This is a genomic window from Duganella caerulea (genome assembly GCF_040362985.1).
GTDB lineage: Bacteria > Pseudomonadota > Gammaproteobacteria > Burkholderiales > Burkholderiaceae_D > Rugamonas > Rugamonas vulcania.
Genome location: NZ_BPWJ01000010.1, coordinates 1 through 55191, shown reverse-complemented (window position 1 = coordinate 55191; position 55191 = coordinate 1). Strand labels below are relative to the sequence as shown.

Annotated in this window: 54 protein-coding genes and 1 pseudogene (1 of these 55 only partly in view); 30 read left to right on the top strand and 25 right to left on the bottom strand. The window is 65.5% G+C overall.

All coding sequences use genetic code 11. The annotated features are described in order from the left end of the window. From ACUJB0_RS25880 to fdhD, 7 genes are all read left to right on the top strand, one after another. On the top strand, positions 1–864 hold the 3' portion of the coding sequence (locus ACUJB0_RS25880) for a Ppx/GppA phosphatase family protein (RefSeq protein WP_444847748.1). Its footprint begins 591 nt before the window's first position; 864 of the gene's 1455 nt are visible here — the last part of the coding sequence; its start codon lies beyond the left edge, outside the window; the stop codon is at positions 862–864. A gap of 15 nt (positions 865–879) precedes the next feature. Beyond that, positions 880–1665, top strand: a complete 786-nt coding sequence (locus ACUJB0_RS25875) for a substrate-binding periplasmic protein (protein ID WP_444847747.1) — start codon at positions 880–882, stop codon at positions 1663–1665. A 16-nt stretch (positions 1666–1681) separates the two neighbouring features. Continuing rightward, positions 1682–4309, top strand: coding sequence for an ATP-binding protein (locus ACUJB0_RS25870; protein WP_444847746.1), 2628 nt, complete (start codon positions 1682–1684; stop codon positions 4307–4309). Further along, the gene (locus ACUJB0_RS25865; protein ID WP_161090839.1) at positions 4306–4683 is read left to right on the top strand and encodes a response regulator; all 378 of its coding nucleotides are present in this window, start codon (positions 4306–4308) and stop codon (positions 4681–4683) included. Before ACUJB0_RS25870 ends, ACUJB0_RS25865 begins: the two co-directional genes overlap by 4 nt. Before the next feature lie 63 nt (positions 4684–4746). After that, positions 4747–5331 carry a hypothetical protein gene (locus ACUJB0_RS25860; RefSeq protein WP_444847745.1) on the top strand — a complete coding sequence of 195 codons (585 nt, stop codon included), beginning with the start codon at positions 4747–4749 and terminating at the stop codon, positions 5329–5331. A gap of 107 nt (positions 5332–5438) precedes the next feature. Further along, the gene (locus ACUJB0_RS25855; protein ID WP_176361763.1) at positions 5439–6212 is read left to right on the top strand and encodes a GNAT family N-acetyltransferase; all 774 of its coding nucleotides are present in this window, start codon (positions 5439–5441) and stop codon (positions 6210–6212) included. A 53-nt stretch (positions 6213–6265) separates the two neighbouring features. After that, complete coding sequence (gene fdhD, locus ACUJB0_RS25850; RefSeq protein ID WP_444847744.1) at positions 6266–7084, top strand: formate dehydrogenase accessory sulfurtransferase FdhD; 819 nt, start codon at positions 6266–6268, stop codon at positions 7082–7084. Here the strand turns inward: fdhD and ACUJB0_RS25845 are convergent, their stop codons facing one another. Continuing rightward, on the bottom strand, positions 7085–9406 hold the full coding sequence (locus ACUJB0_RS25845; RefSeq protein ID WP_444847743.1) for an FdhF/YdeP family oxidoreductase: 2322 nt from the start codon (positions 9404–9406) through the stop codon (positions 7085–7087). A gap of 71 nt (positions 9407–9477) precedes the next feature. On the opposite strand from ACUJB0_RS25845, the gene ACUJB0_RS25840 reads away from it, so the two are divergent. Then, complete coding sequence (locus ACUJB0_RS25840) at positions 9478–9735, top strand: ArsR family transcriptional regulator (protein WP_444847742.1); 258 nt, start codon at positions 9478–9480, stop codon at positions 9733–9735. Here the strand turns inward: ACUJB0_RS25840 and ACUJB0_RS25835 are convergent. Continuing rightward, positions 9732–10706: a PEP-CTERM sorting domain-containing protein gene (locus ACUJB0_RS25835; protein WP_444847741.1), complete on the bottom strand. Its 975-nt coding sequence runs from the start codon at positions 10704–10706 to the stop codon at positions 9732–9734. The genes ACUJB0_RS25840 and ACUJB0_RS25835 overlap by 4 nt on opposite strands. Positions 10707–10851: 145 nt before the next feature. Between ACUJB0_RS25835 and ACUJB0_RS25830 the strand changes: the two genes are divergently transcribed. From ACUJB0_RS25830 to ACUJB0_RS25820, 3 genes are read left to right on the top strand one after another with little or no spacing between them, the layout of a single operon-like run. After that, positions 10852–11319, top strand: a complete 468-nt coding sequence (locus ACUJB0_RS25830; protein ID WP_444847740.1) for a nuclear transport factor 2 family protein — start codon at positions 10852–10854, stop codon at positions 11317–11319. Between the two features lie 14 nt (positions 11320–11333). Further along, positions 11334–11906 (top strand): TetR/AcrR family transcriptional regulator, encoded by a 573-nt coding sequence (locus ACUJB0_RS25825; RefSeq protein WP_444847739.1) that lies wholly within the window; start codon positions 11334–11336, stop codon positions 11904–11906. A 51-nt stretch (positions 11907–11957) separates the two neighbouring features. Next, entirely contained in the window at positions 11958–13640 is a 1683-nt protein-coding gene (locus ACUJB0_RS25820) for a putative bifunctional diguanylate cyclase/phosphodiesterase (protein ID WP_444847738.1), read from the top strand. Positions 13641–13653: 13 nt separating this feature from the next. Here ACUJB0_RS25820 and ACUJB0_RS25815 read toward each other — a convergent pair whose 3' ends face one another. Next, positions 13654–14841, bottom strand: a complete 1188-nt coding sequence (locus ACUJB0_RS25815) for a DUF1501 domain-containing protein (protein ID WP_444847737.1) — start codon at positions 14839–14841, stop codon at positions 13654–13656. A gap of 11 nt (positions 14842–14852) precedes the next feature. After that, positions 14853–16388 (bottom strand): DUF1800 domain-containing protein, encoded by a 1536-nt coding sequence (locus tag ACUJB0_RS25810; protein WP_444847736.1) that lies wholly within the window; start codon positions 16386–16388, stop codon positions 14853–14855. A 112-nt stretch (positions 16389–16500) separates the two neighbouring features. On the opposite strand from ACUJB0_RS25810, the gene ACUJB0_RS25805 reads away from it, so the two are divergent. Next, positions 16501–17838, top strand: coding sequence for a hypothetical protein (locus ACUJB0_RS25805; RefSeq protein ID WP_444847735.1), 1338 nt, complete (start codon positions 16501–16503; stop codon positions 17836–17838). Between the two features lie 28 nt (positions 17839–17866). Further along, positions 17867–18466: a YdeI/OmpD-associated family protein gene (locus ACUJB0_RS25800; RefSeq protein ID WP_444847734.1), complete on the top strand. Its 600-nt coding sequence runs from the start codon at positions 17867–17869 to the stop codon at positions 18464–18466. Between the two features lie 63 nt (positions 18467–18529). On the opposite strand, the gene ACUJB0_RS25795 is transcribed toward ACUJB0_RS25800, so the two are convergent. The 7 genes from ACUJB0_RS25795 to ACUJB0_RS25765 all read right to left on the bottom strand — a co-directional run bounded on the left by ACUJB0_RS25795 (position 18530) and on the right by ACUJB0_RS25765 (position 24844). Then, complete coding sequence (locus ACUJB0_RS25795) at positions 18530–20146, bottom strand: methyl-accepting chemotaxis protein (RefSeq protein ID WP_444847733.1); 1617 nt, start codon at positions 20144–20146, stop codon at positions 18530–18532. 213 nt (positions 20147–20359) lie between these two features. Further along, entirely contained in the window at positions 20360–20647 is a 288-nt protein-coding gene (locus ACUJB0_RS25790) for a hypothetical protein (RefSeq protein WP_008447145.1), read from the bottom strand. Positions 20648–20827: 180 nt separating this feature from the next. Then, on the bottom strand, positions 20828–21511 hold the full coding sequence (locus ACUJB0_RS25785) for an ABC transporter ATP-binding protein (protein ID WP_444847732.1): 684 nt from the start codon (positions 21509–21511) through the stop codon (positions 20828–20830). Positions 21512–21528: 17 nt separating this feature from the next. After that, complete coding sequence (gene phnE / locus ACUJB0_RS25780; RefSeq protein WP_444847731.1) at positions 21529–22320, bottom strand: phosphonate ABC transporter, permease protein PhnE; 792 nt, start codon at positions 22318–22320, stop codon at positions 21529–21531. Next, positions 22317–23144, bottom strand: a complete 828-nt coding sequence (locus tag ACUJB0_RS25775; protein WP_444847730.1) for a PhnE/PtxC family ABC transporter permease — start codon at positions 23142–23144, stop codon at positions 22317–22319. The genes phnE and ACUJB0_RS25775 overlap by 4 nt, the downstream gene beginning before the upstream one ends. Continuing rightward, complete coding sequence (locus ACUJB0_RS25770) at positions 23144–23965, bottom strand: phosphonate ABC transporter ATP-binding protein (RefSeq protein WP_444847729.1); 822 nt, start codon at positions 23963–23965, stop codon at positions 23144–23146. Before ACUJB0_RS25770 ends, ACUJB0_RS25775 begins: the two co-directional genes overlap by 1 nt. 3 nt (positions 23966–23968) lie before the next feature. Further along, positions 23969–24844 carry a putative selenate ABC transporter substrate-binding protein gene (locus ACUJB0_RS25765; protein WP_444847728.1) on the bottom strand — a complete coding sequence of 292 codons (876 nt, stop codon included), beginning with the start codon at positions 24842–24844 and terminating at the stop codon, positions 23969–23971. 159 nt (positions 24845–25003) lie between these two features. On the opposite strand from ACUJB0_RS25765, the gene egtD reads away from it, so the two are divergent. Both egtD and egtB read left to right on the top strand, forming a co-directional pair. Further along, entirely contained in the window at positions 25004–26017 is a 1014-nt protein-coding gene (egtD, locus tag ACUJB0_RS25760) for an L-histidine N(alpha)-methyltransferase (protein ID WP_444847727.1), read from the top strand. A 15-nt stretch (positions 26018–26032) separates the two neighbouring features. Then, complete coding sequence (gene egtB / locus ACUJB0_RS25755; RefSeq protein ID WP_444847726.1) at positions 26033–27286, top strand: ergothioneine biosynthesis protein EgtB; 1254 nt, start codon at positions 26033–26035, stop codon at positions 27284–27286. Positions 27287–27289: 3 nt separating this feature from the next. On the opposite strand, the gene ACUJB0_RS25750 is transcribed toward egtB, so the two are convergent. Then, the gene (locus ACUJB0_RS25750) at positions 27290–28867 is read right to left on the bottom strand and encodes a cytochrome C (protein WP_444847725.1); all 1578 of its coding nucleotides are present in this window, start codon (positions 28865–28867) and stop codon (positions 27290–27292) included. Positions 28868–29020: 153 nt separating this feature from the next. Here ACUJB0_RS25750 and ACUJB0_RS25745 point away from each other — a divergent pair, with 153 nt between their 5' ends. From ACUJB0_RS25745 to ACUJB0_RS25730, 4 genes are read left to right on the top strand one after another with little or no spacing between them, the layout of a single operon-like run. Continuing rightward, complete coding sequence (locus ACUJB0_RS25745; RefSeq protein WP_444847724.1) at positions 29021–30628, top strand: ATP-binding protein; 1608 nt, start codon at positions 29021–29023, stop codon at positions 30626–30628. 11 nt (positions 30629–30639) lie between these two features. After that, positions 30640–31311, top strand: coding sequence for a response regulator (locus ACUJB0_RS25740; RefSeq protein ID WP_444847723.1), 672 nt, complete (start codon positions 30640–30642; stop codon positions 31309–31311). A 30-nt stretch (positions 31312–31341) separates the two neighbouring features. Continuing rightward, complete coding sequence (locus tag ACUJB0_RS25735; RefSeq protein WP_444847722.1) at positions 31342–31863, top strand: GNAT family N-acetyltransferase; 522 nt, start codon at positions 31342–31344, stop codon at positions 31861–31863. A 2-nt stretch (positions 31864–31865) separates the two neighbouring features. Next, complete coding sequence (locus ACUJB0_RS25730) at positions 31866–32819, top strand: CE1 family esterase (protein ID WP_444847721.1); 954 nt, start codon at positions 31866–31868, stop codon at positions 32817–32819. Positions 32820–33098: 279 nt separating this feature from the next. Here ACUJB0_RS25730 and leuA read toward each other — a convergent pair whose 3' ends face one another. Next, complete coding sequence (gene leuA, locus ACUJB0_RS25725; RefSeq protein WP_444847720.1) at positions 33099–34799, bottom strand: 2-isopropylmalate synthase; 1701 nt, start codon at positions 34797–34799, stop codon at positions 33099–33101. A 435-nt stretch (positions 34800–35234) separates the two neighbouring features. Here leuA and ACUJB0_RS25720 point away from each other — a divergent pair, with 435 nt between their 5' ends. From ACUJB0_RS25720 to ACUJB0_RS25710, 3 genes and pseudogenes are all read left to right on the top strand, one after another. Then, positions 35235–35621, top strand: a complete 387-nt coding sequence (locus tag ACUJB0_RS25720) for a DUF8817 family protein (protein ID WP_444847719.1) — start codon at positions 35235–35237, stop codon at positions 35619–35621. Then, entirely contained in the window at positions 35572–36420 is an 849-nt protein-coding gene (locus tag ACUJB0_RS25715; protein ID WP_444847718.1) for an APH(3') family aminoglycoside O-phosphotransferase, read from the top strand. Before ACUJB0_RS25720 ends, ACUJB0_RS25715 begins: the two co-directional genes overlap by 50 nt. A 47-nt stretch (positions 36421–36467) precedes the next feature. Continuing rightward, positions 36468–37402 (top strand): annotated as a pseudogene (locus tag ACUJB0_RS25710) (cupin-like domain-containing protein). Between the two features lie 77 nt (positions 37403–37479). Here the strand turns inward: ACUJB0_RS25710 and ACUJB0_RS25705 are convergent. Then, positions 37480–37815, bottom strand: coding sequence for a hypothetical protein (locus ACUJB0_RS25705; protein ID WP_444847922.1), 336 nt, complete (start codon positions 37813–37815; stop codon positions 37480–37482). Between ACUJB0_RS25705 and ACUJB0_RS25700 the strand changes: the two genes are divergently transcribed. Then, positions 37697–37993, top strand: a complete 297-nt coding sequence (locus tag ACUJB0_RS25700) for an arginase family protein (protein ID WP_444847916.1) — start codon at positions 37697–37699, stop codon at positions 37991–37993. The two genes, ACUJB0_RS25705 and ACUJB0_RS25700, sit on opposite strands and share 119 nt — an antisense overlap. Here the strand turns inward: ACUJB0_RS25700 and ACUJB0_RS25695 are convergent. From ACUJB0_RS25695 to ACUJB0_RS25685, 3 genes are all read right to left on the bottom strand, one after another. After that, a complete protein-coding gene (locus ACUJB0_RS25695; protein WP_444847717.1) occupies positions 37902–38189 on the bottom strand; it encodes a hypothetical protein in 288 nt (95 codons plus the stop codon). The genes ACUJB0_RS25700 and ACUJB0_RS25695 overlap by 92 nt on opposite strands. A gap of 1 nt (position 38190) precedes the next feature. Next, positions 38191–38511: a heavy metal-binding domain-containing protein gene (locus tag ACUJB0_RS25690; RefSeq protein WP_444847716.1), complete on the bottom strand. Its 321-nt coding sequence runs from the start codon at positions 38509–38511 to the stop codon at positions 38191–38193. Positions 38512–38603: 92 nt separating this feature from the next. Next, complete coding sequence (locus tag ACUJB0_RS25685; RefSeq protein ID WP_444847715.1) at positions 38604–39482, bottom strand: LysR family transcriptional regulator; 879 nt, start codon at positions 39480–39482, stop codon at positions 38604–38606. A 75-nt stretch (positions 39483–39557) separates the two neighbouring features. Between ACUJB0_RS25685 and ACUJB0_RS25680 the strand changes: the two genes are divergently transcribed. After that, the gene (locus ACUJB0_RS25680) at positions 39558–40217 is read left to right on the top strand and encodes a glutathione S-transferase family protein (RefSeq protein WP_444847714.1); all 660 of its coding nucleotides are present in this window, start codon (positions 39558–39560) and stop codon (positions 40215–40217) included. Between the two features lie 8 nt (positions 40218–40225). Here the strand turns inward: ACUJB0_RS25680 and ACUJB0_RS25675 are convergent, their stop codons facing one another. Genes ACUJB0_RS25675 through senB form a run of 3 tightly spaced genes read right to left on the bottom strand, consistent with a single transcriptional unit; the run spans position 40226 to position 43087 of the window. Next, on the bottom strand, positions 40226–41041 hold the full coding sequence (locus ACUJB0_RS25675) for an alpha/beta hydrolase family protein (RefSeq protein ID WP_444847713.1): 816 nt from the start codon (positions 41039–41041) through the stop codon (positions 40226–40228). Between the two features lie 10 nt (positions 41042–41051). Continuing rightward, positions 41052–42098 carry a selenide, water dikinase SelD gene (selD, locus tag ACUJB0_RS25670; protein WP_444847712.1) on the bottom strand — a complete coding sequence of 349 codons (1047 nt, stop codon included), beginning with the start codon at positions 42096–42098 and terminating at the stop codon, positions 41052–41054. After that, positions 42095–43087 carry a selenoneine biosynthesis selenosugar synthase SenB gene (gene senB, locus ACUJB0_RS25665; protein WP_444847711.1) on the bottom strand — a complete coding sequence of 331 codons (993 nt, stop codon included), beginning with the start codon at positions 43085–43087 and terminating at the stop codon, positions 42095–42097. Before senB ends, selD begins: the two co-directional genes overlap by 4 nt. A gap of 34 nt (positions 43088–43121) precedes the next feature. Between senB and senA the strand changes: the two genes are divergently transcribed. From senA to ACUJB0_RS25645, 4 genes are all read left to right on the top strand, one after another. After that, entirely contained in the window at positions 43122–44324 is a 1203-nt protein-coding gene (senA, locus tag ACUJB0_RS25660; protein WP_444847710.1) for a selenoneine synthase SenA, read from the top strand. A 34-nt stretch (positions 44325–44358) separates the two neighbouring features. Further along, on the top strand, positions 44359–45648 hold the full coding sequence (locus ACUJB0_RS25655) for a Xaa-Pro dipeptidase (RefSeq protein WP_444847709.1): 1290 nt from the start codon (positions 44359–44361) through the stop codon (positions 45646–45648). A gap of 118 nt (positions 45649–45766) precedes the next feature. Beyond that, positions 45767–47086 (top strand): hypothetical protein, encoded by a 1320-nt coding sequence (locus ACUJB0_RS25650; protein ID WP_444847708.1) that lies wholly within the window; start codon positions 45767–45769, stop codon positions 47084–47086. A 219-nt stretch (positions 47087–47305) separates the two neighbouring features. Next, the gene (locus ACUJB0_RS25645; protein WP_444847707.1) at positions 47306–47809 is read left to right on the top strand and encodes a P-loop nucleotide/nucleoside kinase family protein; all 504 of its coding nucleotides are present in this window, start codon (positions 47306–47308) and stop codon (positions 47807–47809) included. A 23-nt stretch (positions 47810–47832) separates the two neighbouring features. Here ACUJB0_RS25645 and ACUJB0_RS25640 read toward each other — a convergent pair whose 3' ends face one another. From ACUJB0_RS25640 to ACUJB0_RS25620, 5 genes are all read right to left on the bottom strand, one after another. Continuing rightward, a complete protein-coding gene (locus tag ACUJB0_RS25640; protein WP_444847706.1) occupies positions 47833–49065 on the bottom strand; it encodes a malic enzyme-like NAD(P)-binding protein in 1233 nt (410 codons plus the stop codon). A gap of 90 nt (positions 49066–49155) precedes the next feature. Beyond that, entirely contained in the window at positions 49156–50448 is a 1293-nt protein-coding gene (locus ACUJB0_RS25635; RefSeq protein WP_161091619.1) for a Glu/Leu/Phe/Val family dehydrogenase, read from the bottom strand. A 166-nt stretch (positions 50449–50614) separates the two neighbouring features. Then, a complete protein-coding gene (locus tag ACUJB0_RS25630) occupies positions 50615–51577 on the bottom strand; it encodes a LysR substrate-binding domain-containing protein (protein WP_444847705.1) in 963 nt (320 codons plus the stop codon). Between the two features lie 12 nt (positions 51578–51589). Continuing rightward, positions 51590–52942 (bottom strand): MFS transporter, encoded by a 1353-nt coding sequence (locus tag ACUJB0_RS25625; protein ID WP_444847704.1) that lies wholly within the window; start codon positions 52940–52942, stop codon positions 51590–51592. Positions 52943–52954: 12 nt separating this feature from the next. Then, positions 52955–53425 carry a MarR family winged helix-turn-helix transcriptional regulator gene (locus tag ACUJB0_RS25620; RefSeq protein ID WP_444847703.1) on the bottom strand — a complete coding sequence of 157 codons (471 nt, stop codon included), beginning with the start codon at positions 53423–53425 and terminating at the stop codon, positions 52955–52957. A 137-nt stretch (positions 53426–53562) separates the two neighbouring features. On the opposite strand from ACUJB0_RS25620, the gene ACUJB0_RS25615 reads away from it, so the two are divergent. Beyond that, positions 53563–54768: a cation:proton antiporter gene (locus ACUJB0_RS25615; protein ID WP_444847702.1), complete on the top strand. Its 1206-nt coding sequence runs from the start codon at positions 53563–53565 to the stop codon at positions 54766–54768. A 12-nt stretch (positions 54769–54780) separates the two neighbouring features. Beyond that, entirely contained in the window at positions 54781–55029 is a 249-nt protein-coding gene (locus tag ACUJB0_RS25610; protein ID WP_161086081.1) for a DUF3297 family protein, read from the top strand. Positions 55030–55191 lie beyond the last annotated feature (162 nt).

Below are 55191 nucleotides of genomic sequence, written 5' to 3'. Positions count from 1 at the left end.
CAGTTCTGGAAGCAGTGCTACGGCTCGTCCGGCACCGCCCGCACCATCGCCGACATCATCGTCAAGAACGGCATCGGGCGCGAAGTCAACGCCGAGACCCTCAGCGCCCTCAAACAGCGCTTCATCGAATTCGGCCACGTCAGCCGGATCGAGATGGCGGGCCTGCGTCCCGACCGCGCCGCCACCATCATCGGCGGCCTGGCGATCCTGATTGGCCTGGTGCGCGAGCTCGATATCCCGGTGGTGCAGCCGATCGAGGCCGGCCTGCGCATGGGCGTGATGTGGGACCTGCACCTGCGCTCGACCAAGCGTGACCGCCGCGAGCAATCGGTGCAGGCCTGCCTGCTCAAGTTCCATTGCGACGAACGGCGCGCCAACCGCGTGGCCGACGACGCGCTGGCCCTGTACGCGCAGACCAAGCCGTCCAGCGACCAGTACACGCGCCATTTGTACTGGAGCGCGCTGCTGCACGAGATGGGCATGGTGGTGTCGCACACCGGCTACCACAAGCACGCCGCCTACATGATCGAGAACGCCGACCTGCCGGGCTTCACCTCGCGCGAGCAGAAGACCATGGCCCGCATGATCGCCGCGCACAAGGGCAACCTGCGCAAGGTGGTCGACGCGCTGGCGGAGCCGGATTTCACCAAGGCGGTGGTGGCGCTGCGGCTGGCGGTGCTGTTCATGCACTCGCGGCTGGACATCGACTTCACCCTGATCAAGCTGCGCATGAAGAGCCGCATCGAGCTGGAAATCCGCCGCGAATGGATAGGCGACCATCCGACCCTGTCCTACTGGCTGGAGAAGGAGCAGGAGCAGTGGGATGAAGTTGGGGTAGACTTCAGCATACGCACTATCGGCTGAGCGCCAGGGAGGTCTATGAGGAAGCACGCCATACATCGCAGCTGCGCCGGCGCGCTGTTGGCGCTGTCGTTGCTGTCTCCGGCCGCCGGCGCCGCCGGCAAGGAGACGGTCGTCCTGTGCTTCGAGCAGCAGGACGTCCCGCCGTGGCGCACGAAGCAGGGTGGCGGCCTCAATTTCGCGCTGCTGAAGATGGTCGAGCAGCAGCTCGACATCCGCTTCGATTACCAGGCCGTCCCGTGGAAGCGCTGCCTGGCCGAGCTCAAATCCAACACCGTCGACGGCGCCTTCGCCGTCAGCTACAAGCCGGATCGGCGCGAGCTGGGCGAATATCCCGGCGGCCAGCAGATCGACGCCAGCAAACGCATGCACATTGATAGCTACATGGTGGTGCGCCGAAAAGGCAGCAAGGTGGAATGGGACGGCAAGAGCTTCCACAACCTCGATGGCGCCATCGGTTTCCAGCTTGGCTATTCGGTGGGCGACGTGCTGCGCGCGCAGAACGTCGAGGTGGACGAGGGCAGCCAGCGCGCCGACGAACTGGCGCGCAAGCTGATCGCCGGGCGCGTGGCGGCGGCGGCCATCGGCGGCAGCGACGCCAACGGCTTGATGCACGGCCCGCTGGCGCCGCAGCTGGAGGAACTGCCGATCCCCATCATCGAAAAACCGTACTTTCTGATCCTGTCGCACGGCATGGTGGCGTCGCGCCCGCAGCTGGCGGAGCGCATCTGGCGCGCGATCGAGGAAGCCCGCAACAGCGCGGCCTACCGCAAGCTGGAAGCGGCCGAGGGAGTGCGCCATTGATACGCGGGGCCCTGCGTTGAGCGGCGGCCCGCTGGCGCGCCTGCGCGGCGCGTGGCGCCGCAACATCCTGCTGCGGCTGGGGTTCGGGATCTTCGTCTCGGTGACGCTGTCGACCGCCATCTACACTACCTACGTGCTGCAGACGCTCAAGAGCGAGGCCGAACAGAACCTGCGCGAACGCGCCGAGCGGCTGGCGGCGGTGTTGTCGCAGGCGCTGGCGCGGCCGCTGTTCGACATCAACAGCGCGGCCGTCTCCAGCGTGGTCGACGCCTCCGGCGCCACGCCGGAAGTGTTGGTGCTGCGGGTGCTGGCGCCCAACGGCGCGGAGCTGGCCAGCTACGTCTCGCCGCTGCGCGAGCCGGTGGCCGCGATCAAGGTGCGGCGCGATATCAGCTTCACCGACGTGCGGCGCAGCTATGCGGTCGGCTCGATCGAGCTGGCCTTCTCGCGCCAGCAGATCGACCAGGACCTGCGGCGCCAGCTTTACAACACGGTGGCGGCCAACCTGCTGCTGGCGCTGGGCATCGTGCTGTCGATCTTCATGGTGGGCCGGCGCGCGGCGCGGCCGTTCGCCGACATCCAGGCCGGCCTTGAAAAGCTGACGCGCGGCGAGACCGACATCAAGCTGTCCGGCATCGACCGCGAAGACCAGGTGGGCCGGCTGTCCGGCGCCGTGCTGCGCTTCCGCGACACGCTGACCCGCCTGCGCGACGCCGAATCCGAGCTGCGCGAGTTGAACAGCGACCTGGAACTGCGCATCGCCGCCCGCACCCGGGAAGTGACCACCTCCCTGCGGCAGCTGGGCGACAGCCAGGCCAAGCTTCAGGCCATCCTGGACACGGCGCTCGACGCGGTGGTGCGCATGGACCTGGCCGGCCGCATCGTCGGCTGGAACGCGCAGGCCGAGCGCATCTTCGGCTGGAGCCGCGAGGAGGCGCTGGGACTGGCGCTGGACCAGACCATCATCCCGCCGCGCTACCGCTACGACCACCGGCGCGGCATCCAGCGCTACATGGCCGGCAACGGCCCGGCCCAGGTGCTCGACACGCGCATCGAGGTGGCGGCGCTGCGGCGCGACGGCAGCGAGTTCCCGATCGAGCTGGCGATCACCCACGTCAGGTCGGAAGGGCCGGACAACGTCGAGTTCTGCGCCTTCATCCGCGACATCAGCGACCGCCGCGAGCGCGAACAGAAACTGGTCAACGCCAACATCGCGGCCGAGGCGGCCAACATCGCCAAGTCCGAGTTCCTGGCCAATATGAGCCACGAGATCCGCACGCCGATGAGCGCCGTGATCGGCATGGCCTACCTGGCGCTGCGCACCGAGATGACGCCCAAGCAGTTCGACTACATCAGCAAGATCCACCGCGCGGCCTTGTCGCTGCTGGGGATCATCAACGACATCCTGGATTTCTCCAAGATCGAGGCGGGGCGGCTGGACGTGGAAGCCATCCCGTTCGCGCTGGAGGACGTGCTGGCCCACGTCTCCAGCGTGACCGCGCAGCGCGCCGAGGACAAGCACCTGCGCTACCTGGTCACGACCGCGCCGGGCGTGCCGCGCTACCTGGTGGGCGACCCGCTGCGACTGGGGCAGGTGCTGGTCAACCTGGTCAACAACGCGGTCAAGTTCACCGCCGAGGGCGAGCTGGAACTGCGCTGCGAGCCGGGCGCGGAGCGCGCGCCGGACGGCCAGGCCACGCTGCGCTTCTCGGTGCGCGACACCGGCATCGGCATGACGCAGCAGCAGAAGGCCAAGCTGTTCCGCGCCTTCAGCCAGGCCAACGGCTCGACCACGCGCCACTACGGCGGCACCGGCCTGGGGCTGTCGATCTCGCAGCAGCTGGTGCGGCTGATGGGCGGGCGCATCGACGTCGAGAGCGAGCCGGACTCTGGGTCGACTTTCCATTTCGAGCTGCGGTTCGCGCTGTCCGACGCGGCGGCGGTGTCGGTGCAGGCGGCCGTGCACCAGGGACCGGTGGGCGACCTGACCTTGCAGGCGTCGCCGCGCCGCGCGGCGCGCGTGCTGCTGGCGGAGGACAGCGCCGACAACCAGGATGTGATGGTGGAGCTGCTGGAGCTGCAGGGCATCGTGGTCGACGTGGCGGGCAACGGCCGCGAGGCGCTGGACCTGCTGCGGGCCGCCGGCCCGGACGCGTATGACCTGGTGCTGATGGACCTGGGCATGCCGCTGATGGACGGCCACGAAGCCACGCGGCTGCTGCGCCAGGACAGCCGCTTCAACGAGCTGCCGGTGATCGCCGTGACCTCGCACGCGCTGGCCGGCGTGCAGGCGCAGTGCATGGACGAGGGCATGCAGGACTTCATCACCAAGCCGGTCGATCCGCAGCGCCTGTATGGCGCGCTGTCGCGCTGGCTGGGATTGTCGATGAAGGCGCTGCCGCCGGTGCCGCCGCGCGCGGAACCGGGCATCGTCGACGCGCGCCAGGCGCTGGCCGAGTTGCGCGCGCTGCTGGCGGAGTTCAGCGGCGACAGCGTGGATTATTTCGGCAGCGTGCGCGCCTCGCTGGCGACCCTGCTGCCGGCGGCGGCGATGACCCGCCTGGCCAATCACATGGCGCATTACGAATTCGAGGCCGCCGGCACGCTGCTGGCGGCGGTCGCACAGGAACAGGAGAACCCATGAACGTCAAAGCCAACCGCCCCACGATACTGATCGTCGACGACACGCCGGACAACATCACGCTGCTGGCCAATCTGTTGAAGGACAAATACAACACCAAGGTCGCCACCAGCGGCGCGACGGCGCTGCAGATCGTCGCCGCCTCGCCGGTGGACCTGATCCTGCTCGACATCATGATGCCTGAGATGGACGGCTTCGAGACCTGCCGCCGCCTGAAGGCCGATCCCCACAGCAGCGGCATACCGGTGCTGTTCCTGACCGCCAAAAGCCTGGCCGAGGACGAGGCCATGGGGCTCAGCCTGGGGGCCGTGGATTTCCTGCGCAAGCCCGTCAACCCCGATGTTTTGTTTGCCCGCGTTGCCTTGCATTTGCGCTAAAACAAGCAAAAACATCATAAATGATATATATTGTTTATATTGTTGAATAATTGTGGAGTTAGTATGAACAAAACCGTCAATGGCCTCCTGAATGGGAAAGCCCCCGCGCTGCCGAAGAAACCGGCCGTGAAACCAGTCGCCAAGGCTGCCGCCAAGCCGGTGGCCAAGGCCACCGTGAAGCCCGTGGCAGCCAAGCCGGCCGCCGCGAAAGCCGCACCGAAGGCCGCCGCCAAGCCAGCGGTCAAGGCAGCGCCGAAGGCTGCACCTAAGGCAGCGCCCAAGGCCGCACCTAAAGCCGCGGTCAAGGCAGCACCTAAGGCAGCACCTAAGGCCGCCGCCAAGCCAGCGCCTAAAGCAGCCGTCAAGGCCGCGCCGAAGGCAGTGGTGGCCAAGCCGGCCCCGGTGGAAGCCGTCAAGGATAAAACCCGCAAGGAAAAGCTGGTGCGCGACAGCTTCACCATGCCGGAAGCGGAATACGCGGTGCTCGGCCAGGTCAAGAAAGCCTGCCTGAAAGCCGGTTTCGAGATCAAAAAGAGCGAATTGTTGCGCATCGGCGTCGCCCTGATCAGCCAGATCGACCTTGCCACGCTGCAAAATGTGTTGTCCGGCCTGCCGCAACTGAAGACCGGCCGTCCAAAAAAAGACTAAATAAAAAACAACACTTCGGCCCATGTCACGGAACTGACACCACGATGTCATTTTCTTGAAGTATTCGACCGTTACGCTTGCTTCGTTCCCCACAGAAAGGATGAAGCATGCAAACTTCGATCATACAAGCCGACGTGCGAGCAGCGTCCGGTAAGCTGGTACTCAGTATGGCAAGCACACCGGAAGAGCTGCGCGAGGTTCAGCGTTTGCGCTACAAGGTGTTCATCGAAACGATGGGATTGAGTTCGCTGGTCCGCGAGGATGGCCTGGACAGCGACGAATTCGACGAACACTGCGATCACCTGATCGTGCGTGATTCGAGCACGCTCAAGGTGGTGGGCACCTACCGCCTGCTGAGCGCCGCGCGTGCGCGCAAGCTGGGACGCGTCTACTCCGAGGGCGAGTTCGACCTGGGCCGCCTGAACAACCTGCGTGGCCGCATGGTCGAAGCGGGCCGCGCCTGCATTCATCCAGACTACCGTGGCGGCAGCGTCATCATGCTGCTGTGGTCCGGCCTGGCCGAATACATGCGCCGCGAGAACTGCGACTATCTGGCCGGCTGCGCCAGCATCAGCCTGGCCGATGGCGGCCACAATGCGGTCGCCGTCTACCAGTCGCTGGTTGGCGCCCACCTGGCGCCGTCCGAATACCGCGTTACCCCGCACCTGCCGTTCCCGTTCTCGAAACTGGAAGCCGCGCAGAAGCCGCAAGTGCCGCCGCTGTTGAAGGGTTACGTGCGTTCGGGCGCCTGGATCTGCGGCGAACCGGCATGGGATCCTGATTTCGAAAGCGCCGACCTGTTCCTGCTGCTGCCGCTGGCGAACCTGGACGGCCGCTACGCACGCCACTACGGCGTGGCCGGCGAACCACTCGCCGCGTGATGTGACCGCGCCCCGTGTAGAATAAGCCGTTGTGCTTATTCAGCGGGGCAGGGATGAAGTTTGAGACAGAGACGGAACGATCTGGATTGCAGGAGCGCTCCGTGCTGCGCCGGCGCGGCACCGCGCCGCAGGACGCCGCTCGCGGCACCGACCGCGTCGCCGAGGAAATGCCGGTGGCGCTGGTCTTCAATGGCATCTCGCACGCCGTCATGATGGTCACCCCGCGCGAGCTGGAAGCGTTCGCGCTAGGTTTCGCGCTCACCGAGGGACTGGTGAGCAAGGCCGCCGACGTATTCGATATCGAACAGCGCGAACATGCGCGCAGCTTCGAGGTCGCCCTCACCATCGCCCAGGAAGAATTCATGCAGCTCAAGCAGCAGCGCCGTTCGATGGCGGGCCGCAGCGGTTGCGGCGTGTGCGGCGTCGAGAGCCTGGAACTGCTCGATCTGCAGCCCGCGCGCATCGGCGCGGCGGCGCTGCATGATGCGGACACGCTGCCGCCGGCCATCGCCCGCGCGGCGGCGGAGCTGGGCAAGCACCAGGAGCTGATGCAGGCCACCGGCGGGGTACACGCCGCCGCCTGGTGCGACGCCGACGGCGCCGTGCTGCGGGTGTGCGAGGACGTGGGCCGCCACAACGCGCTCGATAAGCTGATCGGCCACCTGGCGCGCGACGGCGTGGACATGCGGCGCGGTTTCGTCTTCATGTCCAGCCGCGCCAGTTATGAGCTGGTGCGCAAGGCGGCGCGCATGCACATCCCGATGCTGGCGACTATCTCCGCCCCCAGCACGCTGGCCATCGATATCGCCGTCGAAGCGGGCGTCAAGCTGGTGAGCTTCTGCCGCCAGGACGGCTGCGTCGAATATACCTAGCTATTCCGCCGACGACTGCTCGGCCGACAGGTGCAGCAGCACCGGGATCGATTTCGAGGTCGGGGTGCCGGCGCCGTCGGCGGTGCTGTGCAGCGGAACCAGGCCGTTCGTCTCGGGGAAGTAGGAACCCAGGCAGCCGCGCGGGATGTCGTATTCCACCAGCAGGAAGCGCTCGGCGCGGCGCTCCACGCCGTCGTCCCACACGCTGACGATGTCCACCCACTGGCCGTTGCGCATGCCCAGCATCTCCAGGTCGGCGCGGTTGATGAACACCACGCGGCGCAGGCCGTACACGCCGCGATAGCGGTCGTCCATGCCGTAGATGGTGGTGTTGTACTGGTCGTGCGAGCGCGCCGTCATCAGCGTCATCAAGCGCTCGCCGTGCAGGGCGCGGGCGCGGTGGATGGGCGTGTCGGTGTCGACCGCGCGCGGCAGGAACTGCGCCTTGCCGCTGGCGGTGCGCCATTCGCGCTCGCGCGAGGCCACCCGCAGGTGGAAGCCGCCCGGCTTGGCCACGCGCGCGTTGAAGTCGTGGAAGTCGTCGAAGACCTGCTCGATAATGTCGCGGATGCGGGCGTAGTCGCTGCCCAGCGCGAGCCAGTCCACCTTGCCGCTGCCCAGCGTGGCGTGCGCCATGCGGGCGGTGATCATGGTCTCGGACAGCAGGTTGTCCGAGGCCGGCTGGTTCATGCCGTAGGACAGATGGACCATGCTCATTGAATCCTCCACCGTCACGCCCTGCGGCACGCCGGCCTGCATGTCGATCTCGGTGCGGCCCAGTGTCGGCAGGATCAGCGCGTCGTTGCCGTGCACCAGATGGCTGCGATTCAGCTTGGTGGCCACGTGCACCGTCAGGTCGCAGGCGCGCAGCGCGTCGAAGGTCAGCGGCGTGTCCGGCGTGGCCATGGCGAAGTTGCCACCCATGCCGAAGAAGACCTTCACCTTCCCGTCCAACATGGCCTGGATGCTTTCCACCGTGTCGTAGCCGTGCGCGCGCGGCGGCTCGAACGCGAACACCTTCTGCATGCGGTCGAGGAAGGCCTTGGTGGGCTTCTCCTCGATGCCCATGGTGCGGTCGCCCTGCACGTTGGAGTGGCCGCGCACCGGGCACAGGCCGGCGCCGAGGCGGCCTATATGCCCGCGCATCATCATCAGGTTGGACAGCATCTGGATCGTCGCCACCGCGCCCTTGTGCTGGGTCAGGCCCATGCCCCAGGTGCTGATCACCCGTTTGCCCTTGATGTAGACCTCCGCCAGCGCCTCGATCTGCGCGCGCGGCACGCCCGATTCGGCCAGCAGCTGGTCCCAATCCTGGGCGCGCAGGTCCTGCTCGAAGGCTTCGTAGCCGGTGGTGTGGGCGGCGATGAAGTCGCGGTCCAGCAGGCTGGCCTGGCCGGCGGCCAGCGCCGCGTCGTCGCGTTCCACCAGGCGCTTGGCGATGGCCTTGATCAGCGCGAAGTCGCCGCCCAGTTTGGGCTGCACGAACATGCTGCTGATTTCCGTGCTGGCGTTGGTCAGCATCTCCATCGGATGCGAGGGGCTGGTGAAGCGTTCCAGCCCGCGCTCGCGCAGCGGGTTGATGGAGACGATGGTGGCGCCGCGTTTGGCGCAGTCGCGCAGTTCGCCCAGCATGCGCGGGTGGTTGGTGGCCGGGTTCTGGCCGAAGATCAGCAGCGTGTCGGCGTGCTCGAAGTCCTCCAGCGTCACCGTGCCCTTGCCGGTGCCGACGGTGCCCGGCAGGCCGCGGCTGGTCGGCTCGTGGCACATGTTCGAGCAGTCGGGGAAGTTGTTGGTGCCGTACATGCGCACGAACAGCTGGAACAGGAAGGCCGCCTCGTTGCCGGTGCGGCCGGAGACGTAGAACGTGGCCTGGTTCGGATCGGGCAGCGCCTTCAGGTGGCGCGCGATCAGCGCGAAGGCGTCGTCCCACGCGATGGGCAGGTATTTGTCGCTGGCGCTGTCGTAGACCATCGGGTCGGTCAGGCGGCCGTGTTGTTCGAGCTGGTAGTCGGATTGCGCCAGCAGTTCGGTCACGGTGTGGGCGGCGAAGAAGTCGGGCCGTACGCGCTTGCTGGTGGCTTCGGCCGCGACGGCCTTGACGCCGTTCTCGCAGAATTCGAAGGTGGAGGCGTGCTCGCGGTCCGGCCACGCGCAGCCGGGACAATCGAAACCGTCCGGCTGGTTTTGTTTGAGCAGGGTCTTGTAATTGCCCCCGGCGACCTTCTCGCGTACCAGGTTGATCGCCACCTGCTTCAGCGCGCCCCAGCCGCCGGCCGCGTGTTGATAGGGTTCGATACTTCCTTCGTGTTTCGTCTTCTGCATAGCGTAATCCGGTAAATCGTGTTGAGCGCAGTATAGTGCAGAATACGCCTTTGAGCTGAACGGTAGATTGTATGGATAACGAGGTGATCGCCGCGCTGGTGGGCGTGCTGGAAACGCTGTGGCGCATCGATGCGGAGTGGCCGGACAAGCCATGCACGCTCGCCAAATTGAGCAAGCAATCGGAACGTCCGATGTCGGTGCTGCGGCGCCAATTGACGCTGCTGGCCGATGCCGGCTGGGTCGAGGTGCGGCTGGAGGAGGGCGGCGTCGCCGGCACCGTGCTGCTGACCATTAGCGGCCGGCAGCTGGGGCGGGAGTTGTTCGCTTAAGCCTTCTGCGCGCGCCGGCGGCGCATGGCCAGCAGGCCGGCGCCGGCCAGCAGCATCGCATACGTCGCCGGTTCTGGCACCGGCGCCAGTTGGTAGTGGTACAGCGCCAGGTGCAGGTTGGGATTGGTCAGCGACTGGCCGCTGCGGTCCGGGTCCACCACCTGTTCGATGTACATGTCCAGCGCGCCGTTGGCGCCTTCGCGCAGCGCCAGTCCTTCCATTTCCAGGTCGCCCAAAGGCTGCGGAAGGCGCAGTACCTCCTCCACCGCGCCGGTCAGCAGGTTGCTGCGGTAGATCGATTGGGTGTCATTGTCCGAGGCCATATACAGCCAGTCGCCGATCACCTTCGCGCCCTGGATGCGCGCCAGCGGCGCGGCCAGCGTGATCGTGTGGCTGAAGCTCCAGTCGTCCAGATTGTAGACGTTGATGGTGTTCCCGTTCTGCCATTCCTTGCCGTAGCCGACGCCGCGCCTGGCGTCCACCGCGACCCAACTGGCCAGGTCCTTGTTCGGATTGGCCGGCGTGCCGCCCAGCGCATAGGTCTTGCCGGTGTAGCTCAGGTCCGAGGCGTTGAACAGCGCCACATGCGGCTTGGTGTAGCCGGCCGTGGAGTCGAGCGAGGCGTAGATGATGCCGTTGTGGTAATCGATGTCGCCGATGTGGTTCAGGCCTTGCGCCATCAGCGCGGCCGGGATGCCGGGTTTGAGGCCGCCGGCCAGCGTGAGCGAGGAATTGCGCTGCAGGGAGTCGAAGTTGTCGTCGGCCCGTTCCAGGCCATACTGCCACGAGAAGAACCATTGCTTGCCGTCGGTGGCCATGCCCTGGCTGCGATACAGGCCGGTGAAGGAATCGGGCGCCGGCGTGTGCATGTAGAAGTTGTCGACGCCGGCGAGCTTCCAGTTGTCGGCGGCGTGGGCCGGGACCAACGCGGCGGCGCCCAGCGCGAGTGCCATCAAGGTAGGGATGCGCATGACTGCTCCATTGTTAAATTGGAATGCAGTTATGCTAACAGCCGTTTGTGACGGCTCGGCGACAAAAAACCGCTTGCAATCGTTCAGGGCGAGGACTACACTTCGTTTGTACCGATCGGTACAAACAACATGAAAAGGTAATCAAATGACACGTCCACCTCTCCCTCCGTTCACCCTTGAAACCGCGATCCAGAAAGTCCGCCTGGCCGAAGATGGCTGGAACACGCGCAACCCGGAAAAGGTCTCGCTGGCCTACACCGAGGACTGCCGCTGGCGCAACCGCGCCGAATTCGTCACCGGCCGCGCCGCCATCGTCGGCCTGCTGACGCGCAAATGGACGCGCGAGCTCGAATATCGCCTGATCAAGGAATTGTGGGCATATGAGGGCAACCGCATTGCAGTTCGCTTCGCCTACGAATACCATGACGACTCCGGCCAGTGGTATCGCGCCTACGGCAACGAGAACTGGGAATTCGCCGAAGACGGCTTGATGCGCCACCGCCTGGCCAGCATCAATGAAGCGCCGATCGCGGCGGCCGACCGCAAGTTCCACTGGGACCTGAACGGCCCGCGTCCGGCCGATCATCCGGGCTTGAGCGATTTCGGATTCTAAAAAAGAAAGCAGACATGGCAAGAACGACGGTTGAACGCGGCGATGTGATCCCGCTGCTGGCGGAAGTGTTCCGGACTTACGGCTTCGAAGGCGCGAGCCTGACCCGTATCTCCGAGGGCACCAAGCTGGGCAAGGGCAGCATCTATAACTTTTTCCCCGGCGGTAAAGACGAGATGGCGGATGCCGTGCTGGCCGAGATCGACGGCTGGTTCCGCGATCAGGTGTTCCAGCCGCTGCGCTCCGCCGCCGACGCGGCGCAGGGGATAGAGCGGATGTTCGTCGCGGTCGGCCGTTACTTCGAGTCGGGCCGCAAGGTGTGCCTGGTGGGGGTGTTCGCGCTGGGCCATGAGCGCGACCGTTTCACGCTCAAGGTGCAGGGCTACTTCGCCGAGTGGGTGGCCGCGCTGGCCGACGCGCTGGAACGCGCCGGCCACGACGCCGACACCGCGCAGGCGCTGGCCGAGGATACGGTCGGCGCCATCCAGGGCGCGCTGGTGCTGGCGCGCGCGGCCGGCGAGCCGGAGCTCTTCATGCGCGCGCTGGAGCGCCTGCGGCGGCGCCTGGCCCTGCCATCGCCATCGCCCTGACGGTGAACTGTCTGGCGCCCGGCCGGTCAAACCTGTTTTGGGCGGCCCGCCATGAACACGTCGCTGACTTCAGATATCCTGCTCAGGCAGATCTACCAGAACGTTCGCGACTTCGCGATCTTCACGGTCGACAGGCACGGCGCCGTCGACAGCTGGAATGTCGGCGCGGAGCTGATCTTCGGCTATACCGCCGCTGAGATCAGCGGCCGAGGCATCGAGCGCATCTTCACCGAGGCGGACCGGGCGCAGAACGAGCACCTGCGCGAGATGGAGACCGCCGCCATTTGCGGCCGCGCGGCCGACTATCGCTGGCACCTGCGCAAGGATCGCTCGCTGTTCTGGGCCGACGGCGTGCTGACGCCCATCCCGGACGAGCAGGGACAGTTGATCGGCTACCTGAAGATCCTGCGCGACATCACCGATCGCAAGCTGGCGCAGGATGAGATCAGCCGCCTGGCCAGCATCGATGTGTTGACGGGCCTGGCCAACCGCGCCGCCTTCGACGCGCACCGGGCGGAGATGGTGGCGCTGGCCGGCCGCACCGGTCAGCTGTTGCTGCTGCTGATGATAGACCTGGACCAGTTCAAGCAGGTCAACGATATGCTGGGCCATCACGCGGGCGACCTGCTGCTGCGGCAGGCCGCCCAGCGCCTGCGCGCGGCCAGCCGGGAAAGCGATTTCATCGCGCGGCTGGGCGGCGATGAATTCGGCCTGCTGCAGCTGCATGCGCCCACGCCGGCGGTCGGCGGCATGCTGGCGGAAAAACTGCTGTCCGAACTGGCCCGGCCTTTCCTGATCGGCGAGCGCGAAGCCCGCATCAGCGCCAGCGTCGGCATCGCCGTGTGTCCGAACGACGCGGCCGAGCCGGACGAGCTGCTGAAACGGGCCGACCTGGCGCTGTACCACGCGAAGAATTCCGGCCGCAACTGCTACCACTACTACACGGCCGAGCTGGACGAGGTCGCGCACCGCAAGAATTCCGACCACGGCGAGCTGCGCTCCCTGATGCGGGCCAAATCGTTCTGGCTGGCCTACCAGCCGATCATCGACTGCGCCAGCGGCCGCACCATCGCCATGGAGGCGTTGCTGCGCGTGCCCGGCAGGCTGGCGGCGCATCCGGTCGAGTACATCATCGAACTGGCGCAGGAAAGCGGCATGCTGCCCGATCTGGGTGCCTGGGTGTTCCGGCAAGCCTGCGGGCAGTTGCGGCGCTGGCGGGAGGCCGGCCTGTCCGAACTGCGCATCTGCATCAACACCTGCGCCAAGGAGCTGCTCGATCCCGGCTATCTGGACCGCACCGAGCGCGCGCTGCGGGACTGCCGCCTGGAGCCCTGCGAGGTGGAGGTCGAACTGACCGAACGCGATGCGATCGAGCTGGAACGCAACGGCAGCAACGTCATCAAGCGCTTGCGGCAGCGTGGCTTCCTGCTGTCGCTCGACGATTTCGGCACCGGTTATTCCTCGCTCAGCTACCTGCGCACGCTGCCGGTGACGACCATCAAGCTGGATAAGAGTTTTCTGCACGGTGTGCCGGACAACGACGACGCCAACGCGGTGGCCCGTAGCGTCATCGAGCTGGCGCACAACCTGCGCCTGGACGTGATCGCCGAAGGTGTGGAGAGCCAGGAGCAGGCGCACTTTCTAGAGGCCTTGGGATGCGGCGCGCTGCAGGGGCATCTGTATTCCGTCGCGCTGCCGGCCGACGGCGCCACCGCGTGGCTGCGGACCCACTAGCGCGGGGCCGCGCTCAGACAAGGCCGATGTCGCGGCCCCTGGTGCCGAAGATGTGTTCGACCTGTCCGGCATTGAGGCCGTACATGCGCGACAGCAGGCCGCCGAACATGGCGCGGTATTCGTTGAGCACCGGGTAGTCGCGGTTCTGGAACAGCGTGGCCTGCTCCACGCGTATCTGCTCGCCGCGCACCTTGCCGCCCTGGACGCCGCCGCCCAGCACCCAGTACACCGAGCCGTGACCGTGGTCGGTGCCGCGGTTGCCGTTTTCGCGGAAGGTGCGCCCGAACTCGCTGACCACGATCACCACCGTGTCCTTCCAGTCCGGTCCCATCTCCTGCGCGAAGCCGGCCAGGCCGCGTCCCAGTTCGTCCAGCCGGCCGGCCAGGTAGCCGGTGGCGCCGCCCTGGCCGACGTGGGTGTCCCAGCCGCCGACGTCGACGAAGCCGATGTTGTATTTGTCCTTCATCAGTTTGGCGATGCGGCGCGCCTCCAGCTCGAAGCCCTTGGCGGTGATGGCGTTGCGGTTGGCCGCGTCCATCTCGCCGATCATTTCCTTCATCACGTCCTCGCGCACCGCGAAGCCGTCGCGCACCGGCTGCGACAGCGGCGTGCCGTCGTACATGGCGGCGATCAGTTTGGCCTGGCGCGCATCGACCGAAGGCTTGGCGATGGAACGCAGCGCCATGTTCGGCAGCTGCACGCCGCCCTGCATGATCAACGGCAGCTGGTCGGTGAAGGAGATGGCACTGGCACGGTCGGCGGTGAGCGTCTGCGCCAGCCGGTTGAGGAAGCCGGAGCGGTAGTCGCGCGTGCGGTCCAGCGCTTGTCCGAGCTCGATGCTGTCCTGGGTTTCGAAGTGGCTGCGCGAGATGTCCTCGGTGCCGGCGAAGGGCACGAACGCCGCCTGCCCGGCCGTGAACAGCGGGTAGATGCTGTCGCGCAGGGCGGGGTGCAGGCCCCAGTCGCTGTCGATGGGCAGGGCGGAATTGAGTTCGGCGCTGGGCTTGGGCACGGCGATGTTGGGGCGCGCCTGGTAGTAGAACTGGCTCGATATCGGCACCAGCAGGCTGGCGGCGTCGTAGCCACCGCGCATGAAGACGAACAGCAGCCGGGATTTGCCGGCCGGTGCGGCCCACAGATTGCCCGCCATCGCGGGCAGCGCCAGCGCGGACAGGGATTTGAGCAGGGTGCGGCGTTGCATGGTGCGGTTCCTTAGCGGTGCATCAATTCGGGCGACGACAGTAGGAACGTGTTCCATTCCTGCGGCGACGTGGCCTGGTCCAGCACCTGGCGGGTGGCGGGACTGATGGTCTTTTGCAGCGACTGGTAGTACAGCGCGTTGGCCAGCTGCGGGAAGGCGGCGCGTTCCTGCGCCTGCGGGCCGTCGGTCTTGAACAGGCCCGCGTTGCCGGAGCCGATGGCCTTGGCGATCTCGAAGCGGGTCGTCATCTGGCCCGGACTGGCCCAGCCGGATTGCGTGAGCTGGTAGCCGTCCGGCGTCTGGCGGCCGTACAGCGGCTCGGCCATGCGATTGAGCCAGTACAGCATCGGGCCGGTGTTGAGCACCACCTTGTCGTCGTAGGCCAGGCGCACGGCGGACACCACGTAATGCACAGGGTCCTTGAACTTGCGGCCCAGCGACTGCGCGAATTCGGCCGACGTGAACATGGTGCGCAGCACGGCGGCGATGTCGCCGTCGGTGGACTGGAAGGTGGCCGCCATGCGCTCCACCAGCGCCGGCGGCGCTTCGTCGGCGACGAAGTAGAGCGCCAGCTTGCGGCTGATGAAATGCGCGGTGGCCGGGTGGCGGCACAGGCGGTCCAGCGCTTCGTCCACTTCGGCCAGGCCTCGTCCCTTGACGGTCTGGCCGAGGAATTCCTTGTTGCCGTAATCGTGGCGGTTCGGGTTGAATTCAAACAGCCCTTGGCGCACATACTGCGCTTGCAGTTCCTTCTTCACGCCCGGCGTATTGGTGCCCATGTTGACGCCGACCCCGGTGAGGATGCGCGCCAGTTCCTGCACGTCGCGCTGGCTGTAGCCGCCGTCCACGCCCAGCGTGTGCAGCTCCATCAGCTCGCGCGCGTAGTTTTCGTTGATATGGCCGGCGGCGTTCTGCTCGTTGTCCAGGTAGCGGATCATGGCCGGATGGCGCAGCGTGGCGGACAGCAGGTCGCGGAATTTGCCCAGCGCGTGCGCGCGCACCGCCGTGTCCTCGTAGTCGCCGACCAGCACGCGCAGGTTGCTCTTGCCTTGATGGACGTTGAAGTGGTTCATCCAGAACCACGTCATCTGCTCCTGCAGCTGGTTGGGCGAGTACAGGTCGCGCAGCAGCGAGCGCGTGGCCGCTTCCTTGGCGATGCGGTTCAACTCCTGCTGGTAGGCCTGCTGCGCGGCTTTCTTCTGGTCGTCGTCGGCGGTCTTGTCGGCGTCCTTGCGCTGCTGGTCCAGGTCCTGGTTCAACTGCGGCAGCGGCTTGCGGGTGATGGTCATCGCGTCGATCTGCGCCTGCGCGGCGGCGGGCAGGCGCGCGGCGCCGGGATGCAGCTGCTGTTCCAGCCAGGCGTCGTAGCCGATTTTTTCGGCCTGCTGGTAGGTGCCCAGGTTGACGCCCCAGCTAACGCGGTTCAGCGCTCCGCTGAGCTGCTCGGGCTTGACGGCGGACGGACCGGCGCCGCCGCCGCCGCCGGTCGCGGCGCAACCGGCAAGCAGGGCGCCGCAGGCGGCCAGGGAAAATGATAGAGGTCTCATGAAGCTGAGTATAGTTCGCGAATTCCGCCGGGCGGCGCGCATAACAAAATGTTACAAACTATGTAATGCAAAGACGTTAGCATGATCTCTTTGCAGCCCTGAACGGACAGTCATGAATCCCAATCAGTTGTTGGCCGTGTTGGCCTTGGCCGCCAGCGCAAGCTGTCACGCGGCGGTCACGCTGCAAGTCACCACGTCCGTGCATTTCGAACCGACCAAGTCCGCAAGCAATCTGCCGGCGGACAGCAAGACCACGGCCTTCGTCACGCTGGCCGACGATTACATCGCGGCCAAATCCGGCAACCTGACGACGGTCTACGATTTCAAGAACCGCCGCCGCGTGGTGCTGGACGACGTGAACAAAACCTATGTCGACTACTCGCTGTACGACACCCTCGGCTTCCGGGTCTTCGAGATGCGCAGCCGTATCGGCATGAACGCCGCGATGGCCAAGGCGGCAATCCCCGATTTCAAGCCGGCCCGCAAAGTGGACCTTGAGCAGGAACTGACGCTGGCCGAGGATAGCGCCACCGTCATCGACGCCTCCACCAGCGGCGACACGCTGCGCTTCACTAGCGAAGGCATTCCATTGGCGGCATGGAGCAAACATGGCGCACAACCCGGCGCGCGCGATGTGGCCCACTTCGCGCAGCTGCTGCGCTACGTGCAATCCATCCATCCGCAAGTGCTGGCCAAGCTGGCCGAGGGCGGCGTGATTCCCGACAGCCTGACCTTCACCACCAATACCTCGCTGGCCCCCGCGACGGTCCGCCTGGATGTGGAAAAGGTGCAGAGCGCATCCCCGCCGGCCTTTACGCTGCAAGGCTACGCACCGCGCCAGGCCGCGCCGGCGCAAGGCGCGCTGGAGGCGCTGGTCGACCGCATGGCGGCGCAGACGCCGCAGCAGCTGGACGCCTTGCGCGCCGCGCATCCCTGCGACACCGAGGCTGCCTACCGCGAAGACCAACTGCTGGATACGATGCTCGGCCGGATTGAGTGCACGCTGTCCACCGGCGCGCCGATGCTGACCTTTACGCCGGCGCAGCTGGAGCAGGTGCGCGCCAGCGTTCCGGTCAGCCTGGCCTTCAGCGCGACCAAGGTCACCAAGCAGGAGGAGGTTGTGGCGGCCGTGAAGACCTTGTCCGGCCTGCGCAGCCAGGCGCCGCGCAAGGCTTACGTATTGAAGCTGTTCGAAGCGAACAACCGCGCCAGGCTGCGGCAGTTCAACGAATCCAGCCAGTTGTTCGCCGATGTGCTGGAGGCCAATCCGGTGCTGGGCGGCGCCTGGAAGGACATGGGCGATTTGATGATCATGCGCTTCGATATGCCGGCGGCGTGGCGTAGTTGGGACATCGGCCGCCGCATCGCGCCGACGCTGCCGAATTTTGCCTACGTCAACCAGCTGGAAAGCGAAATGGCCAGGCGCCATCCCGAGTATTTGGTATATTGAGGAAAACAACAACCAGCCGAGCATCGTCATGCCCACCATCGATCCGCGCGTTGACGCCTACATCGCCAAGTCCGCCGAATTTGCGCAGCCCATCCTCAAGCACCTGCGCGCCATCGTCCACGAGGCCTGTCCGGAAGTGGAGGAGACGATGAAGTGGAGCTTCCCGCACTTTATGTACAAGGGCATGCTGTGCGGGATGTCGGCCTTCAAGGCCCACTGCGCGCTGGGTTTCTGGAAGGGCGAGCTGTTGATGGCCGATGAGGCCAACCGCGAGGCGATGGGGCAGTTCGGCCGCATCGAGTCGGTCAAGGACCTGCCGTCCAAGAAGGTCCTCACCGGTTACATCAAGAAGGCGATGAAGCTGAACGACGAAGGCATCGCCGCGCCGGCGCGAGCGAAGTCCGCCGAGCCGCGCGCGCTGGTCATCCCCGACGACCTGACCGCCGCGCTGAAGGAAGTGCCGGTGGCATACCAGCACTTCGAAGCCTTCAGCCCAAGCAAGAAGCGCGACTACGCGGAATGGATCGCCGAGGCCAAGACCGAGGCGACCCGCACCCGCAGGCGCGAGCAGGCAGTCGAGTGGATCGCCGAAGGCAAGGCGCGCAACTGGAAGTACGAGAAGTGCTAGCCTGGCGCGAGCCAGAGCCAGAGCCAGAGCCAGCGAGCCCGCAAGCTCGCTAGCCCGCCTTGCCTATCCGGCCAGCAGCGCCGGCTTGCGGCGCGCGCTCGCGAGGCCAGGCCGCGCGGCCGGTTCCGCATGCAGCTTGAACACCTGCACGGCGGCGGTGAGGTGTTCGGCCTGTTGCTGCAGGCTGCCCGCCGCAGCTGCGGCTTCCTCCACCAGCGCTGCGTTCTGCTGCGTCACCGCGTCCATCTGCGACACCGCCTGGTTGATCTGCTCTATTCCCTCGGTCTGCTCGCGCGTGGCGGAACTGATCTCGCCCATGATGTCGCTGACGCGCCGCACGCTTTCGACGATCTCCGTCATCGTGGTGCCGGCTTCACCCACCAGGCGATTGCCGATGGTGACCTGGCCGACCGAATTGTCGATCAGCGCCTTGATCTCCTTGGCCGCGCTGGCCGAGCGCTGCGCGAGGTTGCGCACCTCCGACGCCACCACCGCAAACCCGCGACCCTGTTCGCCCGCGCGCGCCGCTTCAACCGCCGCGTTCAGCGCAAGGATATTGGTCTGGAACGCGATGCCGTCGATGACGGCGATGATGTCGACGATCTTGCGCGACGAGTCGTTGATCGAGTTCATGGTGTCGACCACCTGAGACACCACATCGCCGCCCTTGGCCGCCACGCTGGTGGCGCTGGCCGCCAGCTGGTTGGCCTGGCGCGCGTTGTCGGCGTTGTGCTTGACGGTGGACGTCAACTCCTCCATCGAACTGGCCGTCTCCTCGAGCGAACTGGCTTGCTGCTCGGTGCGCGCGGACAGGTCCAGGTTACCGGTGGCGATCTCGCCGCAAGCGGTCGCGATTTCGTCGGTGCTGTGGCGCACCTGGCCGACGATGCGCAGCAGGTTGTCGTTCATGTCGCGCAGCGCCTGCATCAGCTGTCCCGTTTCGTCGGCCGATTCGACTTCGATCGACGACGTCAGGTCGCCCTTGGCCACCTGCTGCGCCACGTCCAGCGCGGTGCGCAGCGGCCGCGCGATGATGCGCGCCACCCAGACCGCCAGCACCAGTCCAAGCAGGATGGCAGCCACCAGCAGCGCCACGGTCCACAGGCGTGAGCTGGCGAAGATGCTGGCCGCCGTCGCTCCCGATTGGTCGGCGCCATCGAGGTTGACCTTGACCAGCTGGTCGATCTGCGTGCTCACTTCTCCCAACTGCCGCGCCGAGTCGCCGGCCAGCAGGGCCTTGGCGTCCTCGGTCTTCTCCGGGCCGGCCGCCAGCAGGGCCATGATTTTTTCATTCGAGGACAGATAGCCGGCCATGGACTTGGTCATCTCGGCGTACACGCGCTTCTCCTCCGGCTCGGACACCTGCGCGGCGTAGACGGCGGCGTCCTTCTTGAGCGTGGCGATGGCGGCGGACAGATTGCCCTGGATCCGGGTGCGGTCCGGCCCTTCGCTGTAGAGGAAGGACGACAGTTCCCAGCGGCGCACCAGCAGCAGGTCGGACTTGACCGTCATGACCGCGCGCACGCTGGGCAGCCAGTTGTTGTACAGGTCCAGGGTGGAGCCGTTGATGGTCCCCATGTTGACTATCGAGATGACGCCATTGGCCAGCATCAGGCCCAGGACTATCAGGAAGGACGCGACCAGTTTGGTGGCGATATTCAGATCGTAGAACCACTTCATGATGTTTTCCTTTCGGGAACAACGTGAATAGGGGAGCCGCAGATCAGTATAGGCCTGATTTATTGTCGATGGGTATCGAATTGCAAGGTGTGGAAGGGGCGAGACAGATGAGGGAAATGCGGCGTTCAGCGGGGTTTGGGCTGATCGCAGGGCGCATTTAGGGCGCCGGATACCGCATGCCGGCGCCTGGCATGGCAAGAGCAGCTAGGCTGTTCAGTGCATGGACGCGGTCGACAGATCCTTCAATTCCCGTATGCTGATATCTGACTTCTCATGCATACGCAGCAAAATGGTGGCGCCAACTGCCAACTTCCGGTGCCGAATCTTGCTGATGATGGGCGGTTGTACCTCTAAGACTCTGCAAAGTTCCGCATCGTTTTTGAGGTTCATCTTTTCGATCAAAGTGTCAAGAAGCTTGTTCGGAACAAAACTGGAAGGTTCCAGTGCCCGAGCGCGATTCATGGCTTCGATCAGTTCCAGCTTTTTTTGCCGTACGTTCATGATTGCTCCTCCTTTGCTCAAAACGTGAAAAGAAAATTACGTTTCCCGGCAAGGCTAGCGTCCACACTTTTTTGGTCTGAATGTGGTACGCAACTCAACATTCTTGATAACCATGCAAGTTGAGTCAATAATACTACGTGGGAGCAAGGATACGCTTGTTTGATAAAAAAATTATCTTGTTTATTGCTTAAACGTGTTGACGTTTGTTGTTTCTTGTATCCCTGTTTTTGAAAGTTGTAGGACTTTGTCTGTCATTTCGGCCGCGTGCTGCGAATGCGTGACCATGATCGCGCACGCACCGGTGGCTTTGATTTCCCGCCGCAGCAAAGTCAGGATGCTGTGGGCGGTATCGGGATCGAGGTTGCCGGTCGGTTCGTCGGCCAGTACCAGGGCGGGGCGGTGCACCAGCGCGCGGGCGATGGCCACCCGCTGCATCTCGCCGCCGGACAGCTGGTGCGGGAAGTCGCCGCCACGCCCGCCCAGGCCCACGGCCTCCAGCATTTCCGCCGCGCGTTCCGTCGGCAGGCCGTTGAGCAGCAGCGGCAGGGCCACGTTTTGCAGCAGCGTCAAATGCGGCAGCACGTGGAAGGCCTGGAAGATGAAGCCCATGCGCGCGCGCCGCAGCCTGGTGGCGGCGTCGTCGTCCAGGCCGGACATCGGCACGCCGTCGACGATGATGGGCGAGTCGCCCGGCGCCGCGTCCGGCGTATCGAGGCCGGCGATGAGGTTCAGCAGCGTCGATTTGCCGACGCCCGAATCGCCCATGATGGAGACGAATTCGCCGGCCTTGAAGTTCCACGACAGGTTGGACAGCACCGGACGGCCGCTGGCATAGGATTTGGACAGGTTGCGCAGTTCGAGCATGAAGGCCTTGGCGAAGTTTAGCGGGTGAGGAAGCGGCGCAGCGCGAAGCTGATGCCATCGACCAGCGCGACCAGCAGCAGCATGGCGATGATGACGGTGGCGGCCTTCTGCATCTGGAACAGCGACAGGTGGTACTTGAGCATCTGTCCCAGTCCGCCGGCGCCGACCACGCCCAGGATGGCGGCGGCGCGGATGTTGTTCTCCCAGCGGTACAGCGTGTAGGACAGCATCTGCGGCAGCGTTTGCGGCAGCGTGGCGTAGAAGAAGGCCGCGGCGGCGGAGGCGCCATTGGTGCGCAGGCTTTGTTCCGGCAGCGGCGCGGCGTTCTCCAGCGAGTCGGCGAACAGGCGTCCCAGCACGCCGGCGGTGTGCGCGCCCAGCGCCAGCGTGCCGCCGAACGGCCCCAGGCCGCAGGCGATCAGCAGGATCGAGGCCCATACCAGTTCCGGAATGGAGCGCAGCACATTGAGCAGGCCGCGCATCAGCGAGCGCGCCACGTGGCCGAAGCGGCCGGACGCGGACAGCGAGAACGCCAGGCCGGCCATCACCGCCAGCAGCGTGCCGAGCGCGGACATGGCCATCGTTTCCAGCGCGGCCCAGCCGGTTTTGGCCAGGAAGGGCGCGGACAGGTCGGGCGGTGCGAAGCCGGCCAGCAGCTCCAGCGAGCTGTTGACCGCCTCCAGCGTGAAGAACTCGCGCCACTTCAGCGGCAGCGAGGCGAAGCTGGCCACGACCAGCACCGCCAGCATGGCCAGCATGGCCAGCACGGTCCAGTCGCGGCGCGGCGGTTTGGGCATGGTGTGGTTCATCCGAGGCGCCTCCGCAGGACTTTGGAGAACTGGTCGGCCAGCGCCACCAGCAGCACGAACACCAGCAGCATGGACGACACTTCGGCGCCGGCCAGCATCTTCATCGATTCGTCCATGCGCTGACCGAGGCCGCCGGCGCCGACAAAGCCCATCACCACGGAGCCGCGCACCGCGCATTCCCAGCGGTAGAAAGTGTAGGACATCAGTTCCGACGCCGCTTCCGGCAGCGCGCCATACATCAGCGCCGCCAGTCGCCCGCTGCCGTTGGCCAGCAGCGTGTCGCTGGCGTGGGAGTCGGACGATTCGAGGATCTCGGCGTACACCTTGCCCAGCATGCCGCAGTAGGTGAGGGCGATGGCCAGCACGCCGGCGGTCGGCCCCAGGCCGATGATGCGCACGAACAGCAGCGCCCACACCAGCTCTGGCACGCTGCGCAGCACCACCAGCGTCCAGCGCACCGACTGGCGCAGCAGCATGGCCAGGGGCCGCATGCGGCCCGTGCCCAGGCGCGAGATCGACAGCTGTTCGTTGACGATCAGCGTGGCGGGAATGGCGCCCAGCAGCGCCAGGGCCAGGCCGGAGGTGGCGATGGCGACGGTCAGCCAGGTCTGCTCCAGCAGCATGGCGAGGAATTCGGAACTGTGCGCGGGCACCAGGAAGTCGGCCAGGAAGCGGCCGGTGGCTGTGAGGCTCTGCCAGTCGAACAGTATCCACGGCTTGAATTCGGTGACCACCAGCGCGGGCCACAGGATCAGCAGGCAGACGGCGGTGGCGGCCACGCGGCCGCGCCAGGCCGGATCCGGATGGGAGGACAACGTCGCCATCACAGGCAGGCGCCGACGCCGAGCTTGACCGCCATCGCCTCGTGGTCCAGCGGCTTGGCGCTGGCGGCGGGTTGTTCGCCCTGGTACAGCGCGGCGATCATGTCGGGCGTGACCTGGGCGCGCGGCAGGTCGAATTCGATGCGGCCGTCGCGCAGGCCGACGATGCGCGGGAAGTGGCTCAGCGCCAGGTCGACCTGGTGCAGGCTGCAGATCAGGGTGGCGTTGCGGGCCCTGGCTTCGTCGCGCAGGGTGGACAGCGTCAGTTCGGACAGCACCGGGTCGAGCGCGGACAGCGGCTCGTCCACCAGCAGCGCCTTGGCCGGCGACAGCAGCAGGCGCGCCAGGCCGCAGCGTTGGCGTTCGCCGCCGGACAGGCGGTCGACGCGGGAATACAGTTTGTCGCCGAGGTTAAAGCGCGACAGCGCCTGCCAGGCCGCTTCGGGGTCGGCAGGCTTGAACAGCGAGACCAGGGCGCGCCACAAGCTCCATTGCGGCAGGCGCGCGGCCAGCACCGCCGTCACCACGCGCTGGCGCGGCGGCAGCGGCGGCGTTTGCGGCGCCAGGAACAACTGCGCGCGCAGGCGATGGCGCTCCGCGTGGCCCAGCGCCCACGGATCGACGCCGAAGGCCTGGAAGCCGCCATCGGCCGGCTGGTGGGCGCAGGCCAGCGTCGCCAGCAAGGTGGTCTTGCCGGCGCCGGATGGGCCGATCAGGGCCAGTTGCTCGCCCTGTTCGATCGTCAGGGAGATCCCATGCAGCGCGGATGCCTGCGATGCACCAATGTGGCGCACCGTCAGGTTCCGCAGGTCGTAAGTGGACATCGATTACTTCTTCAGCAGGCCCGCGTTTTGTGCGGCGGCTTCGATCGCGGTGTAGTTCTCAGCCTTGGTCGGGATGAACTTGGAGGCGCGCTGCAGGTCCATGATGGCTTTGTCCTGTGGGTTCTTGGCGTCCAGCGCCAGGAAGGCGTCGGTCAGCTTTTTCTTCAGGTCCGCGTTCATGTCGGTGCGCACGCTCCAGTTGTAGTCGTAGTAGCCGGGCGTGGTGTAGAACACGCGGACCACGGTTGGATCGACCTTCTTCTCGGCGACCATTTTTTCCCACACCGAGATGTTCAGCGCGCCGGCATCGACCTTGCCGCCTGCGACAGCGGCCACGGTGGCGTCATGCGCGCCGGAGAAGGCGATGCGTTTCAGGTCGGTGTCCGGATTGACCTTCGCGGCCAGCAGGTAGGAGCGCGGCATCAGGTGGCCCGAGGTAGACGACTCCGAACCAAAGCTCAGCGTGTGGCCCTTCAGGTCTTCCAGCTTGTGGATGTCCTTGTTGGTGGTGATGAAGACGGAGCGGAATTTTTCATCTTCGGCGCGCTGCACCAGTGGCGTGATCTGGTTCTTGCTGCGGTCCTTGGCCTGCACGAAGGTGAAGCCGCCGAACCAGACCATGTCGACCTTCTTGTTGATCAGCGCTTCGACCGAGGCGGCGTAGTCGGTGACCGGGGTGAACTCGACCTTCATGCCGATTTTCTTTTCCAGGTACTCGCCCAGCGGCTTGAACTTGCGCTGCAATTCGGTCGGCGCCTCGTCCGGAATGGCGGACACGCGGAACACGTGGTCGGCCGATTGCGCCTGGGAGTGCGCTGCTGCCAGCATCAGGCCGGCGGCGAACAGGGATTTGATGGTGCGCATGGCGGAAAATTTCATGGTCGGGAGCCCTTTTTTTGTAAGATTTATATGTCGATTTCGACGAATGTGAAAGACCGCACGGTTTTATCGGCCCGGCACTGCAAAATGGATATTCGGCTATCATAACAAAAATGTTATCCGCAGCAGGGATGACCATCTTTTAAAGGCAGAGCATATATGCAGATGTCCCGCTCTTCGGCGATCCGTGTTGTTTCGCCCGACGACAGCAACACGCCTGCGCCGCAGCAGCGGCAGCATGCGCATGGCAGCGCGGAGGTGGTCGCGGAAATCAGCGCCGGCCTGCTGGCCGCACGCCCGCACATCTCGCCCAAGTACCTGTACGACGGCCTGGGTTCCAAGCTGTTCGAGGCCATTTGCGAGCTTCCCGAATATTATCCGACCCGCACCGAGGCCGCCATCTTTGCCCTGCATGGCGCGGACATGGCGCGCGCCATCGGCACCGGCGCCGTGTTGATCGACCTTGGCGCGGGTAACTGCGCCAAGGCCGCCAGCCTGTTCCCGCTGCTGCAGCCGGCGCAGTATGTGCCGGTCGATATCTCGCGCGATTTCCTCACCGAGGCGGTCAGCCGTCTGCAGCAGCGCTTCCCGGAGATCGAGATGACCGCGCTGGGGCTGGACTTTTCCAATGGCTTCGATCTGCCGGACAGCGTGCGGCATGGCCGCCGGCTGTTCTTCTATCCCGGTTCGTCGATTGGCAATTTCTCGCCGGAGCAGGCGGTGAGCTTCCTGCGTGGCCTGCGCGACAACGCCGGCGCCGATGGCGGCCTGCTGATCGGCGTGGACTTGATCAAGGACAGCGCCGTGCTGGACGCCGCCTATGACGATGCGCTGGGCGTCACGGCGGCCTTCAACCTGAACATGCTGCGCCATCTGAATCACCTGGCCGGAGCGGACTTCGATGTCGGCCAGTGGCAGCACCGGGCCTTCTTCAACGAGGAGGGCAGCCGCATCGAGATGCACCTGGAGGCGCGCGCCGCGCTGACCGTGCGCTGGAGCGGCGGCGAACGCCAATTCGCGCGCGGCGACCGTATCCACACCGAGGACAGCTACAAGTACACGCGGCAGTCCTTCGTCGGCCTGCTGGAGCGGGCCGGCTTTTCGTCGGCCCAGGTCTGGACCGATCCATCGAACTGGTTCGCCGTCATCCACGCCCAAGTCACTCCTTCCTGAAAGCCGATCACGCCCATGGACATGCGCCCACCGAAACTGGACCTTAACGCCCGCTACGACAAGGTGCGCCGCCGTTCGCTGGCGCTGGCCGAGCCGCTGACCGACGAGGATTGCGGCGCGCAGTCGATGCCGGATGCGAGTCCCATCAAGTGGCACCTGGCGCACACCACCTGGTTCTTCGAGACCTTCATCCTTGAGCGCATGGAGGCGGATTTCGCACCGTTCCATCCGGCGTTCCGGGTGCTGTTCAACTCCTACTACAACGGCATCGGCGAGAAGCATCCGCGCGCGCAGCGCGGCCTGCTGACGCGGCCCTCGATGGCACAGGTGCGCGCCTACCGCGCCGATGTCGATGCCCGCATCGCCCGCCTGCTGGCCGCCGACCTCGATGCCGAGCGGCGCGCGCAGTTGACGATGCTGGTCACGCTGGGATTAGAGCATGAGCAGCAGCACCAGGAGCTGATGCTCACCGATGTCAAGCACCTGCTGGCGCAAAGCGTGCTGCTGCCCGAGTACATGGACGTGCCGCTGGCGCGCGCCAAGGCGGCGCCGGCGATGGCCTGGCTGCCGTTCGAGGGCGGTCTTACCGACATCGGCTACCAGGGCGACGGCTTCTGCTTCGACAACGAGCTGCCGCGCCACAAGCAGTACGTGGCGCCGTTCGAGCTGGCCTCGCGGCTGGTGACCAACGGCGAGTACCTGGAATTCATCGCCGCCGGCGGCTACTTCAACGCCGCCTTGTGGCTGGCCGAGGGCTGGGACTGGGTGCGCAGCCAGAACCTGAATTGTCCGATGTACTGGCATCAGGACGAAAAGGGACAGTGGCAGGAATTCACGCTGCACGGCGCGCAGGCGCTGGACCTGTCGCGGCCCGCGACGCATTTGTCGCTGTATGAAGCGGATGCTTATGCGCATTGGGCCGGCGCCCGTTTGCCGACCGAGGCGGAATGGGAATTCGCCGCCGCGTGCGCGGTGGTGGAAAACGGTTCGCTGCATCCTGCCGGCGCCGCCGACGCGGACGGGTTGTTGCAGATGTTCGGGCACTGCTGGCAGTGGACCAGCAGCAGCTACGCTCCCTATCCGGGCTACCAGTGCGCGCCCGGTGCGCTGGGCGAGTACAACGGAAAATTCATGCTGAACCAGTATGTGCTGCGCGGCTCGTCCTGCGCCACGCCGGACGGCCACGCGCGCGCCAGCTATCGCAATTTCTTCCCCGCCGGCGCCCGCTGGCAGTTCACGGGCATCCGGCTGGCGCGCCTGGCGCCGTGAGGCTTACAGTGCCTTCATGAAGGCCGCCAGGTCGGCCGCCTCCTGCGCGGTGAAGCCGATGGCGAAGCGCTTGTCGTAGAAGGTCACGATATCCTCGATCGTGTGCACCGAGCCGTTGTGGAAGTAGGGCGAGCGCGATTCGATGCCGCGCAGGCCAGGAACCTTGACGCGGCCGATGTCCTTCCATTTCCCTGTTTGCATGGCGGCGCCTGGATCGGTGGTGGCCACCGTCTCGCCGGTGACGTTGTTGCGCAGCGTGTAGAGCGGCATGTCGGCCGTGCGGCGGGATCCGTCGGAGACGCCGGTGTTGAACATGCGGACGATCGAGTGGGTGCCGGAGGCGGGCGTGTCGTGGCAGCTGGCGCAGGTGCCGCGCTGCAAAGGACGCCGCAACTCGTCGTTGAAGCCGGCCACGCCGGTGATGTTGAACGGCTTGTTGTTGAAGATTTGTTCGCCGCGCGCGATCGAGGCGCGGGCCAGGTTCTGCGGGCTTGGTGGCGCCGGCGGCGGTGGAGCGGGGCGGCCGCGCGCAGGTGGCGGTGGCGGCGCGGGACGATCCAGGTTGCGCCACGCGCCGAAGATCGCCATCACGTTGCGGTTGAACGGCGCGCCGGTCTGATAGTCGCCGGATTCGAGGTCGTTGATGCCGAAGTAGAAGGCGGCGGAGGCCAGCCGCGCCGGGCCGCCCAGCGCGCCGGCGTCGGTCAGGCTGCCGGCGTCGATGGAGCTGACCTGGGTGGTGAACAGCGTCTTTTCGAAATCGACGATTGCGCGCTGCTCGGCGGCGGTCAGGTCCTGCGCCGCTTCGGCGTGGCCGCGCACGGCGTCGTTGGCCTGATGCAGCAGGCTGGCGTCGGCCGTGGCGAAGCACTGCGTGGGCCGCGCGTCCTTCAGGCACAGGGCGGAGGCGGGATCGCTGGCGGTTTCGCGGCTGTCCCACATCACGCTGCTGGTGAATTTGAGGTTGGTGGTGGGTAGCGGGCGGCGGAACAGCGACAGCTCCTTGGCGCTGGCGTAGTTGTACGGGTCTTCCGTTTTGACCAGCGTGAACTCGGCGCCGGTGGGCATCGGCAGGCCGACGCGGATCAGGCCCTTGGTCAGCAGCATGCTGTAGGCGACGCGCTTCTGGTCCAGCGTGGCGGTGGCGGCCAGTGGCGAGACGGCGCCGTCCACCAGGCGGAACACCGGATCGGTGCCGCCGCTGTTGGTGAAGCGCTCGGCCAGTTTGTCCGGGCCGATGCTCCAGCCATTGTCCGGCTGGTGGCAGGTGGCGCAGGAGCGGCCATTGCCGAAGGGTTTGAAGAAGGGATTGGCCGTGTCCACCGCGCCCGCGGTGCTGAAGGTGAGCGATGTGCCTTCGTCGTTGGCCACCTGGGCCAGCACCACGGGCGGGGCCACCGGGGCGGCAGCGGCCAGCACGGAGACGCCGGACTGCGTGGCGGGGGAGGTCGGTGCGGCGCTCTGCTGCACGCCTTCTGTGGCGGTGACTGTGTTGTTGGTCGCCGCCGGGTCGCTGCCGCCGCATGCGGCCAGCAGGGTTGCGACGATGGCCGGTGTCAGGTAAAGCGCGCGTTGATACATGGTGTTCTCCGTCTGGTGTGGTGACGGTGCGAGATTGCCGTGCAAATGTGTAGAAAAAATGAAGGCGGGTGGTGATGTCTCGTTTTTGCCAGTGCCTCATAATTTCTCCACATTTGGCGGTTATGATGGAGGCATGAAGCCAAGGAGCCAGCCATGCGGTTGACCATCGCCCGCAAGATCGCGCTGGCGGTGACCGCTATCGTCATCCTGTGCGTGGGCACGATGGCGTGGGTGGCCAGCAGTAACCTCAAGCGCGGCTTCGTCGCTTATCTCAACGAACTGCAGGTCCAGGACTTCGACCAGCTGCGCGAGCTGCTGGAGGACCGCTATCGCACCGAGGGTAATTTCGAATGGTTGCGCGGGCAGCCGCGCGCGCTCGGCGACGTGCTGGCGCGGATGACGCCGCGCAGCCAGGTGTTCGAGCCGGATGGCGATGCGCACCGTCCGCGCCACGGCCGCCGTGCTCCACCGCCGCCCGACGGCGCGCCGCCACCGCGAGGTTACGGGCCGGCGAGGGACGAGCCGCCGCAACGCAATGATTCACCGGCGTATGGCGCGGCGCCACAGCGGGGCTACGGGCCGGCTCGAGGCGCGCCGCAGCGGCTTGTGGATTCGCCGCCGCGCGCCGATCCGCCGCCAGGCGAAGCGCCGCCACCACGCCGCAACGATCCATTGGACTTCGCATCGCGCATCTCGATCACCGACGCCGAGGGCCGCAGGTTGATCGGCCCTCCCGACCTGCCGCAAGGCGTGGACCGGGCGATCAAGGTCGATGGCGTCGTGGTCGGCCACATGCGGCTGATGCCCTTGCGGCAGACCGGCGGAGAGGACTCCAGCGCCACCGTCTTCCTGCGCGAGCAGCTGCAATCGATCCTGCTGCTGTCTGTCGTGCTGATCGGCCTTGCGGTGCTGGCGGCGATCTGGCTTGCACGCCATTTGCTGCGCCCCGTGGCCGCGCTGCGCGACGTGACGGCGCGGCTGGCGCTGGGCGAATTGAGCGCCCGCGCCCCCTTGCTGTCGCGCGACGAGGTGGCGGAACTGGCGCTGCACGTCAACGCCATGGCCGAAGCCCTGGAGGACAGCGAACGCCAGCGGCGCAAGATGCTGGCCGACGTCTCGCACGAACTGCGCACGCCGTTGACGGTGATACGCGGCGAGATCGAAGCGCTGTTGGATGGCATTCGCCAGGCCGACGCGAGCGCGCTGCAATCGCTGCATGCCGAAGTGCTGCGCCTGAATAAACTGGTCGACGACCTGCACCAGCTGACGATGGCCGACTCGGGCGACCTGCATTATCACTGGCACGAACTGAATCTGGCCGAGCTGCTGCGCCCAACGCTGGAGCGCTACCAGCCGCGCGCGCAGAAGTGCGGCCTGGACCTGAGCTGGAGCCTGCCGTCCGCGCCGTTGCTGCTGCAAGGCGACGCTGGCCGTCTGCAGCAGGTGTTCACCAACCTGCTGGAAAACAGTCTGCGCTACACCGACAGCGGCGGCCAGGTGGTGGTCGCGCTGGGCAGCGCCGGCGGGCATGCGGAGATCGTGGTGGAAGACAGCGCGCCTGGCGTGCCGGCCGCCGTCCTTGGCAGCATCTTCGAGCGGCTGTACCGCGTGGACGGCGCCCGCACGCGCGAACGCGGCGGCAGCGGGCTGGGGCTGGCGATCTGCAAAGCGCTGGTCGAGGCGCACGGCGGCAGCATCATCGCCGCGCCGTCGGTGCTGGGCGGTGTCAAAATAACGGTGCGCCTGCCGTTGAAAACATAGGAAGCGAAGACGTGCCCAATATCCTGATCGTTGAAGACGACACCAAGATCGCCGCGCTGCTGGCGGATTACATGAACGCCGCCGGCTGGACCACGCGGCTGGCCGCCGACGGCCGCAGCGCGGTCGACATCGTCCGCAACGGCGGTGTGGATCTGGTGCTGCTGGACCTGATGCTGCCGGAGCTGGACGGCATCGGCGTGTGCCGCGAGGTGCGCGTCTTCTCCCAGCTACCCATCATCATGCTGACCGCCCGCGTGGACGAGATCGACCGCCTGCTGGGATTGGACAGCGGCGCCGACGATTACGTCTGCAAGCCATTCAGCCCGCGCGAGGTGGTGGCCCGCGTGCGCGTGCATTTGCGGCGCAGCGGGGCGGTGGCACAGCAAGCGCCGGCGGCTTCAGGCTCGCCGTTCCAGATCGACCGCGCCGGCATGCGCGTGCTGCACAAGGGCGCGGCGCTGGCATTGACTCCACTGGAGTTTCGCCTGCTGGCCGAGTTGATCGACAACCCGAGCCGCGTCTACACACGCCAGCAACTGCTCGACTTTGCGCACCAGGACCAGCGCGACATCGGCGACCGTACCGTCGATTCGCACATCAAGAACATCCGCCGCAAGCTGCCGGATGCCGAGTGCCTGCAATCGGTGTATGGCGTAGGTTATCGCTTCGAGTTGCCGCTATAATTGGCTATTCACTAACAGCCCGGAAGCAGCATGCTTATACGCAGATTGGTTTCATCCGACGCCGCCGCGTTCCAGGCCCTGCGGCTGGCGGGGCTGCGCGGCTCTTCGTCCGCGTTCGGTTCCAGCTACGAGGAGGAGTGCGACACGCCGCTGTCGACGATCGAGTCCAGGCTGGCGCCGGATTCGGGCCGCAATATGTTCGGCGCTTTCGACGGCGGGCAATTGGTTGGCCTTGTCGGCGTCGGGCGCGAGACTGCGCTCAAGGTTCGCCACAAGGCTTATGTCCGCGCGATGTATGTCGCTGAAAGCCATCGGGGACGCGGCATAGGGCGGCAGCTGATGGAGCATGCGCTGGCGTTCGCCGCCACGATGGAGGATGTGCTGCGCGTGACCATTTCGGTCACCGCCGGCAATGCGGAAGCGGTTGGTCTGTATGAATCGCTGGGCTTCATCGAATTCGGCCGTGAGCCGGATTCGATGATCGTCGACGGCCGGTTCCACGATGAGATCATGATGTCGCGCGCGCTGGCGGTTGTGCCGTCGATGGAGTAAGCATGTCGGGACGTATGAGTGCGTGGTTGAAGGCCGCTTTTCTTGGTACTTCCAACGGTTCCGCGGCCCGCGCGCAGACCGCACCGGGCACGCTGTTGCGGCCGGAGGGAACGCGTAGCTATTTGCTTGCACAGCCCAGCCGGCGGGCGGAGGGCAAGCGTCCGCTGGTCATCGTGCTGCATGGCGCCGGGGCTTCGGCCGTACAGGTGATGGGGCAGGCGTTCCCTCCGTCGCCACTATCGGTGTGGCTGGAGATCGCCGAACGCGAGAACGTGGTCGTGCTGGCGGCGGATGCCGGCGCCGGTGGCTGGAGCGATTGCTTCGCCAGCGCGGAGAAGGTGGCGAAGAAGGACGACGTGGCGTTCATCTCTGCGCTGATCGACAAGGCGGTCGCCGAATACGATGTCGATGCCGCGCGTGTCTACCTGATCGGCGTGTCCCGTGGAGGCCTGCTGGCTTACCGCGCGGCGGTGGAGATTCCGCATAAGCTGGCGGCGTTTTCGGTCGTCCTCTCCTGCATGCCGCCGCCTCACGCCGCCCGCCCACCCACGGTTGCGCTGCCGGCGCTGATTATCGGCTGCACGGCCGACCCGTTGATGCCCTACCGGGGAGGCAAGTACTTTTATACGCTGGGCTTCCTCGATCCGGTTTGCAGCATCGAGGACAGCGCGCGAACCTGGCGCGAACTGGCCGGCCTTCCCGATCAAGCCAGCGTGCTTGAGCTGCCAAAGCTGAACCCTTGGGACAAAACGCGGGTCACGCGCTGGATGTGGGGCGACGCGGCGGACGGCCTTCAAGTGGGCCTGTATAAAATCGAGAACGGCGGCCACGCGGAACCCAGCATCACCAAGCGCTATCCGTATTTCATCAACAAGCTGGTAGGCCGGCAGAACGCCGACTTCGAAGTGGCGGAAGCGGCCTGGGAATTTTTCAGGGAAAAGCGCGCGGCCCGCTAACTTACTTCTGCTTGTCCAGCACTTCCATCACTGCCGAGACAATGGCGCCCGGTTCGCCGTGCGCGACTTCGGCCAGCGGCATGTCGCCTAACGGCTTGCGCGCCTGCCAGCGCGTCCTGGCCGGCGGGCGGTGCGGCGTGGACGCCGGCGGCGGCCAGCAGGAAGGCTGCGGCGGAGAGTGCGGATTTGTTCATGGCGTTGGATGAGATGGATGTGAAAGGGCGCCCTTGTGGGGCGCCCTTCAGGATCCGGCTCTGGCGGTGGCTGGCCGGGAATGGGTTATGCGGTGGCGTCGGCGCCCGCTGGAGCGGCGGCGGTTTCCTGCTGCCGCAGCTGGCGGTTGACGGCGCTCAGCACCGCCTTGAACGAGGCCGTGACGATGTTGCTGTCGATGGCGGCGCCGAACAGCGTCGGGCCGTTGGCCAGGCGCAGTTCGACGTAGCAGGCCGCCTTGGCGTTGGCGCCCGAGCCGATCGAATGCTCATGGTAGTCCATCAGTTTGATGTCGAGGCCCAGCGCGTTGACGAAGGCGTCGATAGGGCCGTTGCCGCCACCCTGCAGCGCCAATGGCGCCTTGCGGTGGGTGAGGGCGATATCGATCTGCACCGGCTCGTCGCTGCTGGTGTCTTCGATCATCTTGTGCGCGTTGTAGGCGTACGGGGTGGCCTGCTCGAAGTACTCCTTGCTGAAGATGTCGTAGATGCCGTCGGCGGTGATTTCCAGGCCGGTGGAATCGGCCACCGCCTGCACGGCGCGGCTGAATTCAATCTGCAAGCGGCGCGGCAGCACCAGGCCGTAGTCCTGCTCCAACAGGTAAGCCATGCCGCCCTTGCCGGACTGGCTGTTGACGCGGATGACGGCGTCGTAGCTGCGGCCCAGGTCCTGCGGGTCGATCGGCAAGTAAGGGATCTCCCACAGCGCGCCTTCGTTCTGCTGTGCGAAGCCCTTCTTGATCGCGTCCTGGTGCGAGCCGGAGAATGCGGTGAACACCAGGTCGCCGACGTATGGATGGCGCGGGTGCACCGGCAGCTGGTTGCACTCTTCGACGCACTTGCGCACTTCGTCGATGTCGGAGAAGTCCAGGCCCGGATGCACGCCTTGCGTGTACAGGTTCAAGGCCAGCGTGACCAGGTCGACGTTGCCGGTGCGTTCGCCGTTGCCGAACAGGCAGCCCTCGACGCGGTCGGCGCCGGCCATCACGGCCATTTCGGCCGAGGCCACGGCGGTGCCGCGGTCGTTGTGCGGGTGGACGCTGATGATCAGCGAATCGCGGCGGGCCAGCTTGCGCGACATCCATTCGATCTGGTCGGCGTAGACGTTGGGCGTGCTGCACTCCACCGTCGACGGCAGGTTGATGATCATCTTGTTGTTCGGGGTCGGTTCCCAGATCGCGGTGACGGCGTCGCAGATATGCTTGGAGAAATCGAGTTCGGTGGTGGAGAACGATTCAGGCGTGTACTCGAAGCCCCATTCGGTCTGCGGGTGCTGCTTGATCAACTCCTTCACCAGCCTGGTGCCGGTGGTGGCGATGTTGGTGATCTCTTCGCGCGACATGCCGAACACCACTTTGCGGAACACCGGCGCCACCGAGTTATACAAGTGGACGATGGCGCGCTTGGCGCCGGCCGCCGATTCCACCGTGCGGCGGATCAGCTCATCGCGCGACTGGGTCAGTACGATGATGGTGACGTCGTCGGGGATGCGGTTTTCCTCGACCAGCTTGCGCACGAAATCGAAGTCGGTCTGCGAGGCGGAAGGGAAGCCCACTTCGATTTCCTTGAGGCCGATCTTCACCAGCAGTTCGAAGAAGCGCAGCTTTTTCTCGGCGCTCATTGGCTCGATCAGGGCCTGGTTGCCATCGCGCAGATCGGTGCTCATCCAGATCGGCGGTTTGGAGATGACGTTGTTCGGCCACTGGCGGTCGGACAATTGGACAGGTGGGAAGGCGCGGTACTTCGCTGCTGGGTTCTGCAACATCATGGGGTACTCCTGGTCTCAAATGGGGAACTGCGGATGCCACGGTCCGACGAATCGGTGTTGGCGCACTGTTGTGGCGAAGGGCTGCCGCGCGGCCACGGGATACTAGGCTCGGCAACCGATCGGTAGTTTTAGCAGTAGCGACAGGGCTGGGAACATCGGTGCAAACTTTCCTGGGATTTGTAGACAGGTGCGGCTTATGGCCGGCACAGGGTACAGCTGGAACGCGGATTAGGCGCGTGCTAGTAGGCGCGCTGCCAGCGATAGGGCGCTGGTAGGCGATAGCAGGAAAGCGGATAGGTGCAGATGCGAGGTCATGGCCTTTAATGTACGAGATCGACGGCGTGACTGTCAAGGAGATTTGATCTTGTTACAATGATTATGTGGCGCCATGGTCTTTTTGTCATCTGCGCGCCGATGCGCTAAACGGAGGATGGAATGGAAAAACTCATCGAGGCGGTGATACCGGTGCTGATGTCGCGTGATGTCGCCGCATCGCTGGCGTTCTATGAAAAGCTGGGTTTCGTCGAGGTGTTCAGGGACCAGGCGGACGGCCCCAGATATGCGGCGGTGGCGCGCGATGGCCTGGAGCTCCAGCTGCAGTGGCAGGATGCGTCGCATTGGGACCATGTGCTGGACCGCCCGGTCTACCGCTTTTATGTGAGCGATGTGGAGCGGGCGTATGCCGAATTCCTGCGAAGCGGAGCCATTCCGGCGTCGGGCTCCGGCCCGTGGTGCCGGCCTGGCGACACGCCGTGGGGAACCAGGGAGTTCCATGTGCGTGACCTGGACGGTAATGGCCTTCAGTTTTATCGACAAATTTGAAGAGGAATCAGTGAACGTACCATCGTTTTTAAAGCTGCCTCCCGCAGTGAAAAGCTTTATCGGCGACGCGCCGCTGCAGCGGGACGAAGTTGGCGAATCGCCATGCGAGGTCCATCGCTTCCAGCGCGGCAGCGATGTCTTTTTTCTCAAGACCTCGCCCGCGATCTATGCCGGCACCACTTATAGCGTCATGCGCGAGGCGAGTGTGCTGGACTGGCTTTCGGGGCGGTTAAGCGTTCCGGAGGTGGTCCTCGCCGCGCAAAACGGCGATGGGGAGTGCATGATCACGCGCGCCGTGCCGGGAGTGCCGCTGTCGTCGCTGGTCGCCGCCGGCAAACCGGTGACGGGCTTGTTCCGCGAGGCGCTGCGTCAAGTGCAGTCGCTGCCTGCTGCCGATTGTCCGTTCGATGCCGGCGCGGCGATGCGGCTGCGGGAACTGGAATACCTGATGTGCGAAGGCCTCATCGACGAAGACTGCGACCTGGAACAATGGCCCGGTTTGAGCACGCCGCAGGACCTGCTGCATCACCTGCGCGCGACGGCGCCTGCCGAGGACCTGGTGTTCTCGCACGGCGATCTGGGCGACAGCAATGTGTTTGTCGACGCGGGCGAACGGTTGCATTTCATCGACTGGGGGCGTGGAGGGAAGGCTGACCGCTGGCTCGACATCGCCTTCGTTCACCGCAACCTGCTTGAAGACGTGTCCGAGCGCGCGGCGGCCTCCTTTCTGAAGGAACTGGACCGGCAAGACGCGCCGGCCAAACGCCTTTTCTTCGAACAGCTTGACGAACTGTTTTGAGAGCGACCAGTTATACTATCGCCCTTAAAAAAATTTTAGTTCGGGATATGTCGAAAGAGAAGAAGCCGGCGGAAGCGCCGCGCGCATTGCGCCTGCCGCCGACCCGGCAGGAGTCGGAGTCCGCCTGGTCCGCCGACCCCGCGGCGCAGAAGCTGGCGCGTGAGCGCAAGGACGCGCAGGTTCGCGGCGTCACCTCGATCCCCGAGATGCGCGAGGCGATCAAGCGCGCTTCGCGCGAACTGCCGCCTATCGCGGAGATACCGCGCATCCGCGCGCTCGATGCCGCCGCCTTTCGCAAACGGGCGGCGGACGGGCTGCCGTTCCTGATGGCCGGCGCGGCCAGCCGCTGGCCGTTGTGCGCCCTGACGCCGGAATCGCTGCGCGCGCAGTACAGCCACCTGCCGGTGCGCGCGCGGGTGGGCGACTACATCAACACCGCGTTCGCGCCCGACCGCGCGATGCAGGACATGTCGATGCTGGAGTACCTGGAACTGGTGGCCGCCGGCACGCACGACCTGCCGCCGTACCTGGGCAACCTGGAGCTGCGTGAGCTGAACCGCCTTTGTCACTGGCCCACGTACTTCGACAAAATGGGCCCGCCGCGCTTCTGGCTCGGCCCCGCGGGCACGGTGACGCCGCTGCATTGCGACTACGACGACAATATCTTCGCGCAGATCTGGGGCACCAAGCGCATCTTCCTGGCGCCGCCGCACCACGACGAGTTCCTGTATCCGAACGAGGCCAACGCCATCCTGTTCGGCTCCCCGTTCGACCCCGAGGCGCCGGACTACGAGAAGTTCCCCCTCGCGCGCCAGGCCCCACGGTCGAAGTCATCGTCAATCCGGGCGACATGCTGTACGTGCCGGCCGGCTGGTACCACCAGGTGCGCGCGCTGACGTTCTCGTTGTCGTCGAACCGATGGGCCAGAGCCGTGCCGTTTGCACTGAGCGGTGACCCATCCATACTGCGCCCAGCGGACTAGCCCCAGTCTATCCTGGGGCGGCTACAGTCGCAGTCTTTGAGGAGGTGGTAAATGAGCGAGGTGGCGATTACATTATTTCAGGGGCGTGTGGGCGACCACAATAACCTGGCGATTCCCGGTGCGAAGTCGCTGGCGGCCGTGCTGTCGGAGCGTCTGGGCGCTGGGGTCGTGGTAGTCGGCACGCCGGCGCCGGCGTTGAACCTGGGCTGGCGGGCGGAGTTGGACGCCGCCATGCCGGCCTTGCGCGCATTGGCCGCGCAGCTCGACCAGGTGCTGGCCCGGCGCGCGAAGCCGCTGACGGCGTCGAGCCGCTGCGCCGCCTCGCTGGCGACGCTGCCGGTGGTGGCACGCCATCGTCCGGATGCATGCGTGGTGTGGTTCGACGCGCATGCCGACCTGAATACGCCGTCCACCACCGATAGCGGCTATCTGGGCGGCATGGTCGCCGGCGCCGTTGATCGCCGCCCTGGGCCCGGTGCTGGAGGCGCTCCGATAGGCGTTACGGCTTGCCGGCCTTGGCGACATAACGTCGCTCGCCGGTGCCCGGATCGTACAGGACCTCCATCGCCGCGCCGGACTCCGGGTCGATGAACTGCTCGCCCGTGGGCTGCCAGTTGCCGCCGGTGGCTGGCGGCGGTTGATAGCGCCAGCGTTCGAACAGCACCGCCACCGTAAGGATGCCGCCCCAGATCGCCGCGGGCATCGCCTCGGAGTGGCCGGTCGCCAGGGCGATCGCGCCGCCACCGGCGACCAGCAGCGCGATGACGAGTATCGCGTTGCGCAGCATGTCAGGCTTTCTCGACCACGACGACCGTGCCGTAGGCGACGATCTCGCTCATGGTCTGGCCCATCTCGGAGGAATCGAAGCGCATCATGACGACCGCGTTGCCGCCCATCTGCTGCGCGTTCTTGACCATGCGGTCGAGCGCATGGCGTCGCGTTTCCTCTAGCAGCGCGGTGTATTCCAGGATCTCGCCGCCGAAGATGGAGCGCAGCCCGGCCATCAGATTGCCCGCCAAACCCCGGCTGCGCACGACCACGCCGAACACCTGTCCCTTCACTTCCAGTACCCGATAACCCGCGATGTTTTCTGTAGTAGTGACCAGCATGATCTTCCTTCTGTGGTTGATAATGAATCTACTTTAGCGCAGATCGCGGCGGAGGCCACGGCAATCGCCGACGGCTTTCACCGGAATGCTCTTCAATCCAGCACCAGTGTGCTGGACAGATGGCCGAACACCGTCGAGACGCGCCGCAGGTGGCGCGACTCGACGTGGGTGAGCAGCCATAGCTCGGTTTTCGCTTCATCCAGCGTGCTGCCCAGTTGCGCGAGGTCGCTGCGTTGCCGCGCCAGGAACAGCGGCAGTATGCCGACGCCCAGTCCCAGCGCCACCATTTCGGCCACGCTCAGGATGCTGTTGACGCGGAATTGCGGCGTCACCTTCGGATAATTTTTCTTGCGCCAGATGACCGATGGATGTTCTGGTAGCGCGTCGTCCGGCGCGATCCACGGCGCCTTGCCGGCATTGGCCTTCTTCCATTTTCCACCGCGCGCGGCGAACAGCGCGACGCGGATCGGGCCTATGTGTTTTCCGACCAGGTGCGCCGGCGGCCGGCTGGTGGCGCGCACCGCGATGTCGGCCTCGTGGCGGCTCAGGTCCGCCAGCTTGTTGCCGGCATCCAGCTCGTAGGTTAGCAGCGGATGGCTGGCCTGCAGATCGCGCAGCGCCGGGGCGACCAGCGCGTGCAATATCGTGTCGGTGCTGGTGATACGGACCGTGCCCTCCACCTGATCGGGGTTTTGCAGTGCCGCCGAGCGCGCCGCGTCCAGTTGCGCTTCCACCAGTTCACCGTGCCGCGCCAGCGATTGCGCCAGCTCCGACGGCTGATATCCCAGGCGCGAACGTTCGAACAGGCGCGTGCCCAAGCCTTTCTCCATCCGCTGCACCGAACGGAATACGGTGGACGGATCGACCGCCAGCCGCTCGCCGGCATCCGCCAGCGTGCCTCCGCGTACCAGCGCGAGGATGATTTCCAGATCTTGCGAGCTCAGTCTGTATTGCGGTTTTGCATAGCCCATCTGCGTGATCGCCTATTTTCGTTGCATGTCCGAAATCGTATATTAACGCCATCGACTTTCAGAGAGGAGTAAAAAATGGATACGGTGCTGGTCAGCCATCCCTTGTGCCCATACGTGCAGCGGGCGGCGATAGTGCTGGCCGAGAAGGGCGTTCCCTACGAACGGCGCGATATCGACCTGGCGGCAAAGCCGGATTGGTTCCTGGCCGTTTCGCCGCTGGGGAAAACGCCGGTGCTGCTGACTGGCGGCGCGGCGTTGTTCGAATCGGCGGTGATCTGCGAGTATCTGGACGAGACGCACGTCCCGCGCCTGCATCCGGCCGACGCCTTGCTGCGCGCGCAGCAGCGGTCGTGGATGGAGTTCGGATCGACGCTATTGAATCTGATCGGCGGATTTTATAACGCCGCTGATCAGCAGGCGCTGGCCGCCAAGGCCGGCGAGATCCATGCACGCTTCAAGCGGGTGGAGGCAGCGCTGGGGGAAGGGCCTTACTTCATGGGTGGGCAATTCGGCATGGTCGACGCGGTCTTCGGCCCGGTGTTCCGTTATATCGACGTGTTCGACACGATCGCGGATTTCGGCATGCTGGCCGGACTGCCGCGCACCGCGGCATGGCGCGCCGCGCTTGCCGCACGGCCGTCCGTGCGGCAAGCGGTGCCGGCGGAGTATCCGAGCCTGCTGCGCGCCTTTCTGTTGAGGCGCGGCGCAGCCTTGTCGGCCCGGATGGTAAGCTGATTAGGCGTTTACCTGCAGTTTTGGTCAATGAAGTTGAACACGTCGGCGAACCATATGTCAGCACCACGATAAGCGAAGCTGTGGCCATCCGCGGCGCTTTTGCCAAAGGCGCCGTAGGTTTTGACCACGCTGGTTTTTCCGGTTTTCGAGCGCTCGGCGGATAACACCTGGCTGGGCTCCAGATTGAAATCGTTCGCGGCCTGGAAGAACATCATCGGACTGGCGGCGTTGCGGGCGGCCGACTTCATCACCTCCTGAAGCTCGGGCGATTGCGACCAGCTTTCGGCGCCGCCGGAGGCGACGACGGCCGCGCAGTAGGGCGCCTTGGCGGCGCCCAGCACCGCCTCCACTCCGCCGAAGGAATTGCCGGCGACGGCCACCGGTTTTCCTTGTGAGTAGGGCTGCGATTGTATCCATGCCAGTGCCGCCAGCTGGTCGTCGAGATGGTCGGTGCTGAGCAGGCGGGTCATCGTGCGCGAACCTTCCTGCATGCCGCCGCGCGCGGTGGCGGCCTTGATCTCGTCGCCGATGTAAGGGCCGGCATCGGCGCTGGAGCCCTGGCCGCGCCGGTAGGGCATGAAGAAGACCCAGCCCCGCGAGGCGAACAACGGCCCGATGATCTTGGCGGCCTGGCTGTTCAACATGCCCCCCGCGCTGCCGTGGTTATACAGCAGCACGGGGAAGGGGCCGTCGCCCGATGGCTTGTACAGCTCACCGCCCAGCGTTCCTGTTTTGCCAGGGAAGTGGACAACGTCCGGTTCGACCGCCTGCGCGCTGGCGGCCAGCGCGCAGAACAAGGCCGGCAGGAGGAGGTGGTAGCGCATCGGGCGCAGGTCAGGCGACCGTCACGCGCGCCGCGCCGTCGGCCATGCGGCCGATGACGGCCGCTTCGCCGAAGCCTTCGCGGCGGAACAGCTCCAGCACCTCGTCGACGCTGCCGGCGTCGCACGACACCAGCAGCCCGCCGGATGTTTGCGGATCGGTCAGCAGCATGTGCTGCGCCTGCGACACCGTCGGCGACAGCTCCACATCCTTGCCGTAGGCGTCCCAATTGCGGCCTGAGGCGCCGGTGAAGTAGCCGTCGTGCGCCAGTTGCTCGACGCCCGGCAGCAGCGGGATTTTGGCCATGTCGAGATGCGCCGTGAGCTTGGCGCCGCGCGCCAGTTCCAGCAGGTGGCCCAGCAGGCCGAAGCCGGTGACGTCGGTCAGCGCGTGCACGCCCGCCATCTCCGACAGCGCCTTGCCTGGCTTATTGAGCTTGGTGGTGTTGGCGATCATCGCCTGGTAGCCGGCGGCGTCCAGCTTGTCCTTCTTCAGCGCGGCCGACAGCACGCCCACGCCCAGCGGTTTGCCCAGCACCAGCACGTCGCCGGCCTTGGCGTCGGCGTTGCGCTTCACCTTCGATGGGTGGACGAGGCCCAGCACCACCAGGCCGTAGATCGGTTCGACCGAGTCGATGGTGTGGCCGCCGGCGATGGGGATGCCGGCTTCGGCGCAGATCGATTCGCCGCCCTTGATGATCTGGCCGATGGTTTCCAGCGGCAGTTTGTTGATCGGCATGCCGACCAGGGCCAGCGCCATGATCGGCGTTCCGCCCATGGCGTAGACGTCGGAGATGGCGTTGGTGGCGGCGATGCGGCCGAAGTCGAACGGGTCGTCGACGATGGGCATGAAGAAGTCGGTGGTGGCGATCAGCGCCTGCTCGTCATTGAGTTTGTAGACGGCGGCGTCGTCGGCGGTCTCGATGCCGACCATCAGCTCCTTCGGCACCGGGAAGCCGGACGAATTTTTCAGGATCTCGGACAGCACGCCCGGCGCGATCTTGCAGCCGCAGCCGCCGCCATGGGAGAAGGAGGTCAGTTTGATTGGGTCATTGCTCATGATGTCGTTCCTTGTTTAGACTTGTGCAGCAGATTATCCACCAACTCCAGCAAAGCTGCCTGCTCGGCCGCTGGAGCGAAGAGGGGCGCCCGCGCGTCGCACTGGGCGCGCAGCAGGGCAAGGAAGTCCGGTTCGGCCAGCGCGCGGTCGATCAGGCGTGCCAGCGCGGCGGCGTCGCCGGCCGGGAAGTAGCCGGCGTAGTCGTCGCCCAGCATGCCGCGGTTGCCGCTGATGTCGCTCGCCAGCACCGGCACGCCGCTGCAAATCGCTTCGATGATGACGTTGGCGCCACCCTCCATGTGCGAGGTGATCGCCATCAGGGCGCTGCGCTTGAGGTGCTGTCGCGTGGCCGCATGCGGCAGGGCGCCCAGCCACCGGTAGCGCGGATGGGCGGCGGCTGTCGCCAGCGCGGCCTGCTCCAGCGCCGGTTCCAGCGCGCCGCCGATGTGGACCAGGCGCGCCCTGGGCGCCGTGACCAGCGCGGCGGCGCGCATGAAGGTCAGCGGATCTTTTTCGGAGCGAAGGTGGCCGACCATGCTGATGTCCATGTGCCTTTTGTTGATAGGGCGCGCGGGCCGCAGTGTGGGCGCCGACTGGAAGATCACGCTGGCCTTGGCGCGCAGCGGCGCGGGCAGGGCGTCCATGCCCGCCGGTTGCAGCAGCACCAGCGCGCTGGCCTGGCGCAGCGCCTGCTGGGCGCTGGCATCGGTCTGGATGTCGCGATACAGGTCGGTCCCGGTCAACAGCAGGATCGATGGCCGCTGCGGATGGGCGCGCGCGTACGCGTCGAGCGACGGCGCGGAGCGGCGTGCATGCAGCGCGATCAGCAGGTCCGGCGCCGCGGCGGGGCCGGAGTCGGGCCATTGTTGTGAAATCGATACCCGATAGCGTGTGCGCAGAAAACGCGCCCAGCGGCTGGCGCTCTGCCAGTTGCCGTTGTTGGCCCGTGCCGAGGCCGGGCTGACGATCCAGATATGGGGTGCGCTCACTGGTGTTTTGGCTAAAAATCGTTACAATCGGCCCATGACTTCCAACCCAACTTCGTTCAGGACCGCCTCGCCGCAGCAGTTGGCGCAGGCGCTGCAGCATGCGCGGGATTATACGCTGTCGCTGTTCGACTGCTTCGCCGCCGCCGGCATGGACGTGGCGGAGCGCGTGCCGCAGCTGCGCATCGTCAATCCGCCGTTGTGGGAGCTGGGCCACACCGCCTGGTTTGCCGAATGGTTCATCCTGCGCTCGGCCGATTCCAGCCACCCGGCCGACGCCCACGGGAACTGCCTGCTGACCAAGGGCGACGACTGGTTCGATTCGGCGCGCGTGCCGCACCGCAGCCGCTGGACGCTGGACCTGCCAAGCACCGGCGCGCTGAAGACCTACTGCCACGAAGTGCTGGACCGTGTGCTCGACAAGCTGTCGCGCGAACCGAACGACGACGCGGCGCTGTACCCTTACCGGTTGGCGCTGGCGCACGAGGACATGCACGGCGAGGCGCTGCTCTACACCTTGCAGACCCTGGGCTTGCCCGCGCCGGAGCGGGCCACGAACAACGGCCAGCAGCTGTATGCGCCGTCGGAGATCAGCTTCCCCGGCAGGACCATCCAGCTGGGCAGCGCCGAGGGCAATGGCTTCGTGTTCGATAACGAGCGCCAGACGCATGCCTTCCGCGTGGCGCCGTTCACCATCGACAGCACGCTGGTGACGAATGCGCAGTATGTCGATTTTATCGGCGACGGCGGCTACGACAACCGCCAGTTCTGGAGCGGCGCCGGCGCCGATTGGCTGATGCGCCAGGAGCGCTCGGCGCCGCGCTACTGGCAGCGCGACGGCGGCCAATGGCGCACGGTGCGCTTCGGCCAGCCCGCGACGCTGGCCGGCGCGGAGCCGGTGCGGCATTTGAACCTGTACGAGGCGCAGGCTTACTGCTCCTGGGCCGGCCGCCGCCTGCCGACCGAGGCTGAGTGGGAGTATGCCGCGCTGTCCGGCCATCCGGCGTTCCGCTGGGGCCAGCTGTGGGAGTGGACCGCGTCGCCGTTCGATGCCTACCCAGACTTCGAGGCGGACCGCTATCGAGAATATTCGGCGCCGTGGTTCTCTACGCATCAAACCTTGCGCGGCGCGTCGTTCGCCACGCCGTCACGTTTCGTCAGTCCGCGCTTCCGCAATTTCTTCCTGCCCGAGCGCGACGACATCTTCGCCGGGTTCCGCACCTGTGCGTGGCCGGGATAAGATCAACAACAAGCAGACTCTTTTCGGGAACTCCATGAAATTCAAGCATCTACTGATCTCCGCCACCGTCGCGGCCACCCTGGGCGCGGCCGCGCCGTCGTTCGCCGATGCCGGCAAAGTGGTGGCGATACGCGCCGGCCGCCTGGTCGACGTGGTCGCCGGCACGGTGCTCAAGGACCAGACCATCGTCATCACCGGCGAGCGCATTACCTCCGTCGGCCCCAGCGCCTCGGCCAAGGTGCCGTCGGGCGCGCAGTTGATCGACTTGTCGTCGCAGACCGTGCTGCCAGGCCTGATCGACATGCACACCCATCTGACCGGCGACCCTTACCTGGGCGGCTACAACGCGCTGGGCGTGTCCGATACGCGAGCCGCGTTGTACGGCGTGCGCGCCGCGCGCAAGACGCTGGAGGCGGGCTTCACCACCGTGCGCAATGTCGGCGCGAGCGGCTTCGGCGACGTGGCGCTGCGCGACGCCATCAACGACGGCGATTTCATCGGCCCGCGCATGCGCACCGCCGGTTACGCCATCGGCATCCAGGGCGGCCACTGCGACGAGAACCTGCTGCCGCCGGATATGAAGTTCACCAGCCGTGGCGTGGCCGACGGCCCGTGGGAGGCGCGCGCCAAGGTGCGCGAGATGGCCAAGTACGGCGCCGACGTGATCAAGATCTGCGCCTCGGGCGGCGTGCTGTCCAAGGGCGACGAGCCGGGCGCGCAGCAGTACACGCTGGAGGAGATGCAGGCCATCGTCGGCGAGGCGCATAAGCTGGGCCGAAAGGTGGCGGCGCACGCGCACGGCGCCAGCAGCATCCGCGATGCGATCCTGGCCGGCGTCGATTCGATCGAGCACGCAAGCCTGATCGACGACGAGGGCATCAAGCTGGCGCGCGAGAAGGGCACCTACCTGGTGATGGACATCTACAACGACGACTTTATCCTGCAGGAAGGCGAGAAGGCCGGCATGCTGCCGGAGTCGATCGCCAAGGAGAAGGTGGTCGGCCAGATCCAGCGCGATAATTTCCGCAAGGCCCTCAACGGCGGCGCGAAGATGGCCTTCGGCACAGACTCCGGCGTTTATCCGCACGGCGACAACGCGAAGCAGTTCGCCTACATGATCAAGTACGGCATGACGTCGATGCAGGCGATCCAGGCGGCCACCATCAACGCGGCGGACCTGCTGGGCTGGAAGGACCGCGTGGGCTCACTCACCGCCGGCAAGTTCGCCGATATCATCGCGGTCAAGGGCGATCCGGCGGAGAACGCGACAGAACTGACCAAGGTGACCTTTGTCATGAAAGGCGGAGAAGTCATCCGCAAATAAAGGCTTGCAGGGTCATCCCGCTGGCTCGCGGGGCCATGCTGTTGTGGCGCGGATGGTATAGGGAGGGGATTGTTTTTCTATATACTTTTCGCTTTCAGACAGTGCACTGTGAGCCAGTATGCGTTTTCAAGCCTTCCCCCGCCATCTGGCCCTGCTGGCGCTGGCCGCCGCGTTGAGCGCATGCGGTGGTGGCGGTTCTTCCGGCACCACGGCGAAGCCTGACGCCACGGCCGCCACCTTCACCGGCACCACGCCCGACACCTCCACCCTTATCGACGTTGATGGCGCCCGGCAGACCCTTACGCTGCCTGGAGGCGCCGCGCTGAAAGGCATGGGCGACGCGCTGATCGTGGGCGACCATATCGTGGTGCGCTCGTTCTCCGATACGACCGTTATCCAGAACGGCAACCAGGTGCATCCGCGCACCCGATTGAGTGTGCTGGACAAGGACGGCGCGCTGGTGTCCAGCATCGATTACGGCTTCACGCTGGCCGCCGGCTACCTGGGCGAGTGGCAGATGCTGCCGTCGCCGGACGGCTTTGTGATGCTGCAGTCCGGCCCCGGCGCCAAGCTGCTGCACTTCGACGCGCAGGCGAAGCAGATCGGCGGCGCCATCGACCTGTATCCGGCGGTGGCGCCCACGTCGACCACCGAGCTGGCTGCGGCCGAAAGCAGCGGCGCGGTGGACGGCAACGGCTTCTGGCTGGTCACCACCTTTTCGCTGCTGCCGGTCACCGACAAGACGCAGTACCTGCTCAAGCTGTGCAAATTCGATTTCGACGGCCGGCAGTTGACGCCACCGTTCGAGATATCGACGTCGGCGCTGCATCCGCGCGTGGCCGCGTCGGCCGGCGTGGTGCTGTCCTCCTGGCTGGAAGGCGGCGGTGCGATGGTCGCCATGTGGCCCAAGGGATTGGGCGCGCCCATCGTGCATTCGCTGGGCACCAACGGAGCGTTGCCGTATCCGATCGCGCTGGACACCAGCGGCAAAATGGGCGTGCTTTGGAACGGCAAGGCCTCGCTCTCCAGTCCCGGCGGCGTGATGGGCGTGGCGCTCGACAAATCCGGCATCGCGGTGCTGCCGGCCGACCGCACCGACCTGGGACAGGAAACCTTGTCCAGCAAGTGGGCCGGCAGCGGCCGTTCGCCCGATCTCGATGCGCATCTCTACAAGGGCAGCCTGCTGCTGGCCGATGTGGTGGTTGGTTCCTACAACGTCGGCGATCCGGTGGGCGATTTGCTGGTGCTGGGCGATTACGGCGTCGGCACGGCGGCGCTGTCGGCGCAGAAGTCGACCATCCTGCGCATCAAGCTGACGGGCACCGACACCGAGTTTGGCGGCACCGCGGTTATACGGCAATTGATGTTTGACGATCATGGCGTGCTGCTGGTCGGCGACGAGCATCGCCTGGTGATGATGAGGCTTAAGCGCAATTGAGCCATTTATGTCAGCGCTGCCTCAGGTTGACATGGTTGAAAAGCTATGCGATGCTCGACGCATGATGCTGACTAAACGCCAATATTCGAAGCTTGCGATTATTGCCGCCATTATTCCGATGGCGGGTTAGCTTTTTGCAGCAAGGAAGAAGCCCGCCCTGGAGGCGGGTTTCTTTTTTGGGAATCTGGTTTCCGGGGGTTTTTAGCCAAGGAGAGTCCGATGAAAACAGAAGTCCCCGAAGTAGCCAACGTTCCTACGCTGCATCTCGTCTGCGGGAAGATCGCGGCCGGTAAATCCACGCTGACCCGCGAGCTGGCGAGCCGGCCGAATACAGTGCTGATCAGCGAGGACAAGCTGCTGGCAGCCCTGTATCCGGGCGAGATCAAGTCGCTGGTCGATTACGTCCGCTGCACGACAAAGCTGCGCGGCGCCTTGCACGGCTTGATCCAGAACATTCTGGCCGCCGGCAGTTCGGTGGTGTTGGACTTCCCCGCGAATACGGTCGCGACGCGCGGCTGGATGAAGTCCCTGCTCACCGGGACCTCGGCCGCGCATTGCCTGCATTATCTGGACGTAAGCGATGAAGAGTGCAAGCGGCGGCTGAAGCTCCGCAATGAGGAGGGCGCTCACCAGTTCAGCACGAGCGAGGCGGAGTTCGATTTGATTACCCAGTATTTCGTGCCGCCGGCGGACGCGGAAGGCTTCAACGTCAAGATGGCGTGAGCCTTGGCGCGCCGCCGGTTTGCTTAGATCAGCGATTCCGCCAGGTCGCGCAGGTCTTCGGCGTATTCCAGTTCGACCAGCTCCTTGCGGGCGACGCCGCTGCGCCAGGCGGCGCTGGCGATCTTCGGCGTGACGCCGCCCAGCAGGCGCGGATCCAGCAGGCCAGGCACCACGTAGTCCTTGCCGAAGCGGGCGTCGCTGCGCGCGATGTCGGCCAGTGCCACCACGCAGGCGCGCTTCATTTCCTGATTGATGGTCGAGGCGCCGCAGTCCAGCGCCGCGCGGAACAGGTAAGGGAAGCACAGCGCGTTGTTGATCTGGTTCGGATAATCCGAACGGCCGGTGGCGATGATGGCGTCCGGCGCCACTTCGCGCACCAGTTCCGGACGCAGCTCCGGCTCCGGATTGGCCAGCGTGAAGACGATGGGATGGGGCTTCATGCGCTGGATGTCCATCGGCGACAGCACGCCGGGACCGGACACGCCGAGGAATACGTCCGCACCGTCCATCACCTCGGACAGCTTGCTGGCGCTGGTGTCCTGCGCCCATGCGGCTTTTTCGCCGTCCAGCGCGCGCGCCGTGGTCAGCACGCCCTTGCTGTCGCAGACGAAGATGTTGCGACGGCTCGCGCCCAGGTCCACCAGCAGTTCCAGGCAGGCGATGGCCGCCGCGCCGGCGCCGGAGCAGACGATCTTCACGCTGGAGATATCGCGGCCGGTCATCTCGATCGCGTTCAGCATGCCGGCGCCGACCACGATGGCGGTGCCGTGCTGGTCGTCATGGAACACCGGGATCGACAGGCGCTCGCGCAGCTTGCGCTCGATGTAGAAGCACTCCGGCGCCTTGATGTCTTCCAGGTTGATGCCGCCGAAGGTCGGATGCAGCGCGGCGATGATGTCGATCAGCTTATCGGGATCGGTTTCATCGATCTCGATGTCGAAGGCGTCGATGCCGGCGAATTTTTTGAACAGCACCACTTTGCCTTCCATCACAGGCTTGCCGGCCAGCGCGCCGATGTTGCCCAGGCCGAGCACCGCCGTGCCGTTGGTGATCACGCCCACCAAGTTGCCCTTGGCCGTGTACTCGTAGGCCTTGGCCGGCTCGCGCTGGATTTCCACGCACGGCGCGGCCACGCCAGGCGAGTACGCCAGCGCCAGGTCTTCCTGGGTGGCGACGCTCTTGGTCACTTCGATGGCGATCTTGCCGGCGCTGCCGGCGCGGTGGTAAGCCAGCGCTTTTTGTTCGATGGTGCTCATGGTGTCCTCGTTATTTTGTTGGCTCTGAATGCGAAAAACGCCCGCACGGGCAAAAGCCGGTGCAGGCGCAAACTGCTGGGGATCAGTCGATCATGGATACAGGCCGCGTACTTCGCGGGCCTGCAGCACGCGGGTGCACGCCAGGATGAAGGTGGCGGTACGCAGCGTTACTTTCTTCTCCTGCGACACCGTCCATACGGCGTTGAAGGCGTCCTGCATGATGCGGGTCAGGCGGGCGTTGATCTCGTCCTCGCTCCAGAAGAAGCTGGAGAAGTCCTGCACCCATTCGAAGTACGACACGGTCACGCCGCCGGCGTTGGCCAGCACGTCCGGCACGATCAGCACGTCCTTGTCGGTCAGGATGTCGTCCGCTTCCGGAGTGGTCGGGCCGTTGGCGCCTTCCAGGATGATCTTGGTGCGGATCAGCGGCGCGTTGGCGGCGGTGATCTGCTGTTCCAGCGCCGCCGGAATCAGGATGTCGGACTCGATGCCCCAGAACGCGTCGCGGTCCAGGAAGGCTTCGGCGCCGGCGAAACCGGTCACGCTGCCGCATTCGGCCACGTGCTGGTGCAGACGTGCCACGTCCAGGCCACCTTGATGAACCACGGTGCCGGTGTGATCCTGCACGGCGATGACTTTGGAGCCGGCTTCCGCGAACATGGTCGCTGCCACGCCGCCGACATTGCCGAAGCCCTGGATCGCCACACGAGCGCCTTCGATCGCCACACCGCGCTTGGCGGCGGCTTCGCGGCCCACCACGAACACGCCGCGGCCGGTCGCTTCGCGGCGGCCCAGCGAGCCGCCCAGCGAGATTGGCTTGCCGGTGACGACGCCGGTCGACAGGTTACCTTCGATCATGGCGTAGGAGTCCATCATCCATGCCATCACCTGTTCGTTGGTGTTGACGTCCGGTGCCGGGATGTCCTTGTTTGGTCCGATGATCAGCGAGATTTCGCTGGTGTAGCGGCGGGTCAGGCGTTGCAGTTCGCCGCGCGACAGGGTCTTCGGATCGACGCGGATGCCGCCCTTGGCGCCGCCGTATGGGACGTTGACGGCCGCGTTTTTAACGGTCATCCATGCCGACAGCGCCATCACTTCGGACAGGGTCACGTCCTGGTGGAAGCGCACGCCGCCTTTACCTGGGCCGCGCGACATGTTGTGCTGGACGCGGTAGCCTTCGTAGTGGGCGATGGAGCCGTCATCGCGCTCGATCGGTACGTCGACGGTCAGGATGCGCTTCGGGCGCTTCAGGGTTTCGACCCAGCGCGACAGGTTGCCCAGGTGCGGGGTAACGCGGTCGATCTGCTGCAGGTAGACGCCCCAAGGGCCGAGGTCTTCTGGATTGAGGTAGGAAGGCAGGGTGTGTGCTTGTACAGTGGTCATGCTCAAGTCTCCGTTTGGAATTCGTGGCTGAAGTCCGCTCGTGGCGCTCTTCAAGTGGGTCGAATCATAGGACGGGAGACTGAAAACGGGCCAATGCTGTATGCGCATTCGGCTATGCAAAAAATGCATAGTTATGACGCGGCCGGTTTTTTGCTTATCTTTTCGCTTACCTTTCCGAGACTGCGACGCGGCGTTTTCGGCCGCTGTCCTTCTGCTGCCGTTCAAGGAATTCCCACAGCCTTTCGACGATGGCCTTGCCGCGCCGCTGCGCCGACGGGCGCTCGCGGTACAGGCGGATCTCCATCTCGATTTCCCACTCCGAGGCGCCGCCGTCGGCGCGCGCCAGCTGCTTTTGCTTGAGTTCCCGCGTGACCGCCGATTCGGGCAGGAAGGCCACGCCGCGGCCCTCCAGCGCCATCATCTTCAGGCCCTCGGCCATGTCGGTCTCGTAGTGCGGGTCCAGGTGCAGCGGGGTTTTTGCGTCGGTCAGGATCAGCTCCACCATGCGGCCCAGGTAGGCGTTGTTCGTGTACGATAAAAACGGCAGCGGCTCCTTCTTGGTGCCGGGAAGGGTGAATTCCGGCGCCTTGTTCTTGTCGCAGCGGGCGTAGGCGCGCAGCGATTCGCGGCCCATCACCAGTATGTCGTAGCGGCCCGGGTCGAGCTGCACCGGCTGGCGCGGATGGTGGTAGCACAGCAGCAGGTCGCAGCCGCCTTCGACCAGCTGCATCACCGCGTCGTGCACGTTGAGCGCCATCAGGCGGCTGCTGATCGGCGCGAAGTCCTGCTCCAATGCGGTCAGCCATTTCGGCACGAAGGTCAGCGACAGCGTGTGCGGCACCGCCAGGTCGATGCTGGTCTGCGCGGCGGCGCGCTTGGAGCGCAGCATGTCGCGCGCGCCGTTGATCTGCGCCAGCATCTCCAGCGCCTGTTCGTAGAACACGATGCCGGCCGGCGTCAGGCGCGTGGGATACGAGGTGCGGTCGATCAGGTCCGTGCCCAGCCAGTTTTCCAGCGACTGGATGCGGCGCGAGAAGGCGGGCTGCGTCACGTGCCGCAGCGCCGCCGAGCGGCTGAAATTATTGGTCTCGACCAGCGAGATGAAGTCTTCCAGCCATTTGGTTTCCATGCGCTTTTCCTTTTACTGCGGTTGCGGGGCGTTGTCGCTGCTGATGCTGCGGATCGGCGTGAGCAGATACGCGAGCGTCGCGAACACCACCAGTATGATGCCACCGCCGAGGAACAATTGCGACAACGTGATCACGGTCAGCACCCAGCCGGCGCCGGCGGCCGACAACGGCGCCAGTCCCATGAAGATGAACATGAAGATGCTCATGGCGCGGCCCATCATGTGCGGCGGCACGCGGCGCTGGATCCAGGTGAAGACGTTGATCTGCATGTAGCCGGACAGCAGGCCGAGGGCCAGCATCAGCGCGCAGGCCTGCCACGGCGCCTGCACGGCGCCCAGCGGCATCACCAGCAGGCCGGCGATGGCGTCGCCCACCAGCAGCACGGTGCCGAAGCTGGCGAAGCGCAGGCGCGCGCCGGCCACCGCCGCCACGGCCATCCCGAGCAGCGTGCCGGCGCCGTTGGCGCCCATCAGCAGGCCGAAGGCGGAGGCGCCGTGCAGCTTCTCGCTGGCCAGCACCGGCAGCGCCACCTGCATCGCGCCGCCGATGAACAGCGACACGGTGCCCCAGTAGATGAAGCACAGGCGCAGCGGCACGTCGTTCCACACCATCAGCAGGCCGGCGCCGACGGAGCGCAGCACCGATTGCGGCGCTTCGTTGTACTCCGGCGCTTTCAGCATGCCGACCTTGGACAAGGTCCACGCCGAGACCAGGAAGCTGAGGCAGTCGAAGCCGAACGCGAAGGCCAGGCCGCGCGCGTCGGCCACCACGCCGTCGCCGCCGCTGCCGGAGATGGCCAGCAGGCCGGCCGCCAGCAGGGGGCCGATCAGCATCGACACCTGGCGCAATCCCATCAACACGCCGTTGGCGCCCTGTAGGTGTTCGGCGGCGATCGCCTGCGGCATGATCGAGGTGCCCGACGGGATGCCGAACGCCTGCGCCAGGCCGATGCCGAAGGCCAGCACGTAGATCACCATCAGCGTCAAGTGCGCGTTCATGTCGATGGTCAGCGTCAGCGATTCGCTCAGCGACAGCGTCAGCGTGGGCTGGTTGTTCAGCACCAGCAGCGTCAACACCCCGAGCAGCAGGGCGTTGGCGTACTTGCTCAACATGAGCACGCGCTTGGGCGAGTAGCGGTCCACCACGGCGCCGCCGATCAGGATGAAGACCGCGCGCGGTATGCTCATCAGCGCGATGACGAAGCCCAGCGCCAGCGTGTCGCCGGTGAGCTTGAGCACCAGCCAGGGCAGGGCCACCATGGTCAGCTGGTCGCCCAGCATGGAGATCACACCGCCGCGCAGCAGCCATTTGAAGTTATGGTCGCGCATCAGGGCCGCGCGTTGCCGTTTTTTGGGATCGTCCATGGTGGCGGTCTCTCAGGAGTTGGTGGCGTTCATGCCGGCGATCAGGGCCAGCGCCGTGCTCAGTTCATCGAAATGCGCGGTGGGGCAGTTGCGCAGCAGTTCCTTGCTGATCTGCTCCGCCACCGAGACGGCGTTGTTGAGCAGCTCTCGGCCGGTGGGAGTGATGGCGGCGTAGGCCACGCGGGCGTCGCGCGGATCCTGCTGGCGCTCGACCAGGCCGATTTTCTCCAGCGGCAGCAAGGTGCGCGTGACGCCGGACGCGGTCAGGCCCTGGCGCTCGGCCAGGTCGACGCGGCGCAGGCGGCCGCCGGGCGCGCGGTTCAGGTAATGCAGCAGCATGAAGTCGCCGAAGCTGATGCCGTGGTAGCCGCCCAGCACCTGGTCGAGCCGGCGCACCAGCGTGGCCTGCGCGCGCGCCAGCCGCAGCGCGAATTCCAGGCTGGGACTGATGTCGGCAGGGGTGTCTTGAGTAATGTCGTTCATATGCGCTCCGATAGCAACTAATTATTGATAAATGCTTGATTGCGCAAGTATATCGCAATTACTTGACTGCGCAAGTAGTTTTTATTAATTTTCTATGATATCGTTTTCAGATTCCAAAAATATAGCCGGAGACAAAGATGCACATGGGTACCACCGAAATCTTCCTGATCGCGATGCTGATCATCTTTAGCGTGCCGTACCTGATCTGGCGCCTTGGCGGCACGGACTATTACGCGCCGCTGGTGGTGGTGCAGATCATCGCCGGCATCCTGCTGGGGCCGGGCATCATGGGCCGCGCCTATCCCGAGTACTACAGTTTCGTGTTCAACCCGCAGGTGGTGCAGTCGCTCAACGGCATCGCCTGGTGGGCGGTGATGATCTTCGTGATGATCGCCGGCATCGAGCTGGACCTGAAGAAGGCCTGGGAGCACCGCCGCGAAAGCACCATCACCGCCGGCCTGGCGCTGGGCACGCCGCTGGTGTTCGGTTGCGTGGCCGCGCTGGGGCTGCTTGGCTACGCCGGCTGGATGGGGCCGAAGGCGCACGACTGGCAGTTCGTGCTGGGCGTGGGCATGGCCTGCGCCGTCACCGCGCTGCCCATCCTGATCCTGCTGATGGAGAAGCTGGAGATCCTGCGCCAGCCGATCGGCCAGCGCATCCTGCGCTACGCCAGCCTGGACGACATCGCCATCTGGGGCGTGCTGGCGGTGATCCTGCTGGACTGGGACCGCGTCGGCCGCCAGCTTGGCTTCCTGCTGGTGTTCGCGGTGGCGACCAAGTTGTTCCGCATGATGATGGTGCGGCTGGAGGAGCGCGACCGTTGGTATGTGTCCTTCATCTGGCTGGCGGCGTGCGCCCTCGCGGCCGACTGGGCCGGCCTGCACTTCATGGTCGGCGCCTTCCTGGCCGGCGCGGTGATGGATGCCGAATGGTTCAACCAGGAGAAGATGGACTTCCTGCGCGCCAACGTGCTGATGGCGGTGATGCCGGTGTTCTTCCTCAGCACCGGCCTGCGCACCAATTGGGCGTTGGGCGGTTCGGCCGTGTTCCTCGTGGCGGCGGTGCTGCTGGTGGCCTCGGTCAGCGGCAAGCTGGCGGGCATCCACATCGCCGGCAAGATCCTCAAGTGGGGGCCGGGCGAGGCGTCCATCATCGGCTGGCTGCTGCAGACCAAGGCCCTGATCATGATCATTTTTGTCAACATTTTGCTCGACAAGCAGATCATCACCAGCGAGACCTTCACCGCGCTGCTGCTGATGGCCATCGGCAGCACCATGCTGACGGTGCCGATGGTGTACCCGAAATTGCAACGGGTCGCGCAGCTGGTCTTCAAAACCAGCTGATATAATTGCGGGATGAACGATACTACTCAACTCCCTCCGCTGCCGGATCGCCTGTCGATCGACCCGCGCAGCAAATTCCACGTTGCCGCCGTGTTCGAACACGAAGTGGGCATCCGTTTTAACGATAAAGAACGCCTGGACGTCGATGAGTACTGCATCAGCGAAGGCTGGATCAAGGTCCCGGCCGGCAAAAGCCTGGACCGCAAGGGCAACCCGATGCTGATCAAGCTGAAGGGCAAAGTCGAAGCGTTCTATCGTTAATTCAATCGTCGTAATACAAAAACCACCCGCCTGAACTTGTTCAACGCGGGTGGTTTTTTTTGGCTATGTAGCGGCTAGGTGTGGAAAGACTCCGACGGAGGCCTTGAGTAAGGCCAGCGGAGCATTGATCCGGTGGGCGTCCAAGGCCCATCGCCATCCGAG

What these genes read in the sequence shown, in the direction of transcription:
- ACUJB0_RS25875 (WP_444847747.1), top strand. Translation starts at nt 880, where the DNA reads ATGAGGAAGCACGCCATACATCGCAGCTGCGCCGGCGCGCTGTTGGCG.
- ACUJB0_RS25865 (WP_161090839.1), top strand. Translation starts at nt 4,306, where the DNA reads ATGAACGTCAAAGCCAACCGCCCCACGATACTGATCGTCGACGACACG.
- ACUJB0_RS25860 (WP_444847745.1), top strand. Translation starts at nt 4,747, where the DNA reads ATGAACAAAACCGTCAATGGCCTCCTGAATGGGAAAGCCCCCGCGCTG.
- ACUJB0_RS25855 (WP_176361763.1), top strand. Translation starts at nt 5,439, where the DNA reads ATGCAAACTTCGATCATACAAGCCGACGTGCGAGCAGCGTCCGGTAAG.
- fdhD (WP_444847744.1), top strand. Translation starts at nt 6,266, where the DNA reads ATGAAGTTTGAGACAGAGACGGAACGATCTGGATTGCAGGAGCGCTCC.
- ACUJB0_RS25845 (WP_444847743.1), bottom strand. Translation starts at nt 9,406, where the DNA reads ATGCAGAAGACGAAACACGAAGGAAGTATCGAACCCTATCAACACGCG.
- ACUJB0_RS25840 (WP_444847742.1), top strand. Translation starts at nt 9,478, where the DNA reads ATGGATAACGAGGTGATCGCCGCGCTGGTGGGCGTGCTGGAAACGCTG.
- ACUJB0_RS25835 (WP_444847741.1), bottom strand. Translation starts at nt 10,706, where the DNA reads ATGCGCATCCCTACCTTGATGGCACTCGCGCTGGGCGCCGCCGCGTTG.
- ACUJB0_RS25830 (WP_444847740.1), top strand. Translation starts at nt 10,852, where the DNA reads ATGACACGTCCACCTCTCCCTCCGTTCACCCTTGAAACCGCGATCCAG.
- ACUJB0_RS25825 (WP_444847739.1), top strand. Translation starts at nt 11,334, where the DNA reads ATGGCAAGAACGACGGTTGAACGCGGCGATGTGATCCCGCTGCTGGCG.
- ACUJB0_RS25820 (WP_444847738.1), top strand. Translation starts at nt 11,958, where the DNA reads ATGAACACGTCGCTGACTTCAGATATCCTGCTCAGGCAGATCTACCAG.
- ACUJB0_RS25815 (WP_444847737.1), bottom strand. Translation starts at nt 14,841, where the DNA reads ATGCAACGCCGCACCCTGCTCAAATCCCTGTCCGCGCTGGCGCTGCCC.
- ACUJB0_RS25810 (WP_444847736.1), bottom strand. Translation starts at nt 16,388, where the DNA reads ATGAGACCTCTATCATTTTCCCTGGCCGCCTGCGGCGCCCTGCTTGCC.
- ACUJB0_RS25805 (WP_444847735.1), top strand. Translation starts at nt 16,501, where the DNA reads ATGAATCCCAATCAGTTGTTGGCCGTGTTGGCCTTGGCCGCCAGCGCA.
- ACUJB0_RS25800 (WP_444847734.1), top strand. Translation starts at nt 17,867, where the DNA reads ATGCCCACCATCGATCCGCGCGTTGACGCCTACATCGCCAAGTCCGCC.
- ACUJB0_RS25795 (WP_444847733.1), bottom strand. Translation starts at nt 20,146, where the DNA reads ATGAAGTGGTTCTACGATCTGAATATCGCCACCAAACTGGTCGCGTCC.
- ACUJB0_RS25790 (WP_008447145.1), bottom strand. Translation starts at nt 20,647, where the DNA reads ATGAACGTACGGCAAAAAAAGCTGGAACTGATCGAAGCCATGAATCGC.
- ACUJB0_RS25785 (WP_444847732.1), bottom strand. Translation starts at nt 21,511, where the DNA reads ATGCTCGAACTGCGCAACCTGTCCAAATCCTATGCCAGCGGCCGTCCG.
- phnE (WP_444847731.1), bottom strand. Translation starts at nt 22,320, where the DNA reads ATGAACCACACCATGCCCAAACCGCCGCGCCGCGACTGGACCGTGCTG.
- ACUJB0_RS25775 (WP_444847730.1), bottom strand. Translation starts at nt 23,144, where the DNA reads ATGGCGACGTTGTCCTCCCATCCGGATCCGGCCTGGCGCGGCCGCGTG.
- ACUJB0_RS25770 (WP_444847729.1), bottom strand. Translation starts at nt 23,965, where the DNA reads ATGTCCACTTACGACCTGCGGAACCTGACGGTGCGCCACATTGGTGCA.
- ACUJB0_RS25765 (WP_444847728.1), bottom strand. Translation starts at nt 24,844, where the DNA reads ATGAAATTTTCCGCCATGCGCACCATCAAATCCCTGTTCGCCGCCGGC.
- egtD (WP_444847727.1), top strand. Translation starts at nt 25,004, where the DNA reads ATGCAGATGTCCCGCTCTTCGGCGATCCGTGTTGTTTCGCCCGACGAC.
- egtB (WP_444847726.1), top strand. Translation starts at nt 26,033, where the DNA reads ATGGACATGCGCCCACCGAAACTGGACCTTAACGCCCGCTACGACAAG.
- ACUJB0_RS25750 (WP_444847725.1), bottom strand. Translation starts at nt 28,867, where the DNA reads ATGTATCAACGCGCGCTTTACCTGACACCGGCCATCGTCGCAACCCTG.
- ACUJB0_RS25745 (WP_444847724.1), top strand. Translation starts at nt 29,021, where the DNA reads ATGCGGTTGACCATCGCCCGCAAGATCGCGCTGGCGGTGACCGCTATC.
- ACUJB0_RS25735 (WP_444847722.1), top strand. Translation starts at nt 31,342, where the DNA reads ATGCTTATACGCAGATTGGTTTCATCCGACGCCGCCGCGTTCCAGGCC.
- ACUJB0_RS25730 (WP_444847721.1), top strand. Translation starts at nt 31,866, where the DNA reads ATGTCGGGACGTATGAGTGCGTGGTTGAAGGCCGCTTTTCTTGGTACT.
- leuA (WP_444847720.1), bottom strand. Translation starts at nt 34,799, where the DNA reads ATGATGTTGCAGAACCCAGCAGCGAAGTACCGCGCCTTCCCACCTGTC.
- ACUJB0_RS25720 (WP_444847719.1), top strand. Translation starts at nt 35,235, where the DNA reads ATGGAAAAACTCATCGAGGCGGTGATACCGGTGCTGATGTCGCGTGAT.
- ACUJB0_RS25715 (WP_444847718.1), top strand. Translation starts at nt 35,572, where the DNA reads ATGTGCGTGACCTGGACGGTAATGGCCTTCAGTTTTATCGACAAATTT.
- ACUJB0_RS25695 (WP_444847717.1), bottom strand. Translation starts at nt 38,189, where the DNA reads ATGCTGCGCAACGCGATACTCGTCATCGCGCTGCTGGTCGCCGGTGGC.
- ACUJB0_RS25690 (WP_444847716.1), bottom strand. Translation starts at nt 38,511, where the DNA reads ATGCTGGTCACTACTACAGAAAACATCGCGGGTTATCGGGTACTGGAA.
- ACUJB0_RS25685 (WP_444847715.1), bottom strand. Translation starts at nt 39,482, where the DNA reads ATGGGCTATGCAAAACCGCAATACAGACTGAGCTCGCAAGATCTGGAA.
- ACUJB0_RS25680 (WP_444847714.1), top strand. Translation starts at nt 39,558, where the DNA reads ATGGATACGGTGCTGGTCAGCCATCCCTTGTGCCCATACGTGCAGCGG.
- ACUJB0_RS25675 (WP_444847713.1), bottom strand. Translation starts at nt 41,041, where the DNA reads ATGCGCTACCACCTCCTCCTGCCGGCCTTGTTCTGCGCGCTGGCCGCC.
- selD (WP_444847712.1), bottom strand. Translation starts at nt 42,098, where the DNA reads ATGAGCAATGACCCAATCAAACTGACCTCCTTCTCCCATGGCGGCGGC.
- senA (WP_444847710.1), top strand. Translation starts at nt 43,122, where the DNA reads ATGACTTCCAACCCAACTTCGTTCAGGACCGCCTCGCCGCAGCAGTTG.
- ACUJB0_RS25655 (WP_444847709.1), top strand. Translation starts at nt 44,359, where the DNA reads ATGAAATTCAAGCATCTACTGATCTCCGCCACCGTCGCGGCCACCCTG.
- ACUJB0_RS25650 (WP_444847708.1), top strand. Translation starts at nt 45,767, where the DNA reads ATGCGTTTTCAAGCCTTCCCCCGCCATCTGGCCCTGCTGGCGCTGGCC.
- ACUJB0_RS25645 (WP_444847707.1), top strand. Translation starts at nt 47,306, where the DNA reads ATGAAAACAGAAGTCCCCGAAGTAGCCAACGTTCCTACGCTGCATCTC.
- ACUJB0_RS25640 (WP_444847706.1), bottom strand. Translation starts at nt 49,065, where the DNA reads ATGAGCACCATCGAACAAAAAGCGCTGGCTTACCACCGCGCCGGCAGC.
- ACUJB0_RS25635 (WP_161091619.1), bottom strand. Translation starts at nt 50,448, where the DNA reads ATGACCACTGTACAAGCACACACCCTGCCTTCCTACCTCAATCCAGAA.
- ACUJB0_RS25630 (WP_444847705.1), bottom strand. Translation starts at nt 51,577, where the DNA reads ATGGAAACCAAATGGCTGGAAGACTTCATCTCGCTGGTCGAGACCAAT.
- ACUJB0_RS25625 (WP_444847704.1), bottom strand. Translation starts at nt 52,942, where the DNA reads ATGGACGATCCCAAAAAACGGCAACGCGCGGCCCTGATGCGCGACCAT.
- ACUJB0_RS25620 (WP_444847703.1), bottom strand. Translation starts at nt 53,425, where the DNA reads ATGAACGACATTACTCAAGACACCCCTGCCGACATCAGTCCCAGCCTG.
- ACUJB0_RS25615 (WP_444847702.1), top strand. Translation starts at nt 53,563, where the DNA reads ATGCACATGGGTACCACCGAAATCTTCCTGATCGCGATGCTGATCATC.
- ACUJB0_RS25610 (WP_161086081.1), top strand. Translation starts at nt 54,781, where the DNA reads ATGAACGATACTACTCAACTCCCTCCGCTGCCGGATCGCCTGTCGATC.